General features: G+C 73.8%; 38 protein-coding genes and 1 pseudogene (1 of these 39 only partly in view). 26 read left to right on the plus strand and 13 right to left on the minus strand.

The features are described from left to right. The 3 genes and pseudogenes from AB0D45_RS12120 to AB0D45_RS12130 form a co-directional block, all read left to right on the plus strand. Positions 1–2058, plus strand: partial view of an amino acid adenylation domain-containing protein gene (locus AB0D45_RS12120; RefSeq protein ID WP_362457539.1) — the 3' portion only. 1791 nt of this gene lie to the left of the window's left edge; only the last 2058 of its 3849 coding nucleotides appear in the window; its start codon lies off the left edge, out of view; its stop codon occupies positions 2056–2058. Positions 2059–2297: 239 nt separating this feature from the next. Further along, complete coding sequence (locus AB0D45_RS12125) at positions 2298–3089, plus strand: AfsR/SARP family transcriptional regulator (RefSeq protein WP_362457541.1); 792 nt, start codon at positions 2298–2300, stop codon at positions 3087–3089. A gap of 50 nt (positions 3090–3139) precedes the next feature. Then, positions 3140–3289, plus strand: a pseudogene (locus AB0D45_RS12130) (methionine adenosyltransferase); the annotation flags it as partial. 20 nt (positions 3290–3309) lie between these two features. Here AB0D45_RS12130 and AB0D45_RS12135 read toward each other — a convergent pair. The 3 genes from AB0D45_RS12135 to fabG are packed head-to-tail and all read right to left on the minus strand — an operon-like array spanning position 3310 to position 5967. Beyond that, entirely contained in the window at positions 3310–4167 is an 858-nt protein-coding gene (locus AB0D45_RS12135) for an oxidoreductase (RefSeq protein ID WP_361599356.1), read from the minus strand. Continuing rightward, on the minus strand, positions 4164–5117 hold the full coding sequence (locus AB0D45_RS12140; RefSeq protein ID WP_362457544.1) for an aromatase/cyclase: 954 nt from the start codon (positions 5115–5117) through the stop codon (positions 4164–4166). The genes AB0D45_RS12135 and AB0D45_RS12140 overlap by 4 nt, the downstream gene beginning before the upstream one ends. A 52-nt stretch (positions 5118–5169) precedes the next feature. Beyond that, positions 5170–5967, minus strand: coding sequence for a 3-oxoacyl-ACP reductase FabG (fabG, locus tag AB0D45_RS12145; protein ID WP_362457547.1), 798 nt, complete (start codon positions 5965–5967; stop codon positions 5170–5172). Between the two features lie 223 nt (positions 5968–6190). Here fabG and AB0D45_RS12150 point away from each other — a divergent pair, with 223 nt between their 5' ends. The 10 genes from AB0D45_RS12150 (at position 6191) to AB0D45_RS12195 (ending at position 19088) form a co-directional block, all read left to right on the plus strand. Next, positions 6191–7381, plus strand: coding sequence for a DegT/DnrJ/EryC1/StrS family aminotransferase (locus AB0D45_RS12150; protein WP_362457550.1), 1191 nt, complete (start codon positions 6191–6193; stop codon positions 7379–7381). Then, on the plus strand, positions 7378–8649 hold the full coding sequence (locus AB0D45_RS12155) for a beta-ketoacyl-[acyl-carrier-protein] synthase family protein (protein WP_361599368.1): 1272 nt from the start codon (positions 7378–7380) through the stop codon (positions 8647–8649). The genes AB0D45_RS12150 and AB0D45_RS12155 overlap by 4 nt, the downstream gene beginning before the upstream one ends. A 38-nt stretch (positions 8650–8687) precedes the next feature. Further along, positions 8688–9917, plus strand: a complete 1230-nt coding sequence (locus AB0D45_RS12160) for a ketosynthase chain-length factor (protein WP_361599392.1) — start codon at positions 8688–8690, stop codon at positions 9915–9917. A 23-nt stretch (positions 9918–9940) separates the two neighbouring features. Continuing rightward, positions 9941–10843: an MBL fold metallo-hydrolase gene (locus tag AB0D45_RS12165; protein WP_362457616.1), complete on the plus strand. Its 903-nt coding sequence runs from the start codon at positions 9941–9943 to the stop codon at positions 10841–10843. 238 nt (positions 10844–11081) lie between these two features. Next, positions 11082–12692, plus strand: coding sequence for a class I adenylate-forming enzyme family protein (locus tag AB0D45_RS12170; protein ID WP_362457553.1), 1611 nt, complete (start codon positions 11082–11084; stop codon positions 12690–12692). A 214-nt stretch (positions 12693–12906) separates the two neighbouring features. After that, a complete protein-coding gene (locus AB0D45_RS12175) occupies positions 12907–13875 on the plus strand; it encodes an aromatase/cyclase (protein ID WP_362457554.1) in 969 nt (322 codons plus the stop codon). Beyond that, positions 13872–15674, plus strand: a complete 1803-nt coding sequence (locus tag AB0D45_RS12180; RefSeq protein ID WP_362457556.1) for a condensation domain-containing protein — start codon at positions 13872–13874, stop codon at positions 15672–15674. The genes AB0D45_RS12175 and AB0D45_RS12180 overlap by 4 nt, the downstream gene beginning before the upstream one ends. A gap of 175 nt (positions 15675–15849) precedes the next feature. After that, positions 15850–17472: an AMP-binding protein gene (locus AB0D45_RS12185; protein ID WP_362457558.1), complete on the plus strand. Its 1623-nt coding sequence runs from the start codon at positions 15850–15852 to the stop codon at positions 17470–17472. A gap of 93 nt (positions 17473–17565) precedes the next feature. Next, positions 17566–18180, plus strand: a complete 615-nt coding sequence (locus AB0D45_RS12190) for a TetR/AcrR family transcriptional regulator (protein ID WP_361599383.1) — start codon at positions 17566–17568, stop codon at positions 18178–18180. Then, positions 18177–19088: an SDR family oxidoreductase gene (locus AB0D45_RS12195; protein ID WP_362457560.1), complete on the plus strand. Its 912-nt coding sequence runs from the start codon at positions 18177–18179 to the stop codon at positions 19086–19088. The genes AB0D45_RS12190 and AB0D45_RS12195 overlap by 4 nt, the downstream gene beginning before the upstream one ends. Positions 19089–19115: 27 nt before the next feature. Here the strand turns inward: AB0D45_RS12195 and AB0D45_RS12200 are convergent, their stop codons facing one another. Continuing rightward, positions 19116–19898 (minus strand): alpha/beta fold hydrolase, encoded by a 783-nt coding sequence (locus AB0D45_RS12200; protein ID WP_362457563.1) that lies wholly within the window; start codon positions 19896–19898, stop codon positions 19116–19118. 221 nt (positions 19899–20119) lie between these two features. Between AB0D45_RS12200 and AB0D45_RS12205 the strand changes: the two genes are divergently transcribed. From AB0D45_RS12205 to AB0D45_RS12215, 3 genes are all read left to right on the plus strand, one after another. Continuing rightward, positions 20120–20629, plus strand: a complete 510-nt coding sequence (locus AB0D45_RS12205) for a winged helix-turn-helix domain-containing protein (RefSeq protein ID WP_361601473.1) — start codon at positions 20120–20122, stop codon at positions 20627–20629. Positions 20630–20761: 132 nt separating this feature from the next. Then, a complete protein-coding gene (locus AB0D45_RS12210) occupies positions 20762–22303 on the plus strand; it encodes an FAD-binding oxidoreductase (RefSeq protein ID WP_361601476.1) in 1542 nt (513 codons plus the stop codon). A gap of 32 nt (positions 22304–22335) precedes the next feature. After that, the gene (locus tag AB0D45_RS12215) at positions 22336–23775 is read left to right on the plus strand and encodes an MFS transporter (protein WP_361601479.1); all 1440 of its coding nucleotides are present in this window, start codon (positions 22336–22338) and stop codon (positions 23773–23775) included. A gap of 79 nt (positions 23776–23854) precedes the next feature. Here the strand turns inward: AB0D45_RS12215 and AB0D45_RS12220 are convergent, their stop codons facing one another. From AB0D45_RS12220 to AB0D45_RS12240, 5 genes are all read right to left on the minus strand, one after another. Then, on the minus strand, positions 23855–26320 hold the full coding sequence (locus tag AB0D45_RS12220; RefSeq protein ID WP_362457567.1) for an excinuclease ABC subunit UvrA: 2466 nt from the start codon (positions 26318–26320) through the stop codon (positions 23855–23857). Between the two features lie 69 nt (positions 26321–26389). Then, positions 26390–27955, minus strand: coding sequence for an FAD-dependent monooxygenase (locus AB0D45_RS12225; RefSeq protein WP_362457570.1), 1566 nt, complete (start codon positions 27953–27955; stop codon positions 26390–26392). Positions 27956–28013: 58 nt separating this feature from the next. Then, a complete protein-coding gene (locus AB0D45_RS12230; RefSeq protein ID WP_362457573.1) occupies positions 28014–28613 on the minus strand; it encodes a class I SAM-dependent methyltransferase in 600 nt (199 codons plus the stop codon). A 151-nt stretch (positions 28614–28764) separates the two neighbouring features. Further along, the gene (locus tag AB0D45_RS12235; RefSeq protein ID WP_362457579.1) at positions 28765–29247 is read right to left on the minus strand and encodes a hypothetical protein; all 483 of its coding nucleotides are present in this window, start codon (positions 29245–29247) and stop codon (positions 28765–28767) included. Beyond that, a complete protein-coding gene (locus tag AB0D45_RS12240; RefSeq protein WP_361601494.1) occupies positions 29244–29741 on the minus strand; it encodes a pyridoxamine 5'-phosphate oxidase family protein in 498 nt (165 codons plus the stop codon). The genes AB0D45_RS12235 and AB0D45_RS12240 overlap by 4 nt, the downstream gene beginning before the upstream one ends. Positions 29742–29942: 201 nt before the next feature. Between AB0D45_RS12240 and AB0D45_RS12245 the strand changes: the two genes are divergently transcribed. Then, positions 29943–31130, plus strand: a complete 1188-nt coding sequence (locus AB0D45_RS12245) for a cytochrome P450 (protein ID WP_361601497.1) — start codon at positions 29943–29945, stop codon at positions 31128–31130. 26 nt (positions 31131–31156) lie between these two features. Beyond that, the gene (locus tag AB0D45_RS12250) at positions 31157–31366 is read left to right on the plus strand and encodes a ferredoxin (protein WP_362457582.1); all 210 of its coding nucleotides are present in this window, start codon (positions 31157–31159) and stop codon (positions 31364–31366) included. Positions 31367–31448: 82 nt separating this feature from the next. On the opposite strand, the gene AB0D45_RS12255 is transcribed toward AB0D45_RS12250, so the two are convergent. Next, entirely contained in the window at positions 31449–32963 is a 1515-nt protein-coding gene (locus tag AB0D45_RS12255; RefSeq protein ID WP_362457585.1) for an FAD-binding oxidoreductase, read from the minus strand. 135 nt (positions 32964–33098) lie between these two features. After that, a complete protein-coding gene (locus AB0D45_RS12260; protein WP_362457588.1) occupies positions 33099–34526 on the minus strand; it encodes a cytochrome P450 in 1428 nt (475 codons plus the stop codon). 256 nt (positions 34527–34782) lie between these two features. Between AB0D45_RS12260 and AB0D45_RS12265 the strand changes: the two genes are divergently transcribed. The 8 genes from AB0D45_RS12265 (at position 34783) to AB0D45_RS12300 (ending at position 53387) form a co-directional block, all read left to right on the plus strand. Next, positions 34783–40062 (plus strand): amino acid adenylation domain-containing protein, encoded by a 5280-nt coding sequence (locus tag AB0D45_RS12265; RefSeq protein ID WP_362457591.1) that lies wholly within the window; start codon positions 34783–34785, stop codon positions 40060–40062. Positions 40063–40120: 58 nt separating this feature from the next. Then, entirely contained in the window at positions 40121–43447 is a 3327-nt protein-coding gene (locus AB0D45_RS12270; protein ID WP_362457594.1) for an amino acid adenylation domain-containing protein, read from the plus strand. Next, complete coding sequence (locus AB0D45_RS12275) at positions 43444–47898, plus strand: amino acid adenylation domain-containing protein (protein WP_362457597.1); 4455 nt, start codon at positions 43444–43446, stop codon at positions 47896–47898. Before AB0D45_RS12270 ends, AB0D45_RS12275 begins: the two co-directional genes overlap by 4 nt. Next, positions 47895–48995 carry a hypothetical protein gene (locus AB0D45_RS12280; RefSeq protein WP_362457600.1) on the plus strand — a complete coding sequence of 367 codons (1101 nt, stop codon included), beginning with the start codon at positions 47895–47897 and terminating at the stop codon, positions 48993–48995. The genes AB0D45_RS12275 and AB0D45_RS12280 overlap by 4 nt, the downstream gene beginning before the upstream one ends. Then, on the plus strand, positions 48992–51385 hold the full coding sequence (locus AB0D45_RS12285) for a M20/M25/M40 family metallo-hydrolase (RefSeq protein WP_362457602.1): 2394 nt from the start codon (positions 48992–48994) through the stop codon (positions 51383–51385). The genes AB0D45_RS12280 and AB0D45_RS12285 overlap by 4 nt, the downstream gene beginning before the upstream one ends. Positions 51386–51405: 20 nt before the next feature. Continuing rightward, positions 51406–51603 (plus strand): MbtH family protein, encoded by a 198-nt coding sequence (locus tag AB0D45_RS12290; RefSeq protein ID WP_361601524.1) that lies wholly within the window; start codon positions 51406–51408, stop codon positions 51601–51603. 32 nt (positions 51604–51635) lie between these two features. Continuing rightward, entirely contained in the window at positions 51636–52736 is a 1101-nt protein-coding gene (locus AB0D45_RS12295) for a methyltransferase (RefSeq protein WP_361601527.1), read from the plus strand. Positions 52737–52826: 90 nt separating this feature from the next. Continuing rightward, positions 52827–53387 carry a winged helix-turn-helix domain-containing protein gene (locus AB0D45_RS12300; protein ID WP_361601530.1) on the plus strand — a complete coding sequence of 187 codons (561 nt, stop codon included), beginning with the start codon at positions 52827–52829 and terminating at the stop codon, positions 53385–53387. Between the two features lie 51 nt (positions 53388–53438). Here the strand turns inward: AB0D45_RS12300 and AB0D45_RS12305 are convergent, their stop codons facing one another. Beyond that, positions 53439–54605, minus strand: coding sequence for a prephenate dehydrogenase (locus AB0D45_RS12305; protein WP_362457606.1), 1167 nt, complete (start codon positions 54603–54605; stop codon positions 53439–53441). Between the two features lie 26 nt (positions 54606–54631). Further along, positions 54632–54726, minus strand: a 95-nt coding sequence (locus AB0D45_RS12310; RefSeq protein ID WP_361608646.1) for an adenosylhomocysteinase, incomplete at its 5' end; no start/stop codon positions are given.

Below are 54726 nucleotides of genomic sequence, written 5' to 3' on the forward strand. Positions count from 1 at the left end.
AAGTACGGCTACGCCTCGCCGGGCGCCCTGTACGCGACGCAGATGTACTTCGAGCTGGAGGGCGTCGGCGGCCTGCAGCCCGGCTACTACTACTACCAGCCGGTCCGCCACCAGCTCGTGCTGATCAGCGAGAAGGCCGCCACCGGCAAGCCGACCGCGCACGTCCACTTCATCGGCAAGAAGAGCGGCATCGAGCCGGTCTACAAGAACAACATCCAGGAAGTGCTGGAGATCGAGACCGGCCACATCGTCGGCCTCTTCGAGCAGATCCTGCCCTCCTACGGCCTCGACATCCGCGACCTGGCCTTCGAGCCCGCGGTCCGCGACCTGCTGGACGTCGCCGACGAGGACTACTACCTGGGCACCTTCGAGCTGGTCCCGCACGCGGGCGAGCGCGAGGACCACGCCGAGGTCTACGTCCAGACGCACGGCGGCAAGGTCGCGAACCTCCCCGAGGGCCAGTACCGCTACGCCGACGGCAAGCTGACCCGCTTCGCGGACGAGGTCGTCCTCAAGAAGCACGTCATCGCGATCAACCAGTCGGTGTACCAGGCCTCGAGCTTCGGCATCAGCGTGATCAGCCGCGCCCCCGAGGAGTGGATGCACTACGTCACCCTCGGCAAGAAGCTCCAGCACCTGATGATGAACGGCCTGAACCTGGGCTTCATGTCCTCCGGCTACAGCTCCAAGACCGGCAACCCGCTGCCGGCCTCGCGCCGGATCGACTCCGTCCTCCAGGCGAACGGCGTGGAGACCGGCCCGTCGTACTTCTTCGTCGGCGGCCGCATCAGCGACGAGCAGCTCGGCCACGAGGGCATGCGCGAGGACAGCGTCCACATGCGCGGTCCCGCGGAGCTGATCCGCGACGACCTCGTCAGCTTCCTGCCGGACTACATGATCCCCAACCGGGTCGTGGTCTTCGAGCGGCTGCCGCTGTCCGCCAACGGCAAGATCGACGTGAAGGCGCTGGCCGTCTCCGACCAGGTCAACGCCGAGCTGGTGGAGCGTCCCTTCGTCGCCCCGCGCACCGAGACCGAGAAGGAGATCGCGGAGGTCTGGGGCAAGGCCCTGCGCCGCGAGAACGTCTCGGTCCAGGACGACTTCTTCGAGTCGGGCGGCAACTCGCTGATCGCCGTCGGCCTCATCCGCGAGCTCAACTCGCGCCTGGGCGTCTCCCTGCCGCTCCAGACGGTCCTGGAGTCCCCGACCGTCGAGAAGCTCGCCCGCCGCCTGGAGCGCGAGGTCGCCCAGGAGTCCTCGCGCCTGGTGCGCCTGCACGCGGAGACCGGCAAGCAGAAGCCGGTGCTGTGCTGGCCGGGCCTGGGCGGCTACCCGATGAACCTGCGCACGCTGGCCGGCGAGATCGGTCTCGGCCGCTCGTTCTACGGCGTCCAGTCGTACGGCATCAACGAGGGCGAGACCCCGTACGAGACCATCGTCGAGATGGCCAAGGCGGACATCGAGGCCATCAAGGAACTCCAGCCCGTCGGCCCCTACACCCTGTGGGGCTACTCCTTCGGCGCCCGCGTGGCCTTCGAGACCGCCTTCCAGCTGGAGCAGGCGGGCGAGAAGGTGGAGAACCTCTTCCTGATCGCCCCGGGTTCGCCGAAGGTGCGCGCCGAGAACGGCAAGGTGTGGGGCCGTGAGGCCTCCTTCGCCAACCGCGCCTACACGACGATCCTCTTCTCGGTGTTCACCGGCACCATCTCCGGCCCCGACCTGGAGAAGTGCCTGGAGACCGTGACGGACGAGGCGTCCTTCGCCGAGTTCATCAGCGAGCTCAAGGGCATCGACGTGGACCTCGCCAAGCGGATCATCTCGGTCGTGGGCCAGACCTACGAATTCGAGTACTCGTTCCGCGAGCTGGCCGAGCGCACCCTCCAGGCGCCGATCAGCATCTTCAAGGCCGAGGGCGACGACTACTCGTTCCTCGAGAACAGCAGCGGCTACTCGGCCGAGCCGCCGACGGTCATCGACCTCGACGCCGACCACTACAGCCTGCTGCGCGAGGACATCGGCGAGCTGGTCAAGCACATCCGCTACCTGCTCGGTGAGTAACGGAAAGCCGGTCGAATGACGACGGCCGTCCCGCCGGAGAAATCCGGCGGGACGGCCGTCTTTTCGCTTTCCCCGGACGGCGGGGGAAGAACCGGCCAGGAGGCGGCTCAATTCTGACGGAGATTGACCGCGTTCTGACGTACCGCCGGTTGACGTGCCCATTCGGCGCGCAAGAGACTTTCGGTCGTGGCGGGCGCCCGCCGTTGTCGCCGAATTCCGCTGATGAGGAGTCATCTTCCATGCGATTCAATCTCATCGGCCCCTTTGAAATCGTCACCGACGACGGCAGGACCTACCAGCCCGGAACGCCGAAGGTGTGCCAGACGCTCGCACTGCTGCTCACCCGGCCCGGGGAGATCGTCACGGCCGAGGCCCTCATCCGGGAGCTGTGGGGCGAGACCCCGCCGCGCAGCGCCGTCACCACGCTCCAGACGTACGTCTACCACGCCCGCCGGATGTTCACGCAGGAGCGGCTGGCGCCGGCCGACCGCTGCCTGATCGTCACCAGCCCGCCCGGCTACGCGATGCAGGTCGACGAATCCCAGGTCGACATCCGGGTCTTCGAGCGGCTCGTCACCCGCGCCCGCCACGAACTCGCCGAGGACGAGCCGGCCCGGGCCCTGCGCACCGTCCGCCAGGCACTCGACCTGTGGCGCGGGCCGGCCCTGTCGAACTTCCCGGCCGGCGACGTCCTCGCCGGGCACGTCGTGCACCTCGAGGAGCTGCGCATCAGGGCCTTCGAGACCCGCATCGAGGCGCAGGGGCGCCTCGGCCGGTACCGCGAGTCCATCCCCGAGCTGCGCAAGCTCATCAACGACTACCCGCTCAACGAGTGGTTCCACAGCCGGCTCATCGCGGCGCTCGGTGCCGCCGGCCGCCGTGCGGAGGCCCTGCAGGCCTACCAGAAGGTCCGGCGCCTCCTCGCGGACGAACTGGGCCTGGAGCCGTCCCCGGAGCTCAGACAGCTCCACGTGGGCCTGCTCAGCCCGGCCTCCCGCCGGGAGCCGGCCGCGGAGCGCGCCGCGGTCTGAGGACCTGCCGGCCGGGCTCCCGCCGGGCCGGTGCACACGCCGGTCGAGCGGGCATCGACGGCGCCTCCTGCGGTGTGTCGGTGTCCATCGGGGCGCAGTCCCCGGACATCGCGCAGGGCGTGGACACCGCCTACGAGCAGCGCGTCGAGGGGGAGGGTGACGAGCTCGACCGGCAGGGCGCGGGCGACCAGGGGCTGATGGGGCTGGCGGCCTGTAGGGGTCACGGCCCGGGCCGCGGCGGGAAGTCCGTCGTCCGGGCCAGCGGGTCCCACTCCTCCCAGGCGGCGAGGCGCTCGCGCAGGACGGCCGGGGCCCGGTCGGCCGCGCCGGCGCCCAGCAGCACGCGCAGCGGCGGCTCCTCCGCCTCGAGCAGGCGCAGCAGCGCCACGCCGGCCCGGCGCGGGTCCCCGGGCTGGAGGTGCGCGAAGGCCCCCGACAGGCCGTGCCGGCGCTGCGCGAGGACGGAGTCGTACGCGGGCATCGGCGCGGCCCGCACCATCGAACCCCCGCTCCAGTCGGTGCGGAACTCGCCGGCCTCCACCAGGGTGACCTTGATGCCGAAGCCCGCGACCTCCTGGGCCAGGGTCTCCCCGACCGCCTCCAGGGCCCATTTGCTGGCGCAGTACACGCCCAGGTTCGGGTAGGTGGTCACGCCCGCGATGCTGGACATCTGGAGCAGGTGGCCGCTGCCCTGGCGGCGCATCAGCGGCAGCACGGCCTGCGACATCCACAGCGCGCCGAAGAAGTTCACCTCGAACTGGTCGCGCACCTGCCGCTCGTCGACCTCCTCGACGGCCCCGGCCAGCCCGTAGCCCGCGTTGTTCAGCAGGACGTCGATGCGCCCGGCCCGCTCGCCGGCCTCGGCCACGGTGGCGAACACCGCCGAGCGGTCGGTGACGTCCAGGGCCATCGGCAGGACCCGGTCGCCGAAGCGCCGGACGAGGCCGTCGAGCGTTTCGGCGCGGCGGGCCGTGGCGACGACCGTGTCACCCGACTCGAGGACGACCTCGGCGACGGCCCGCCCCAGGCCCCGCGAGGCGCCCGTGACCAGCCAGACCCGAGGCGTCCCCTCGGTCATGCGCGGGCCCGCTGCTCGGCGAAGGCCTTGGCGTGGTGGAGGGTGGCGGTGCTGTTGGTGCTGAGGGCGGTCCGCACGTACTCCTTGGCGTCCTCGACCGTGGCCCCGGGGCCCAGCACCCGGGCGATGTTGTCGGTGTTGAGGGTGACGGTGTGCTGGGAGGAGGCGAGGACGCCGCCCTCCCCGTCCTCGGCGAAGGTCCAGTAACCGGTGTGCAGGCTCATCAGCGCCGGCAGGGTCGTCTGCTTGTAGGCGATCTTCTCGTGCGGGAAGGTCACCCGGTAGGACCTGGTGGTGTGGACCGAGCCGTCCTTGGCGCGGGTGTCCATCTCCAGCTCCTGGAGGCCCGGGGTGTCCTCGGTGAGGCGTACGACCGCCACGTGCGGCAGCCGCTCGGGCCACCGGTCCGCCTCGTTGACGAAGTCGAAGACGTCCTTGGCGGAGCCGTCGACGCGCACCGTGTCCTCGAAGGAGAAGGTGAGGTCCTCGGTGGCGTGGGCGTGCTCGACGTTCGCCTTGAGCGCGGCGAGCTCCGAGCGCGAGTTGCGGTCGACGGCCTGGTCTATCCACAGCAGGCTCGCCGGGTCGTCGCCCACCGCCCGGTAGTCGTGCAGCAGCCGCACCCGGGACTCGGACCGCGACACCGGCTCGATGATCCAGGTGCCGCCCATGGCGGCGACCGGCGGCGCGGGGATCTCCTGGCGGAAGGTGATGGTGAGCCGCTCCGGGTCCAGGGTGCGCCGCGAGGTCCAGTTCTTGGGCTCGCCGTTGGCGATCGCCCAGATCTGGATGCGCTCCTCGTTGCCGCCCTGCGGGACGTGGTCCACGTAGAGGGTCGGGGGGAAGATCCGCGGCCAGTTCCGGACCTCGGCGATCAACCGGTACACGGCGGCGGCCGGGGCCGAGACGGTGATCTCGTGCTCCACTTCGCGCAGGCCCTGCTGCGGCATGGTCTTGCTCCTCGGGTTCGGGGGTCGTGAGGGGACGCGCGGGACGGGGGACTCAGAAGTTCCCGAGGCCGCCGCAGACGTTGAGGGCCTGGGAGGTGATCGAGGCGGCCGTGTCGGAGGCCAGGTAGCCCACGAGCCCGGCGACCTCCTGCGGCGTGGAGTAGCGGCCGAGGGGGATCTTGGCCTGGAACTTCTCCAGCACGGCCTCCTCGGTGGTGTCGTACGCGGCCGCATAGCCCTGGCGGACGCGCTCGGCCATCGGGGTCTCGACGTAGCCGGGGCAGACGGCGTTGACGGTGATGCCGGTCGGGGCGAGCTCGTTGCCCAGCGCCTTGGTGAAGCCGACCACGCCGTGCTTGGACGCGGAGTAGGGGGCGCCCAGGACCACGCCCTGCTTGCCCGCGGTGGAGGCGATGTTGATGATGCGGCCGCGGTTCTTGGCGCGCAGGCCGCCGGTGTTCAGGGCCTCGCGGGTGACCCGGAAGACACTGGTGAGGTTGGTCTCGATGACGTCGTTCCACAGCTCGTCGGCGATGTCGGCGGTGACGCCGCCGCCCGACCGGCCGGCGTTGTTGACCACCACGTCGAGGGTGCCGAACCGCTGCACGGCGGCCTCGATCCAGGCCCGTACGCCCTCCCCGCTGCGGACGTCCACGCTCGCGCCGTCGACCTCGAGGCCCTCGGCGGTGAGCTCCTTCACCGTCCGGGCGACGTTGTCCGCGTCGCGGGCGCCGATGAAGACGCGGTGCCCCGAGGAGGCCAGGGTGCGGGCCACTTCCAGGCCGATACCGCTGGTCGCGCCCGTGACAACGGCAACACGCTTGGTCTGGTCCTGGTCCTGGTCCGGCATGTGAACTCCTCGGCGGTTTTCGACGGGTGACGCACGCGGAGACTCCGCCACCTCGGTGGAGGGGTGCTCGAAGGGCTCTCGGACCGGGCCGGGCCAGCCCGTCGGCGCAGCGCCGCCACCTGCCCCGGACGGCGGTCCGCCGGTACGGGGACCACCGGGCCTCCATCGGGCGTCGAGCGGCCGTCCACAAGCTCGGACGGACACCCGCACGTGAGAGGCGACCATGATCAACCTGTTTCAGCCCCAGGTCGGAGCGGAGGAACTCGATGCGGTCGCCGGGGTGTTCCACGACCGGCGGCTCGGCAGCGGACGGCGGACCAGGGCCTTCGAGGCGGCCTTCGCCGAACACCTGGGCATCCCCGCCGACCACGTCGTCTTCACCAGCTCCGGCACCTCCGCCCTGCACCTGGCCTTCGAGACCCTCGGCCTCCAGGACGGCGACGAGGTCGTGCTGCCGTCCATCGGCCTGCCCCCCACCGCCGAGGCCATCGCCGCCCGCGGCGGCCGCCCCGTCTTCTGCGACGTCGACCGCCGCACGCTCAACCCGGCCCTGGAGGACATCGAGGCCGCCCTCACCGAGCGCACCCGGGCCGTCCTGCTGCTGCACTACGGCGGCCGCACCGGCGACGTCGTCCGCATCGCCGCGCGCTGCCGCGAACTGGGCGTCCTGCTCATCGAAGACGGCGCCTGCTCGGTGGCCTCCCGCGTCGACGGCGTGCCCGCCGGCACCTTCGGCGACCTCGCCGTCTGGAGCTTCGACCCCGGCCGGGTCATCGTCACCGGCGACGGCGGCATGGTGTACGCCAAGGACCCCGAGCGCGCCGCCCGGACCAGGCTCCTCGCGCACCGCGGCCTCGTACGGGCCACCAGCTTCGGCCACACCACCCCCGCCGGCGGGGGCGAGCCCGACCTGCCCGAGTACGGGCGCGGCATCGTCGGCAACGACCTGACCGCCGCCATCGGCCACGTACAGCTGCGCCGCCTCCCCGAGATGGTGGAGCGGCGCACCCGGATCGCCGAGCGCTACGACCGGGAGCTGGCCGGGACCGAGGGGCTGCTGACGCCCCCGCCGCTGCCCGAGGGCCAGGACACCACCCACTGCCTGTACTGGGTGCAGCTGGACCCCGCCATCAAGGACAAGGTCGTCGCCGACCTGCTTGCCGAGGAGATCTACACCACCTCCCACTACGCCCCCCTGCACCGGGTCCGGGTCCAGGACCCCGCCGAGGACGCCCCGGCGGCCCGGCTCCCCGCCTGCGACTGGGCCGTCGACCGCACCGTGCGCCTGCCCCTGCACCCCGGCCTCAGCGACGAGGACGTGGCCGCCGTCATCGGCTCCCTGCGCCGCGCGGTCCGGTCGCGGCTCGCCGAAGCCAGCACAGAAGAAGGACTCACCGTGAAGGACACCCCATGAACCGACGCGTCGTCATCACCGGGATCGGCGTGGTCGCACCCGGGGGAGTGGGCACCGGGGAGTACTGGGCCCGGCTCACCTCCGGCCGGACCGCGACCCGTGCCATCAGCCTCTTCGACGCCACGGGCTTCCGCTCCCGCATCGCGGCCGAGGTGGACTTCGACCCGCTCGCCCACGGCTTCACCCCCGAGGACGCGGCCCGCCTGGACCGGGCCGCGCAGTTCGCGCTGGTCAGCGCCGACGAGGCGGTGCGCGACAGCGGCCTCGACACGGCGGCCCTGGACCCGGCGCGCACCGGTGTCACCCTGGGCAGCGCGGTGGGCTGCACCACCGGCCTGGACACCGAGTACAACGCGGTGAGCAAGGGCGGCTCCACCTGGGAGGTCGACCACACCCTCGCCGTGCCGCACCTGTTCGACTACTTCGTGCCCAGCTCGATGGCGGCCGAGGTGGCCTGGCGGGTCGGCGCCCAGGGGCCCGTCTCCATGGTCTCCACCGGCTGCACCTCCGGACTGGACTCCATCGGCCACGCCGTGGAGCTGATCCGCGAGGGCAGCGCCGACGTGATGGTCACCGGCGCCACCGAGGCCCCCATCTCCCCGATCACCGTCGCCTGCTTCGACGCCATCAAGGCCACCTCGCCGAGCAACGACGACCCAGCGACCGCCTCCCGGCCCTTCGACGCCACCCGCAACGGGTTCGTCCTCGGCGAGGGCTCGGCCGTCCTCGTCCTGGAGGAGCTGGAGAGCGCCCGGCGCCGCGGCGCCCACGTGTACGCGGAGATCGCCGGCTTCGCCAGCCGCGGCAACGCCTACCACATGACCGGACTGCGCGCCGAGGGCCGCGAGATGGCCGAGGCCATCACCGTCGCCCTCGACGAGGCCCGCCTCGACCCCGGCGCCGTCGACTACGTCAACGCCCACGGCTCCGGCACCAAGCAGAACGACCGGCACGAGACCGCCGCCTTCAAGCGCGCCCTCGGACAGCGCGCCTACGAGGTCCCGGTCAGCTCCATCAAGTCGATGATCGGCCACTCCCTGGGCGCCATCGGCTCCCTGGAGGTGGCCGCGAGCGCCCTGGCCATCGAGCACAACACGGTCCCCCCGACCGCGAACCTGCGCACCCCCGACCCGAGCTGCGACCTGGACTACATCCCGCTGACCGCCCGCGAGCACCGCACCGACGCCGTGCTCAGCGTCGGCAGCGGCTTCGGCGGCTTCCAGAGCGCCATGATCCTGACCCGCCCGCGTCTGGGAGATGCCGCATGACCACCGACACCGTCACCGCGCCCGCCCCCGCTCCCGCCATGTCGGCCGGGGCGGCCTCCGCCGACCCGGTCGTCACCGGAATCGGCGTCGCCGCCCCCAACGGCCTGGGCACCGGGGCCTGGTGGGCCGCCGTCCTGCGCGGCGAGAACGGCATCCGCCCCCTCACCCGCTTCGACGCCTCCCCGTACCCCGTCGGGCTCGCCGGCGAGGTCCCCGGCTTCGACGCCGCCGAGCACCTGCCCGGCCGGCTGCTGCCGCAGACCGACCAGGTGACCCGGCTCGCCCTCACCGCGGCCGACGAGGCGCTCGCCGACGCCGGCGTGGACCCGGCCCAGCTGCCCGACTACGCGGCGGGCGTGATCACCGCCAGCTCCGCGGGCGGCTACGAGTTCGGCCAGCGCGAGCTCCAGGCCCTGTGGAGCAAGGGCGGCCAGTACGTCAGCGCGTACCAGTCCTTCGCCTGGTTCTACGCCGTCAACAGCGGCCAGATCTCCATCCGGAACGGCATGCGCGGCCCCAACAGCGTGCTCGTCAGCGAGCAGGCCGGCGGGCTCGACGCGGTCGCCCAGGCCCGCCGCCAGATCCGCAAGGGCATCCGGCTGGTCGTCACCGGCGGCATGGACTCCTCGCTCTGCCCCTGGGGCTGGGCCGCCCACCTGGCCACCGGCGAGCTGAGCACCGTCGAGGACCCGGCCCGCGCCTACCTGCCCTTCTCCGCCGACGCCGGCGGGCACGTGGTCGGCGAGGGCGGTGCGCTGCTCGTCCTGGAGGACGCGGCCGCCGCCCGGGAGCGGGGCGCCGACGTGTACGGCTCGGTCGCCGGGTACGCCGCCACCTTCGACCCGCCGCCCGGCTCCGGCGGCGCCCCGCGCCTCGGCGACGCCGCCGCGCTGGCCCTGCGCGAGGCCGGGCTCGCCCCCGCCGACGTCGACGTCGTCTTCGCCGACGCGGCCGGCCGCCGTGCCGCCGACCGGGACGAGGCCCGGGCCATCGCGGACCTCTTCGGGGAGTACGCGGTCCCGGTGACCGCCCCCAAGACCATGACGGGCCGGCTCGCCGCGGGCGGCTCCTCCCTCGACCTGGCCGCCGCCCTGCTCTCCCTGCGGGACGGGGTGATCCCGCCGACCGTCCACACCGGGCCGCCCGCCGGGGACTGCCCGATCGACCTGGTGACCGAGGTCCGTACGCCCGGGCGGATGCGCACGGCCCTGGTCCTCGCGCGCGGCCGGGGCGGCTTCAACGCGGCCCTGGTGGTCCGGGGCCGGTGACCGGCCCCGCCGCGGCCCCCCGGATGCGGGAGGTGGCCGAGCACGTGTACGCGTACGTCCAGCCGGACGGCGGCTGGTGCCTCAACAACGCGGGCCTGGTCACCGGCGGCCGCGGCGCGGGCGGCGGGCCCGCGCTGATCGACACGGCCGCCACCGAGGCGCGGGCGAGGGCGCTGAAGGAGGCCGTCGCACGGGTCACCCCCGAGGCCCCGCGCTTCGTGGTCAACACCCACGCGCACGGCGACCACACCTTCGGCAACCGGTTCTTCGCCGACCGGGCGCTGGTCGTCGCGCACGAGGGGACCCGGGAGGAGATGGCCCTCGCCGGACTGCACCTGACCGGACTGTGGCCGGACGTCCCCTGGGGTGAGGTCCGCGTGGAGCTGCCCGGGCTGACCTTCCGCGACGCGCTCACCCTGGCCGTGGGGGACACCCGGGCCGAGCTGCTGCACCCGGGCACCGCCGCGCACACCGCCGGCGACACCGTGGTGTGGCTGCCCGAACAGCGGGTCCTGTTCACCGGGGACGTCGTGATGTCCGGAGCCACACCGTTCTGCCTGTCCGGCTCGGTCGCCGGCTCGCTCGCCGCCATCGAGGCGCTGCGCGCCCTCGGCCCGCGCACCGTCGTCGCCGGGCACGGCCCGGTCGGCGGCCCCGAGCTCCTCGACACCACCGCCGGGTACCTGCGCCACGTGCAGCGGCTGGCCGCCGAGGGCATCGCGGCCGGACTGACCCCGCTGGAGACCGCGCACGAGGCGGACCTCGGGCCCTACGCGGAGCTCCTCGACAGCGAGCGCCTGGTCCCCAACCTGCACCGCGCCTACGCGGAAGCGGCGGGAGCGCCGCCGGGCCGGCCGCTCGACGTCGAGGGGATGTTCCGCGAGATGGTCGCCTTCCACGGCGGCCTGCCCGCCTGCTCCGCCTGAACGGGCAGGCCGTTGACGGCGTTAACGGCGTTAACGGTCCCTGCCGTTCTGCGGGTTGGCGGCGTTAACGGCGTTAACGGTCTCTGCCGTCCTGAGGGGTGGCGGCGTTAACGGCGTTAACGGTCGGGCGGCGCGGGCGGGCGGTCGGTGCGGACGGATCCAGTGCCCTTCCAAGGGGCCTCAACCGGGGATGAGGACCCTGATGGGCCGGGATCAGCCCGATCAGGAGGACAGCACCGTGCCGATCTTCAGATACCCGGAACTGCCCGTCGACGGGCTGCTGCGGCTGGCCGCGCGGCGCGACCCCGCCGCCTGCGCGGTCCGTACCGCCCACGGCCTGCGGACCTTCGCGGAACTCGACGCCCGCGCCGACCGCTTCGCCGCCTACCTGGAACACGCCCTGGGACGGCGCGGGGCCCGCGTCGGCGTCGCGAACACCCTCGACGAGGACTTCGCCGCCGCCTACTACGGCACCCTGCGCAGCGGGAACACCGTCGTCCTCCTCAACCCGCTGGTCAGGGCGGCCGGGCTGCGCCACGTCTGCGAGGACGCCGCGGTCGAGACCGCCTTCGTGCCCACCGCCACCGCCGAACAACTGGTCAAGATGGCGGACCGGCTGCCCCTGCTGCGCGCGGTCGTCGTCACCGACGCACCCGACGGGATCGTCCCCTGCGACGCCCTGCCGCTGTCCGTCGCCCTGGACAGCGCGCCGCCCGCGCCGCCCCGCCCCCGCGCGGCCTTCGACCCGGACACGGAAGCCTGCGTGCAGTTCACGACGGGCACCACGGGCCGGCCCAAAGGGGTGCGGCTCACCCACCGCAACCTCGTCGCGAACGCGGCGCAGACGGCCGCCGCCCACCGGCTGGACGCCGACGCGGTGACCCTGAACCACCTGCCGCTCTACCAGCCGATGCACCTCAACTCGGCCGTGTACGCGGGCGCCTGCCAGGTGCTGTGCCCCTGCCCCCGCCCGGCCGCCGCCCTCGACCTGGCCGACCGCACCGGGGCGACGCACCTCTACACCCTGCCCGCCCGCCTGCACCAGCTCGCCGCCGACCTGCGCTTCGCCGAGGGCCCGGCGGGCGCCGGCCTGCCGGACCCCCTCCCCGGCCGGCCCGGGCGGCTGACCGTGGTCCTCTCCGGCGGCAGCGCGCTCGCCCCGGCAGACGCCCGGCTGCTGGGCGAGCGGCTCGGGGTACCGGTCCTCCAGGGCTACGGCATGGCCGAGCTCTCCCCCCTCACCCACTCCCAGCGGCCCGACGGCGTGACCGGCACCGGTTCGGTGGGGGCGCCGGTGCCCGGTACGGAGTGCCGTGTCGTGGACCCGGGGACGGGGGTGCCGCTGGGTCCGGGGGAGACCGGTGAGGTGCAGGTGCGCGGGCCGCAGCTGATGGCCGGCTACCTGGGGGAGGGGGGACCGCCCGTGGCGGAGGGCGGCTGGTTCTCCACCGGGGACGTCGGCCGGACCGGCCCGGACGGGCAGCTGTTCCTCGTCGACCGCCTCGACGACGTCTTCTCGTACGACAGCGAACTCGTCTCGCCCACCGCCGTCGAAGCCGTCGTCGCCGCCGACCCCCGGGTCGAGGACTGCGTGGTCGTGGGCTGGCCCGACCCCGTCCACGGAGCCGTCGTCTGGCTCGGCATCGTCCTCGCCGACCCGACCGCCCCCGGACTGCTCGACGTACTCGACTCGATCGTGGAGGGCGCCAACGCCCGGCTGGCGCCGCACGAGCAGATCAGGCGGGTCGAGGTCCTCGACGCCGTCCCGCGCTCGCCCACGGGCAAGCCGGAGCGGCGCTCGCTGCGCCGCGGCCTGCGCCGGCGGGCGGCGGCCGAGGCGGGCGCCTGAGCGGCGCTCGAGCCGGGGACCGCGCGGGGTCTGAGCCCGGCGTCCCGGGGCAGGCGACCGGGCGGGCCGTCCTCGCGCGGGCGCGCGGACGACCGGGCGGGCCTCCTCGCGAGGGCCCGTGGACGACCGGTGCAGCCGGGGTCCAGGCCCCTTCGAGTGCTCCTCCGCCGCCGCCCGCGATGGTCGGGAGCGAGGTTGAGAGAGGTGTGATCCGATGTCGGATGAGCGTGTGCAGCACACGTCGTACTCGGTGGACGTCGCCGCCCCCGCGGGCGTGGTCTACGCGCTGATCGCGGACACCACCCAGTGGCCGCTGTTCGTCCCGCCCAGCGTCCACGTCGAGCGGCTGGACTTCGACGGGACCAGGGACCGCTTCGGCATGTGGGCCACCGCCAACGGAACGGTCACCTCCTGGGTCTCCCAGCGCTCCCTGGACCCCCGCCGGCGGACCATCGACTTCCACCAGGAGGTGCCGGCGCCCCCGGCCACCTCCATGGGCGGCCGGTGGACCGTCGAGGAACTGGGCGCCGCCCGCTCCCGGCTGACCCTGCTGCACCGGTTCGCGGTCCGCGGCGACGACCCGGCCGGCGCCGAATGGCTCACCCGGGCCACCGACACCAACAGCCGCGCCGAACTCGACCAGCTGAAGGAGACCGCGGAGCTGTGGGCGAAGCTCGACGGCCTGCTGCTGACCTTCGAGGACTCGGTCCGCGTCCACGGCCCCTCCGAGCTCGTCTACGACTTCCTCTACCGCGCCGGTGACTGGCCCGTCCACCTCCCCGAGATCACCCGGGCCGACGTGGTCGAGGACCGCCAGGGCGTCCAGCTGCTCAGCGCCGACACCCTCGGCGCCGACGGCCGCGCCGAGACCACCGAGTCGGTCCGGGTCTGCTTCCCGCACGCCGGCCGGATCGTCTTCAAGCAGACCCGCACCCCCCGGCTGCTGGCCGCCCACACCGGGGAGTGGGCGGTCAACCCCGACGAGAGCGGGGTCACCGCCGTCGCCAGCCACCAGGTCCTGCTCCGCGAGGAGGACATCGAGCCCGTCCTCGGCCCCGGCGCCGACCTCGCCCAGGCCCGTGACCACGTACGCCGCGCCCTCGGCGGCGCGAGCACCCGCGTCCTGCACCTCGCCCGGCGGCACGCGGAAACGGCCGTCCGCACCCTGATCCCGGGGCGATGAGCCCGGCCCCCGGCGACCGCCCGCCGCTGTCCGCCGCCCGGGCCGCCGCCCCCCGGCCGCGGACCCTCCCCGCGGCGCCCCTCCAGCTCGACGTCCTGCTCGACGGCCTCACCCACCCCGGCCGGGGCCTGCACGCCGAGCAGCTGCACTGGCGCCGGCCGGGGCCGCTCGACCTCGAGCGGTTCGCCCGCGCCTGGCAGACCGTCACCGACCAGGAGGCCGTCCTGCGCACCGGGCTCGCGGAGCCCGCTCCGGGAGCCCGGCCGGGCTTCGCCGTGCACCCGTACGCCGCCCCGCGGATCACCCGCCACCGGCCGGACGGCGCCGGGCCCGAGGCCTGGGACGCGCTCCTCGCCGCCGAGCGGAAGCGCGAGTTCGACCTGACGCGGCCCGGGCCGCTGCGGATCGCCCTGCTCGACGAGGCGGACGGCGGCACGCGGGTGCTGCTCACCTACCACCGCGCGCTGCTCGACCGGGTCGGCGCCGGCCACCTGGTGCGCTCCTTCCACCGCGCCTACGCCGCCGACGGCCGGCCCCGGGGCGGGGAGCGGCGGCCCGACCTGCGCGACCACCTCCAGTGGGTCGGCAGCCGGGACCTCGCCCCCGCCCGGGCCTACTGGTCGCGGGCCGCGCCGCCCGCCGGGAGCGTGACCCTGCCCGCCCTGGACCGGGGGCCCACCCACCAGCGCGGGCACGGCCGCACCCGCCAGCGGCTCACCCCGGCGGAGGCCGGCCGGCTGCGCGCGTGGGCCGCGCTGCTCGGCGCCGCCGAGAGCACCGCGCTGCACGCGGTGTGGGCGCTGCTGCTGTACCGGGCGGGGGGCGGCGGGCCGGGCGGGGCGGCCGTGCCGGTGGCCTTCTCGGCGGCCGTCTCCGGGCGGGGGATCCCGCTGGAGGGGGCCGGGGAGCTGCCGGGACCGCTCGGGAACGCCCTGCCGGTGGCGGTGGAGGTCCGCGCGGACGTCACGGTGGCGGAGCTGCTGGGGGAACTCGGCGGCCGGGCGGTGGACCTCGCGGCGTACGAGTGGGTATCCGCCGGGCAGATCCGGGGGTGGGCCCCCGGGAGCCCGGTCACGGAGTCGGTGCTGGCCTTCCTCCAGCCGGAGGGGGGAGGCCGGGCCGGTGCGGCGCCGTGGCCGGGGTCCGGCCCCCGGACCCGGCCCCACCCGCAGCCACCGCCGGAGCCGGGTCTGCCGGACGGGGAAGGAGAGCTGGTCGGGGCCTGCAGCGGGGTGCCCGTCGCCGTCTCGGCGCGGCACGACCGGGACGGCGGGCTCACGCTGACCGCCGTGCACGACCGGACGCGGTTCACGGACGGGGACGCTGCCGAACTGCTGTGGCAGACCGCCCTGTTGCTGCGCCGCCTGCCGTCCGAGGCCGGGCCGAGCACGACCGTCGGCGAAGCGCTGACACCGCTGCACGGGGCACCGCTGCCCCGGGTGGCCCCGGACCCGGTGCCGGCCGCGCGGACCCTGCGCCCGGCCGCCGCGGCCGGGGCCGGCCGGGTCTGCCTGCTCCCGCCGCCGGGCGCCGCCGAGGACTGCTACGACCGGTTCGCGCTCCGGTACCCCGGAGCACCGGAGCTGGTCACCACCGCCCCGACCGCGGCGGCCGCCCTGGCCGCGCTGGCCCCCGCCCTGGCCGCCGGGGAACCGGTCGCGCTCGGCGGACACCCGGGCGCGGCGGAGCTCGCGCACGAGGTCGCCCGGCGGATCGGCGCGTACGGCTGGAGCACCCCGCCGGTGCTGGCCGCCGGATCGGACCGGGCCCTCGCCCGGGCCCTCGCGAACCTCGGCTGACCGCGCCCCCGGGGAGGGTCACGGGGGTGTCCGCACAGTCCCGCCTGCCCTGCGACGTCTCCTGTGCGGACCCCCCAACCCGGTTCGAGCGGTCTTCGACGGCCTTTCAAGCCCCGGCGCGGACCGTGGGAGGGCCCTGTCACCGGGAGCGCCCAGCGCAGAGGGGAGCAGAGCCGTGCCGGCCCTCGCCCAACCGGAACCGCCGCACCTGCCGCACCTGCCGCACCTTCCGCTCGACGGACTGCTCCGCCGGGCCGCCGAGCGCGCCCCCGGCGCCCCCGCGCTCCGCGTGGGCGACCGGACGCTGAGCTTCGGCGAACTCGACGCCCGGGCCGACCGGATCGCCGCCTACCTGGAGTGCTCGGTCGGCCGCCGCGGGGCCCGCGTCGGGATCGCGAACACCCTCGACGCCGACTTCGCCGCCGCCTACTACGGCACCGTCCGCAGCGGCAACACCGTCGTCCTGCTGAACCCGCTCGTCTCGCCCACCCGGCTCGGGAAGGTGCTGGCGTCGGCGGGCGCGGAGCTGGCCGTCGTGCCCCGCGCCACCGCCGCGCTGCTCGCCGACCCCGGCGACCGGCCGCCGTGCCTGTCCCTCGTCCTGGTCACCGGCGCGGGGGACGGTCCCGTCCCCGGGGACACCGTCCCGCTGGACCTCGTCCTGGACGCCGTCGCCGCGGCCGCCCGCTGCGCGCCCTCCGGCGAGCCCGCCGCCTTCGATCCGGACGCGGAGGTGTGCGTACAGTTCACGACGGGCACCACGGGCCGGCCCAAGGGGGTGCGCCTGACCCACCGCAACCTCGTCGCCAACGCCGTGCAGACCGCCACCGCGCACCGCCTCGGGGCGGACTCCGTCACCCTCAACCACCTGCCGCTCCACCTGCCGATGCACCTCAACTCGGCCGTGTACGCGGGCGCCTGCCAGGTCCTGTGCCCCGACCCGGAGCCGCTGGCCTCGCTCGCGCTCGCCGAGAGCACCGGAGCCACCCACTACTACGGGCTGCCCGCCCGCCTGCACCGGCTCGCCGCCGACGAGCGCCTCCACGGCGCCCCGCTCCCCGGCGTCCCCGCCGGGCCCCGGCTGACCGCCGTCCTGTCGGGCGGCAGCGCCCTCGCCCCGGACGCCGCCCGGGTCCTGGCCGAGCGGCTCGGCGTACCCGTCCTCCAGGGCTACGGCCTGGCCGAACTGTCCCCGCTCACCCACTCCCAGACCCCGGACCGCCCGGCGCCCGGTTCGGTGGGGGCGCCGGTGCCGGGTACGGAGTGCCGTGTCGTGGACCCGGGGACGGGGGTGCCGCTGGGTCCGGGGGAGACCGGTGAGGTGCAGGTGCGCGGGCCGCAGCTGATGGCCGGCTACCTGGGGGAGGGGGGACCGCCCGTGGCGGAGGGCGGCTGGTTCTCCACCGGGGACGTCGGCCGGACCGGCCCGGACGGGCAGCTGTTCCTCGTCGACCGCCTCGGCGACGTGTTCCTGCACGACGGCGAACTCGTCTCGCCCAGCGCCGTCGAGCGGGTCCTCGGCTCCGATCCCCGGGTCGCCGAGTGCGCGGTCGTCGGCTGGCCCGACGCCGTGCACGGATCGGTCACGTGGGCGGGCATCGTGCTGCGCGACGCCGGCGCCGGTCCCGCCGTACTGGAGGAGATCGCCGCCCGCGCCAACACCCGCCTGGCGCCCTTCGAGCGCATCCGCCGGGTGGAGGCGATCGACGCCGTGCCGCGCACCCCCGTCGGCAAGCCCGTACGCGGTGAGCTGCGCGCCACCGTCCGTTCCCGCGCGGCCGCGGAAGCGAGTGCCTGAACTCCCGGCTGCACCGCCGAAGTTTGGCGGAGAGGCGCCTGGCTGCTTTAATAAATGAACAGTCATTTACTCAGAGGCGTGGAGGGAACCGTGATGGGACGTCCCCGGGGAGTCGACGACCTGACCATCCTGCGTGCGGCGGCGGACGTGATCGGTCAGGTCGGGCCCGCAGGGCTCACGCTCGCCGCCGTGGCCCGCGAGGTGGGAGTGGTCCCGGGCACCCTCGTACAGCGGTTCGGCTCCAAACGGGGGCTCATGCTGGCCCTCGCGCAGGAGTCCGCCAAGCACGCCGAATCCATGTACGAGGGCGCGCGCGACGAGCACGCCACCGCCCTCATGGCCGTGACGGACCTGGCCGTGACCACCATGGCCGTGATGACCACGCCGGAGGTCTACGCGAACCATCTGGCCTTCCTGTGCCTCGACCTGGCGGATCCGGAGCTGCACGAGCACGCCCTCACCATCCACCGGGCCCAGCGACGGGTGTACGAGTCCCTGCTCGCCGAGGCGGTGGACAACGGAGAGCTGTCGGCCGGCACGAACGTCGCGGCACTGGCCGCCACGATCCAGACGGTCGTGGCGGGCGCGGGGTTGACCTGGGCCCTGGACCGCGAGGGCACGCTGCCGCACCGGCTCGAGCGCGAGATCATCACCGCCCTCGCCCCCCACGTCCCCCCGCACGGCGGCTCCGACACGGAGGGGTCATGACCGGCAACGGCCGGAAGCTGGCCGGCAAGGTGGCGCTCGTCGCCGGAGGCACCCGCGGCGGCGGCCGGGGCATCGCCGTCGAACTCGGGGCCGCCGGGGCGACGGTGTACGTCACCGGCCGCAGCAGCTCGGTCGGCCGCTCCGAGATGGGCCGCCCCGAGACCATCGAGGAGACGGCGCGCGCGGTCACCGCCGCGGGAGGTGTGGGCATCCCCGTGCGCACCGACCACAGCAGCGCCGAGGAGGTCCGCGCGCTGGTCGAGCGGATCGACTCCGAACAGGACGGACGCCTGGACGTCCTGGTCAACTGCGTCTGGGGCGGGGACCGGCTGACCGACTGGAGCAGTCCGCTGTGGGAACAGGACCTGGAGAAAGGCCTGCGGCTGCTGCGCCAGGCCGTCGAGACCCACGTGATCACCAGCCGGTACGCGGTGGGGCTGATGGCCGCCCGCCGCAGCGGCCTGGTCGTGGAGGTCACCGACGGCAACACCGCCCGGTACCGGGGGTCCTTCTTCTACGACGTCGCCAAGTCCACGGTCATCCGGCTGGCCTTCGCCCAGGCCGCCGACCTGAAGGACCACGGCGTCGCCGCCGTCGCGATCACCCCCGGCTTCCTGCGCTCGGAGGCGATGCTGGAGCATTTCGGCGTCACCGAGGCCAACTGGCGGGACGCCGTGGCCAAGGACCCGGACTTCGCCCATTCCGAGACCCCCGCCTACCTGGGCCGGGCCGTGGCGGCGCTGGCGGCGGACCCTGACGTCATGGCGAAGACGGGCCGGGCCCTGTCCACCTGGGGCCTGTACGAGGAGTACGGGTTCACCGACGCCGACGGTACCCAGCCGGACTTCGGCGCCCACTGGGCACGGGTCCTGGAACCGCGGCTCGGGCCGCTCGGCGCCCCCCTGTAGGTCCCGGGGGCAGGACGCGGCAGGACCTCAGAAGGGCCGGGCCGGGCCGGACAGGTGCCTGGCGATCCGGATGTCCCCGGTGATCCGGCTGATCAGGTCCCGGGGGTCGGGAAGGAAGTAGAAGTGGCCACCCTCGAACAGGTGCATGCCGATGAAGTGTTCGGTCCGGCCCGCCCAGGCGGCCAGGTGCTCGTGCGGGACGCTCGGGTCCGAGATCCCGCCGAAGACCGACACGGCCGTCCGCGGCGCCGCCGACAGGTCGGGCCGCCAGGTCTCCACCAGCCTCAGGTCCGCCCGGATCACCGGCTCGAACATCTGCCACATCCCGGGATGGTCGAGTACCTCGGCGGGAGTGCCGCCCAGGGCGGCCAGTTCCCGACGCAGGTCCTCGTCCGCCAGCAGGTGGCGCGGGACGCGGCGGCGACTGCCGTGCCCCGGTGCGCCGCGACCCGACATGCCCAGCCACACCGGCGGGGTGCGCCCCGCCCCGCTCAGCCGCAGTGCCAGCTCGTACGCGATCAGGCCGCCCATGCTGTGGCCGAACAGGGCGTAAGGGACGTCGAGTTCGGAGTCGATGGCCGCCAGGAAGTGGTCCGCGAGGGCTGCGGCGTCGACGTACGGGGGCTGCCCCATCAGCCGCCCGTGGCCCGGCGCGTCCAGAAGCCGCACGTCCCAGCCCGCCGGGAAGAGGCCGGGCCATTCCCGGTACAGGAAATGGGAGCCGCCCGCGTGGTGGAACACGAACAGGCGCACACCGACGTCGGTGTCGGACGGCGACCGGACGGACGCAGGACTGGCGTTGACGGGCACGGATCTCCCTCCCTCGGCCGGAACTTCCCGTAAGGGACGACGCTATGCCCGCGCGCGCCCCTTGTTCGATTCTCCCGAGCGGTTCTCCACCCCCGCGCGGAAAAACGCTTGAGGTCAACTGGAGACGTCTGCTGGGCGGGGATCGTCCTGGCTACCGTGCTGAGGCGACCGTGTCTATTCGGAATAGCACCGTGCCAATGACACAGGGAGGGTTTGCTTCTGTGCTCGACACACTTGAGACCAAAGTGGAATTGATCCGGTGGCCGGTGGACGCAGCCCGGCGCGAGGCGTGCCGGGACCAGGGGGTCATGCGGCTGCTGGTGCTTGAGGCGGGGGTCGAGGCTCCGGTGTGCACCGACATCCTGGAGGACTGGGTGCGTACGCCGGTCAGCAGGAGCGACCTGCGCGCACGGATCGACTCGTTGCGCGTCAAGGGGAGCGCCGACCACGTGCCGACCGTGGACCCGAACGGCGTGCTGCGCTTCCGGAGGATGTCCGCGGTGCTGTCCCCGACCGAGACGGACCTCGTGAACCGCCTCGCAGAATCGTTTTCCAAGGTCGTCCCGCGGGAAATCCTGCTGGAAGCGCTCTCCCGCACTTCGCAGCCCAGCCGCAATGCCCTGGACCTTCACATCATGCGCATACGGCGACGGGTGAACCCGCTCGGCCTCGGCCTGCGCACGGTGTGGGGGCGCGGCTACGTCCTGGAGCCGGCCGACGCGGCCTCGTAGCGGTCGTCTGTCAGCACCCCGAAAGATTCGAGTGCGGATGGATCACGCCGCATTCACAATCGCTGCCGACGTGAATGCGGATCTGACGCCTTCACTTCCCGTGCCCGCGCCGAATCCACCAGGGGGAGAACCATGTTTGAGCGCCGTGCCGTACTGCGGATGAGTGCAGGAGCGGCGGCCGCCGCCGTCGGCGGCTCCATGGTCGCGGGTGTGGCGTCCGCGGCGGCGGCGGACGTCAGCCCAGGGCGCCGCGCGGGCATCGACTGGAGCAAGCTGAGCAGCCGGCTGTCCGGCGACCTCGTCCTGCCCGCCGACGCGCGCTACGAGCAGGCCAGCCGACTGGCCATCGGACAGTTCGACGCCATCCGCCCGCAGGCCGTTGCCTACTGCCAGAGCGAGGAGGACGTGCGCACGGCGCTCGCCTTCGCCCAGGACAACAGCCTGCGTCTGGTGCCGCGCAGTGGCGGCCACAGCTTCGGCGGCTACTCCACCACGACCGGACTGGTCCTCGACGTCTCCCGCCTCAACTCCGTCCGCCTGACCGCGGACACGGTGGTCATGGGCCCCGGCATCCAGCAGGTCGACGCCCTGACCCAGCTGGCGCCGCGCGGCGTCTCGGTCGTCAGCGGACTGTGCCCGGGCGTCTGCCCGGGCGGGTTCATCCAGGGCGGTGGACTGGGCTGGCAGACCCGCAAGTTCGGCATGGCGCTCGACCGGCTCGTCTCGGCCAGGGTCGTGCTCGCCGACGGCCGCCGCGTCACCGCCTCCGCCACCGAGAACTGCGACCTGTTCTGGGCGGTGCGCGGTGGCGGTGGCGGCAACTTCGGCGTGGTCACCAGCTTCGAGGTCAAGCCCACGCACGTGCCGTCCATCGTGAACTTCAACCTCACCTGGCCCTGGGAAGCCGCCCAGAAGGTCATCGCGGCATGGCAGCGCTGGGTCATCGGCGGCTCCCGCGACCTCGGCGCCGGACTCGGCGTGCAGTGGCTGGACGCCGGTACCGGCCGTCCCGAACTGCTGGTCTACGGCGGATGGCTGGGCCGCCCCGACGCGTTCACCGCCGTGCTCGACGCCTTCGTGCGCGACGCCGGCAGCGCTCCCACCACCCGTTCGGTCGAGGAGCAGCCGTACCAGAAGGCGATGATGTCCTACTACGGCTGCGCGGAGCTGACGCCGGAGCAGTGCCACACGGTCGGCTACTCGCCCGAGGCGGCGGTGCCCCGCACGAACTTCGCGATCGACCGCAGCCGGCTCTTCTCCGCGGCCATCCCGGACTCCGGCATCGACAAGGCGCTGGAGGCCTTCGTCGCCAACCCGCGGGCGGGCCAGTTCCGCTTCCTCAGCTTCTTCGCCCTCGGCGGCGCCGCCAAGGAGCCCGGCCGGACCGACACCGCCTTCGTGCACCGCGACACCGAGTTCTACGCCGGCTACTCGCTGGGCCTCAACGACGCGAAGTACACGCCGGAGGACGAGGCGGCCGGGCGGGCCTGGGCGGAGGCCGGGTTCAAGGCCATCGACCCGTACTCGAACCGCGAGAGCTACCAGAACTTCATCGACCCCTCCCTGACCGACTGGAAGACGGCCTACTACGGCGAGAACTACGCGCGGCTGCTCACGGTCAAGCGCAAGTACGACCGGCACCAGGTCTTCTCCTTCGCGCAGGGAATCGCCTGATTCCCAGCAATTCCAACCGAGAGGTGAAACACATGGTCGCCGAGCAGGGCGCGACGAGCGCCAAGGCGGGGAAGACCCTCCTCACACTGCTGTGTCTGGCCCAGTTCATGCTGATCCTGGACGTCGCGGTGGTGGCGGTCGCCGTCCCCTCGATGCAGTCGCAGCTGAACATCTCCGCGGCCAACATCCAATGGGTCAGTACCGCGTACGGCCTCGCCTTCGGCGGGTTCCTGGTCGCGTCCGGCCGCGCGGCCGACCTGTTCGGCCCCAAGCGGATCCTGCTCATCGGTCTTTCCCTGTTCACCCTCGCCTCGGGGCTGTGCGGCATCGCACCCAACGAGCTGACGCTGTTCGTGGCCCGCGCGGTGCAGGGCTTCGGCGCCGCGCTGGTCTCGCCGGCGGCCCTGTCGCTGGTGACCACCAGCTTCGGGGAGGGGGAGGAGCGCAACAAGGCGCTCGGGCTGTGGGGAGCGGTCTCCTCGGGCGGTGCCATCGCCGGCCAGCTGCTCGGCGGCGTGCTCGCCGACCTCGCGGGCTGGCGGTCCATCTTCCTCATCAACGTGCCGCTCGGCCTGATCGTGATCGTGGCCGTGGCCCGGCTGGTCCGCAAGGACCAGTCGCGCACGACGGGGCGCATCGACATGGCGGGTGCCGGCCTCCTCACGGCCGCAGTGGTGCTGATCGTCACGGCCGTGTCGCAGGCCGCCGAGCGCGGTGTGGGGCTGCCCGTACTGATCAGCGGTGTGCTCGGCGCGGTCCTGCTGGTGTTCTTCGTGGTGCACGAGGGACGCGTCGAAAACCCCGTCCTGCGCCTGTCGATGTTCCGCAACCCCAACGTGCGCTACGGCAACATGATCTGCATGCTGACGGCGGGCGGCGCCACCGTATCGGTGTTCCTCGGCACGCTCTACATGCAGCAGGTCATCGGCATGAGCCCCATGATGGCGGGCCTGGGCTTCGCTCCCGTCACCGTGCTGATCCTGGGCGTCTCGATGCGCATGGGCCCGCTGGTGCAGAAGTTCGGCGTGCGGACCCTGCTGCTGGCCTCGGCCGTGCTGTTCGCCGTGGGCTCGCTGCTGCTGAGCTTCGTCACGGTCGACGGCTCGTACTGGGCACAGGTCTTCCCCGGCCTCGCGATCGGCGGTATCGGCGCGGCCCTGAGCTTCGCCCCGTCGATGATCCTGTGCACCACGGGCGTCCCCGACGAGGAGCAGGGGCTGGCCTCGGGTCTGCTCGGCACCTCGCAGCAGATCGGTGCGGCGCTCTTCCTGGCCATCCTGAGCGGGGTGACGGCGGCGGTGTCCGCGTCCTTCGGCGGCGAGACCCCCGAGGCGCTGACCGAGGGCTTCCAGGCCGGGTTCCTGTGGTCGCTGGGCATCCCGGTGCTGATCGTGCTGTGCCTCCTCGCACTGCCCAGGAAGCAGGACGAACCGCAGCAGGAGTCCGCGGCGGAGCAGCGCGAAACGGTCTGACCCTCACGGGGCGCCCCTCGCGGCCCCGCACGGGAACGCCCGGCCGGTGGACACCACCGGCCGGGCGTTCTCGCGTCGCTCAGCCGCGCCGGTCGTCCACCAGACGGCGCAGGTGGCCGGCCGTCGCGCTGTCGGTCGCCCGGACCTGCGCCGGAGTGCCTTCGGCGACGACGCGCCCGCCGTGCTCACCGGCTCCCGGACCCATGTCGACCAGCCAGTCGGCGCTGTCCGCCAGGTGCAGGTCGTGCTCGGCGACCAGCAGGGTGTGGCCCGCCGCCAGCAGGGCGTCGAAGGCACCCACCATCCGCTGGACGTCGGCCGGGTGCAGCCCGGTCAGCGGCTCGTCCAGCAGCACCACGCCGCCGCGGCCGCCCACGGCGCCCCGGCGTATCGCCTCGGCCAGCTTCAGGCGCTGGGCCTCGCCACCCGACAGGTCGGTGGCGCTCTGGCCCAGCTGGAGGTAGCCGAGACCGACCTGCTGGAGGGCCCGCAGCATGGCGTTCAGCGCGCGCGGTTCGCCGAAGAACTCCGCCGCCTCGTCGACGGTCAGGTCGAGCACCTGGTCGACGGCCAGTCCCCGGTAGGTGACCGACAGGACCTCGGGCGTGAACCTGCGTCCGTCGCACACGTCGCAGGTCGCCCACACGTCGGGCAGGAAGTGCATGTTCACCAGCTTCTTGCCGTAGCCGGTGCACGCCTCGCAGCGTCCCGCAGCCGCGTTGAAGGAGAAGGCCGAGGCGCCCAGGCCCAGCGCGCGGGCCCGGTCAGTGGCGGCGTACAGCTTGCGGATGGCGTCGAAGGCCTTGGTGTAGGTGGCCGGGTTGGAGCGCGGGGTGCGGCCGATCGGACTCTGGTCGACGCAGTCCACCCAGGCCACGGCCTCGATCCCGGTGACCGCGCCGACACCGGGATGGGCGGAGCCGGCGAGGGCGGCGGTGAGGGCGGGGGCCACCGCATGGCCCAGCAGGCTGCTCTTGCCGCTTCCGCTGACGCCCGTGAAGCAGGTCAGGGTGTTCAGCGGGATGCGCAGCTCGTCCACCCGTACGGTGTGCGCCCGAATGTCCTTGAACTCCAGCCACTTCCCGGCGGCGGCGCCGGCCCGGGCGCGGGTGATCCGCGGGCGGCTGCGGTCCAGGTAGCGGCCGGTCACCGAGTCGGGGTGGGCAGCGAGCTCGTGCGGGGGACCGGAGAACATCACCCGGCCGCCGCCGCGGCCGGCGCCGGGGCCGAGGTCGATGACCCAGTCCGCCTGGGCCACGATGTCCGGGTCGTGCTCCACGAGCAGCACGGTGTTGCCGGAGTCCCGCAGGTGCTCCAGGATGTCGCGCAGCTTCTGCTTGTCGGCGGGGTGCAGCCCGGAACCCAGCTCGTCCAGCACGAAGACGATGCCGGTCAGCGAGGTGCTCAACTGGGCGGCCGTACGGGCCCGCTGGAGCTCCCCGCCGGAGAGCGTCGGGGCGGTGCGGCCGAGTTCGAGGTGGGCCAGGCCCAGCCGGTCGAGCAGTCGCAGCCGGTTCGTCACCTCGGGCAGCAGCGCCTCCCCGATCTCGCGCTGGACGCCGCCGAGGACTCCGGAGAGCTCGGCGGCCCACTCCTGCGCCTCGTGGACCCGCAGGGCCGACAGCTCCTGGTACGTGACGCCCGCCAGGGACACCGTACGGGCGGCCTCCCCGTAGCCGCTGCCCCCGCACTGCGGGCAGGGGACCTGGCGCATGTACGGCAGGTAGCGCTGCTTGGCGTTCTCGGTGCCGGCGGCGGCGAACAGCCGCTCGACCTCGGCCAGCGCCCCCCGCAGCGGCTGGTTGAGCTGGTAGACGACCTCGGCGTCGGTGTTCTTGTTGGGGACCTGGACGCTGACGCTCACGGGCTCCTCACCCGTTCCGTGGAGCAGGGCGTGGCGGAAGGACTCGGGCAGCTCCCGCCACGGCCGGGAGAGGTCGGCGCCGTGGCGTTCGGCCAGGAAGGGCACCGCGACCTGCTCCGGCGAGCGCAGTTTGTCGAACCACGGCGATCCGCCCTCCAGCAGCGGCAGACCGGGGTGGGTGATGATCAGGTCGGGGTCGGCGTGGGGCGTGGCGCCGGCGCCGTGGCAGGCCGGGCAGCCGCCTTCCGGGCTGTAGCGGCTGAAGTGGCCGCTGGACAGCTCCGGTCCGCCGCCGGCGACCGCGGGCAGCCTGGAGTAGAGCAGTCCGAGGTAGGAGTCGATGCCGGTCATCGTGGCGACGGTGGACCGCGAGTGGCGGTTGAGACGGCGCTGGTCCACGGCGAGGGTGGCGCCGAGGCCGTCGATGCGGTCCACCTGGGGACGGTCCTTGGGGGTGATGTACTGGCGGACGAAGGGGGAGAGGCCCTCCAGGTAGCGCAATTGGGCTTCCGCGTGGACCGTGTCGATCGCCAGCGAGGTCTTTCCGCTGCCGCTGACCCCCGTGAAGGCGACGATGCCGCCCCGTGGAATGTCCACGGTGACGTCCTTCAGGTTGTGGGTCCGGGCGCGGACCACCCTGATCCATTCCGTGCTGCTGTGGGGGAAGGGGCTGTCCGGCATCCTGTTTCCGCTCGTTCGGGGCGTACGGGAACAGGCCCCCGGGTGACCGGGGGCCTGCTGAAAATCAGATCACACCGCTGCGGGGGCCACGGCCGGCACAGCCGGCCGCTCCCGCCCCGCGCCCGGGGCCTGCGGCTCGCCGCACCAGTGGCGCAGCGCGGCCCGCAGGGCCGGGGTGTCTCCGGCGTGGCCCGCCCATGCGACGTAGCCGTCCGGGCGGACCAGCACCGCCTCCGGCAGGGCCTTCGGGTTCCTGCGGCCGACGCTCACCGAGCGGACGGCCGTGACGCGGTCCGCCCAGCCCTCCTCGGCCACATCGGCGCAGAAGCCGCCGTGGGACTGGTCGAGCAGGACGAAGGAACCCGCGCGGAAGTGGGTGTACAGACGGCCCTCCACCCCGTCGCGCGAGCGCAGCGCGGTGTCGGGCATGCGCCGGCCGACCAGCCGGTGCACGGCCCCGTCCGGGGCGCCGGGCAGCGGCCGGTAGCGCAGCGTGAGCCCGGACAGCTCCTCCAGGACGGAGTTCTGTACGGGCGCCATACCCATCAGGCGGGTGGTGAGCCCGCGCAGCAGGCGGGCCCCCGCGGAGGCGGAGACCTCGAACTTGTAGACCAGGTCGGTGCGGCGCAAGGTGGCGGCCGCGATGGGACGGCGCTCGCGCTGGTAGGTGTCGAGCAGGTGGGCAGGCGCCCGCCCCGACAGGTGGGCGGCGAGCTTCCACCCGAGGTTCATGGCGTCCTGGATCCCGGTCTGCAGGCCCTGCCCGCCGGACGGTATGTGGGTGTGCGCCGCGTCGCCCGCGAGCAGGACCCGGCCGAGCCTGTAGCGGTCGCTGAGCCGCTGGTCGCTGCGGAAGCGGGACATCCACAGCGGGTCGTGGAGCCCGAAGTCGGTGCCCAGGACGGCCTGGCAGCTCTCCCGCAGTTCGTCCACGGTCACGGGCTCGTCCACGGGTGCCCCCATCCGCGCGTGGTCGAGCGCGATGAGCCGGAAGGTGCCGTCGCCGAACGGGAAGAGGACGACCATGCCGCGCTTGCCGGTACGGGCGTACACCTGGGGGTCCGGCGGCGTGGCCAGCCGGACGTCGGCCACGATCAGGGAGCTGTCGTAGGAGGAGCCCCGGAAGGAGATGCCGGAGAGCCGGCGCACGGTGCTGTGCACCCCGTCGCAGCCCACGACGAAGTCGGCGTGCTCGGTGCGCGCGCCCTGCGGCCCCTCCACCTCGACCTCGACGCCCTGCTCGTGCTGCCGCAGCCCGGTCACCTCCACTCCGCGCTCGATGACGGCGCCCGAGTCCAGGGCCCAGGAGGTCAGCTGCTCCTCGGTGCGGCTCTGCGGGATGACGAGCATGTACGGGAAGGGGCTGTCGACGTCGCGGTAGTCCAGCCAGCGCTTCCCGTCTCCGAGCGCGGCGTGCGCCCAGGGCAGGCCCTGTGCCACGAACGACTCGGCACGCCCGCGCATGTCGAGGAGTTCGAGGGTGCGGGGCAGCAGGCCGAAGGCCCGCGAGTGGGGCGAGGGGCTGGTCCGCTTGTCGAGCACACGGCAGGCGATCCCGGCCGCGGCGAGTTCGGCGGCGAGGGCGAGACCGGTCGGCCCCGCGCCGACGATCAGCACGGACGGGGAACTGGCCATGTGATTCTCCTTGGTCCAACTCGGTCTGGCGCGGCGGGTCCGGGCGGCGGCGCCCGGATCAGCCGTTGCGGGTCGCGTGGGTGACGACGAAGGTTCCGGGGACGGTCTCCAGACGCTCGGGAGTGAGCGCGGCGTTCTCGACCAGGGCGCGCATCCCGTCGACGTCGTACAGCCGGGGCAGGCGCCCCATCACCTTGAGCAGCAGCCCGAGCAGCACTCCGGGCGGAGCGTGCTCGGCGATCATGACGGAGCCGCCCGGGGACAGGACCCGGCGCACCTCCCGCAGCCCCGCCGCGGCGTCCGACCAGTGGCCGAAGGCGGTGGTGCTCACCACGAGGTCGACGCTCGCGTCGGGCAGCGGCAGGCGCTCGGCACGGCCGACCGCCAGCTCGGCCCCGGGCAGCCGCCTCCGGGCGATCTCCACCATGCGGTCGGCGGGGTCGATGCCGTACAAGCGCGCCGCGGGCCAGCGGGAACCCGCTTCTTCGAGGAGCTTTCCGGTGCCGCAGCCGATGTCGAGCACGGTCCGCGGCCGCAGACCCGCTTCGGCCGCCCAGCCGAGCACGGCGTCGTGGGCGGTCTCGCAGTCCTTGCCGAACTTGGCGTCGTAGCGCGGCGCGATCCGGTTGAAGGTCTCCACGTGCCCGGGATCTGCCATGAGTCCGCTCCAGCTCTCGGTGCCGATGGTGTTCCCACGCTAGGGAGCCCGCGTCCCGCCCGGGCGGACGCGGACAGGTCGTGGAAAGGAACCCCGGGCGCGGTGGCCGCGCCGGCCCGGGGTCCCGCCGGTCCGCCCGTACGCGGGGGTGTCAGGGCAGTTCGGCCCAGGCGCGGGCGCGCTCCTCGTTGTCCCTGCGGGCGTCGGCGGCGATCCGCTCGAGGGCGGCCCAGTCGATGTCCCGGGGGGCGGCCAGGCCACGGCTCTCCAGGAACCGGTCCGTGTCCCGTTCGATCTTCTCCACGACGCCCGCCCAGCCCTCGGGCCCGAGGCCGGGCCCCGGCAGCACCCGCTCGGGTCTGAAGGACCAGCGGTCGCCGCGGGAGGCGAGGTCCCCGGACACGGCGAGGGCCTGGAGGGAGCCGAAGTCCTCGTCGTGGCTGTGCCACAGCAGCCAGGCGGGCCCCTCCGCGACCGGGGTGCCCTGCGGCAGGTCGATCAACATGAGGCCCGTGTCCCGGTCCTGCCGGGGGCGGCAGCGCAGGCTGAAGGGGAAGCCGCCGGTGTCCCGGAAGGAGAGCACCGGGCTGCTGAACAGGTGCAGGTAGGTGTCGATCTCGTGCCAGACGCTCACGCCACACGCTCCAGCTCCGTGGCGCCCATCGCGTCCTTGCGGAAGGCCCAGACCTTCTCCGGGGTCACGGTGATGCGCAGGCGCCAGTAGAAACTCGGATGGAACTGCTTGCGGATCTCGGGGTCGAGCGTCTCGACCGCGCCGGCGGGACGCTTGCGGAACAGCTCGGCCCAGAAGTCCTCCAGGCCCTCCACGGTCAGGATCTCCTCGGGGGCGGTGGCCCGCCCCTGGACCAGCACGGCCGGGGCGCTGCCGGGCAGGGCGCTGCCGGTGAAGTCGGACATGAGGAGGCAGACCCGGTCGTCGCGGTTGATGTGCTCCGCCTTGCGGGCCACCGAGATGCTGGAGCTGAGGACGAACTCGTTCTCCTCCGGCTTCCACAGGAAGGCCATGGGCCAGGTCACCGGTCGGCCGGTCTTGGCCAGGGTGGAGAATTCGCAGGCACGTACACGGCGCAGCACACGGTTCACTTCGCCGGAAAGGGTGGCTGGCATACTTCCTCGTAATCGTCGGGTGATACCGGTCGTGGTGATACCTGTCGCGATGAGGTCGGGGACATGGCTACCAGTCGGTTCCCGGCCGGTCAATGGCGGGAATTGGAGCCTCAGTCGACCCTTTCGGGGCCAGTGGAAAACCGCTGAAAGATCCCTGAAAGAAAGGCGGACCGTCGGGGGGCCCGGTGCTAGAGAAAGGGCATGACATCAACGCCCGCACCGAGCTATCCCTTCCCCGCGAAATACCTTGACGAGGCCGCCGAGCTGAGCAGGCTGCGCCAGGACGAGCCCATCTCCAGGGTGACCATGCCGTACGGCGGCGAGGCCTGGCTCGTGACCCGGATGGCGGACGTCAAGGAGGTCCTCGCCGACCCGAGGTTCAGCCGTCAGCTGCAGACCGAGGCGGGCCGCCCGCGCTTCTTCCCCGAGCCCGTGGTCGAGGGCATAGGCATCATGGACCCCCCGGAGCAGACGCGGCTGCGCAAGCTGGTCGCCAAGGCCTTCACAGCCCGCCGGGTCCAGGAGTTCGAGCCGCGCGTGCAGGCGATCGTCGACGAGCTGCTCGACGCGATGGAGGCCAAGGGCGCCCCCGCCGACGTCTACGCCGACTTCTCCTGGCAGCTGCCGGGCATCTCGATCTGCGAGTTCATGGGCGTCCCGTACGAGGACCGGGACCGCTTCGTGCCGTTCTTCGACTCGGTCGTCTCGACCACGTCGAAGACCCCGGACGAGATCCGCCAGGCCATCGGCGACCTGCACTCCTACTTCGGCGAGCTCATCGAGAAGCGCCGGGCCGCGCCCACGGACGACCTCTTCACCGCCCTGATCCGGGCGCGCGACGAGGACGACCGGCTCTCGGAGAAGGAGCTCATCGAGATGAGCTTCGGCCTGCTCGTCGCCGGCATGGAGACCACCGCCTCCCAGCTCGCCAACTTCCTCTACCTGCTGCTGCGCAATCCTGATCAGCTGGAGCTGCTGCGCGCCAAGCCCGAACTGGTGCCGAACGCGGTCGAGGAGCTGCTGCGCTTCGTGCCGCTGCTCGCCGTGGACCAGCCCTCGGTCGCGCGCGAGGACGTCACGCTGGGCGGTGTGCTGATCCGGGCCGGCGAGACGGTGGTGCCGTCGATGAACTCCGCGAACCGCGACGAGGACGTCTTCGAGGACCCGCAGCGCATCGATGTCACCCGGGAGCACAACCCGCACCTGGCCTTCAGCCACGGCGCGCACCACTGCGTGGGCGCCCAGCTGGCGCGGCTCGAAATGGTCACGGCGCTGCGCTCCCTGCTGCTGCGCTTCCCCGGCCTGCGCCAGGCCGTCCCGGACGAGGAGCTCCGGTGGAAGGCCGGGGTCGTACTGCGCGGCGTCGAGGCGCTGCCGGTGGCGTGGTAGCCGTGGGCCCGGGGAGCGAGTGGAGCGTGCGGGTCGACAGCGGAGCCTGCCTGATGTCGGGGCTGTGCATGTCGCTGGCGCCGGACGTCTTCGGAGAGGACGGCCACCGCGCCGTGGCGCTGACCGACCGGTCCGCGCCCGACGGGCGGCTGCTGGAGGCCGCGGAGTTCTGCCCGGCCGAAGCGATCGAGATCAGCGACCTGGCCACGGGGGAGCGGGTCGAGGGCACGGCCTGAGGCGCGCGGGGCGGCGGCACACCCGCGCGGACGGACGGAGGGCGGCGGACGGGACGTCCGCCGCCCTCCGGCGCGTTCCGGCTCAGTTGATCGACTGGGGGAAGCGGAAGAACCCCTTGGGGTCGTAGGCGCGCTTGACCTCCACGAGCCGCTCGTAGTTGACGCCGTAGTAGGCCTGCCGCCAGTCCGTGAGGTCGGGGTCGATGTAGTTCTGGTACGCCTGGCCGGAGGACCAGGGGTGCACCCGCGCGTAGCTGCGGTCGATCCAGTCCTGGCACCCGCGCCTGCGGTCCGCGGGCAGCACCTCGCCCTCCGGCACGTCGACGCCCACCGACCACCCGGCGTAGAACAGGGCGCTGCGGTGGACGTACGCGGTGGCGGTCGCGGGGACGCGGTTGTGGGCGCCGCCCAGGCCCTGGAGGTCGAAGCTGCGGGCCTCCCCCTCGTTGCGGGCGGCCGCGAAGGACTCCAGGACGGCGTCGATGCCCGCGGCGTCGAGCGGCCTGTCGAAGAAGTTGCCGCGGGCCAGCGCGAATCCGTAGCGGGCCAGCTGGGCCTGCGGGTTGTGCCCGACGCGGTGGCACGCGGCCGGCTCCAGGTTGTCGCAGCCGAACCAGTGGCGCATGCCGAAGCGGTAGGAGTCGGTGCGCCGCTCGCTGGTCGCGGGGTCGGTTCCCACGGCCGCGGTCAGGCGGTCCAGCAGCGGGCCGAGGGCGGCCGGCGCGCCGAGCCACACGCCGGAGACCGTCACGCCGGGCTCGGCGCCCGCGTCGGCGCCGTACGTCGAGATGTTCAGCAGCGGCGTCAGCGGGTCCGGGGCGTCGGCGGTCCAGCGCTGCCAGGCGGCCAGCACCGCACGGACCGAGGCCCACTTCCAGGTGAGGGTGAAGCTCGTCATGTCGGGCGCGGGCACCGGTTCGAAGTCGTACTCGGTGACGATGCCGAAGTTGCCGCCGCCGCCGCCGCGCAGGGCCCAGAACAGGTCCTCGTGGCGGTGGGCGTTGCTCTCCACCACCCGCCCGTCGGCGAGGACCACCTGGGCCCGGCGCATCCGGTCGCTCGCGACCCCGTACATCCGGGTGAGGAAGCCCAGGCCGCCGCCGAGGGCGAGACCGCCGATGGCGACCGTGGGGCACCAGCCGGTGGGCACGGCGACCCCTTCCACGGCGAGCGCCTCCTCCAGGTCGACCAGCTGGCAGCCGGGACCGATCCGGGCGACCGAACCGGCCAGCCGCACGCTGTTCATGGGGGAGACGTCGATGACCATCCCGGTCGTGGTGGAGTACCCGGCGAAGGAGTGGCCGCCGCTGCGCGCGACGGCCGGTATGCGGTGGCGCGCGGCGAACCGCACGGCCTCGGAGACGTCCTCGACGGTGGTGCAGCGCACCACGGCCTGCGGCCTGACCGAGTCGAACTGGCGCAGGGCCAGGGTCCGGACGCTGTCGTACCGGGGATCACCCGGCAGTACCACGGTGCCGTCGAGGCTCCGCTGGAGGGCGTCCCAGGGCGGGTTTCCCGCCGACGCGGTGGCGGCGGGCAGGAGCAGGCCGCCCGCTGCGGAGGCCGCTGCTGTCCCGAGGAAAGTGCGGCGTTTCATACAGGTCTCCCTTGTCCGGACGGGGGTCTCGCTCGGTTCTGACGGCCCAGAGTGTGGTGACTGTGTTCGCGCCGTACGGCGGAGATGGCAGAACTCCGACAGTTTTCGGCCATCCCGGTGCCCGTCAGCCGCCCGTCAGGGGTGCTCCGGCAGGTCGATGATGTCGTTGACCGAACCGGTGACGCGGTGGGCGCGCGGCGCCGGCCCACCCGGCTCGGTGACGACGGCCCGCACCTGCCCGTCGGGGACGGTGGAGATCCGCACGACCGGGTTGACCTCGGTCCCCGCGGGCAGCACGACCGGGGCGCGCTGCATGATGCGGGTGAGCACCAGCTTGCTCTCCAGCAGGGCGAGGTTGCGCCCGATGCAGTTGTGCTGGCCCAGACCGAAGGGGAAGTACTCGTGCTGCGCCGGCTGGGCGCTCTCCCAGCGCTCCGGGCGGAAGCGCAGCGGCTCGGGGAAGGTCCTGGCGTCGCGGTGCGTGACGAAGGAGCTGAAGATCGCCATGGCTCCCTCGGGGATCGGGTGGCCGTCGATCTCGGCGCCCTCCTCCGCGTAGCGCACGCCGAATCCGGCCGGCGGCATCAGGCGCACGCTCTCCTTGACGACCTGGTCCAGCACGGGCATCCGGACGAGCACGTCCGGCCCCGGAGCCGCGTCACCGGCGACCTCCGCCACCTCGGCGCGCAGCTTCTCCCACCACTCCCGGTGCTGGTCGAGCAGGAAGAGGGTCCAGAACAGGGAGGACGCGACGCTGTCGTGGCACAGCGCGGTGTACGCCTCGCCCAGCAGCTCCTCGTCCGTCAGCGCCTCCGAGGCAGGGTCCCCGTCGGGCGCGGTCAGCCTGCTGAGCAGGTCGGGGGCGGCCGCTCCGGAGCGCCGCGCGGCGATCAGCGCGCGCAGGATGTCCTCGATCTCGCCCGCGATCCGGGTCATGCGGCGGAACGGCGTACCGGGCAGCGGTGCCTGGAGCACCGCGGTGAGCGGGTGCCCGGCCGCGGCGGCGAGCTCGACCATCTTGTCGTTGAGGTGGCGTGCGGCCCCCTCGTCCTCCAGGCCGGCCATGGTGGCCAAGGAGATGCGCGTGACCAGGCGGGCGAGCTCTTCGTGCAGGTCCACGGCGCGGCCCGGCGTCCACCGCTCCAGCATGTCGTCGGCGAAGCGCACGATCGTGTCGGTGTAGACGGCGACGTGGCGCGGTGAGAAGGCCTGCTGCATGGCCTGGCGGTGCTTGCGGTGGATCGTGCCGTTGAGCCGCAGCAGCCCGCTGGTCAGCAGCATCATCGGCGAGCCGGGCGGCAGGCGCAGGTGCCGGAAGGAGTCCGAGACGAAGGCCTTGCCGGTCAGCACCTGGCGGGCCTGGTCGGGCCCGAACGCGAAGACCGTACGGGGGCTGCGGCCGGGCATCGCGCACACGGCGCCGTACCTGCTCTCCAGTTCCCGCAGGAAGGGCAGCGGACGGCGGAGCAGATTCAGTCCCGCCGAGAGCCTGCGCAGACCGAGAGGGTCGGCCGGGCCGGTCAGTCGGTCCGCCGGATTCTGCGCAACAGGGCTTCCAGGCACGGTGATTCTCCTCCGGAACGGAATGGTGACGAGTCTTCCTTGTACCGGAGGGAAGTCCGCCCTCGGCTCGGACGGAAAGAACTCCGCAAGATGTTCCTCGCTGCCTTCTTTCCGGAATCCCTCATGGTTTCGAAAGACATTGCCCAGGGCGTCCGAGCCGCCTCTAGCTTCGGTGACGCGGGCTTCGGGAGCGGATCGCCCCTCCCCGCTGCACGCACCAAAGGGTGCATGTCATCGGCAGACAGGTGGGGACACAATGCAGGCGAGGACGGGCCAGGAGACTGCTCTCGGTGTCATGCGGGCGGTCTGCGAGGCCGACCCGGGCGCGACCGCGGCCGTCTTCCCCGCCCAGCCGGCGATCGGGCTCGCCCGGGAAGTCCGCTTCACCCGCGAGGAGCTGGACCGTGAGGCCCGGGCGCTCGCCGTCAAGCTGCGCGAGGTGGCCACGGGCCCCGTCCTGCTGCTGATGCAGCCGGGGCCGGACTACCTCAAGGCGTTCCTGGCCACCGTCTACGCCGGACTGCCCGCCGCACCGGTCTACCCGCCCAACCCCGCCGACGTGCGCCGCGACTTCGTCCGGCTCGGCGCGATCCTCGCCAAGCTGCCGGACGCCACCTTGCTGACCGAGCCGGGGCTGCTGGAGCCGCTGCGGGAGCTGTTCGCGGATCGCCTGCCCGACGTGCGCCCCGAACGGCTGGTGGACACCGGCGTCTCGGCAGGCGCCGAGGACGACTGGCGGGCACCCGCCGTCCGGCCCGAGGAGCCGCTGTTCATCCAGTTCACCTCCGGCTCGACCGGCACCCCGCGGGGCGTGCTCGTCTCCCACCGCAACCTGTTGGCCAACGTCGCCGCCATCACGGGGCGGTTCGGCCTCGACACCTCGAGCACCGGCGCGCTGTGGCTGCCGCCGTACCACGACATGGGGCTCGTCGGCGGAGTGCTCACCCCGCTCGTCACCGGCTTCCCCATCCACCTGCTCTCGCCGCTGTCCTTCGTCTCCGACCCGATGGGCTGGCTCCGGCTGGTCTCCGAGACCGGCGCCACCCACACCGGCGCGCCCAACTTCGGGTACGCCCTGGCCACCCGCCGCGCCCGCGACGAGGACGTGGCCGCCCTCGACCTCAGCGGACTGCGGGTGGCCTTCTCCGGCGCCGAGCCGGTGGACGCGGCGACCCTGCGGGCGTTCGCCGAGCGCTTCGCACCCGCGGGCCTGTGCCCGGACGTCTTCCTGCCCTGCTACGGCCTCGCCGAGTCCACGCTGATCGTCAGCGGCGGCCGGCCCGGCGCGGGGCTGCGTACACACCGCCTGGATCCCGAAGCCCTCGCCCTGGGCAGGGCCGAACCGGCCCGACCGGACGCCCCCGCCACCGAACTCGTGTCGAGCGGGCCGGCGGTGGTCGGCACCGAGGTGCAGATCGCCGACCCCGCCACCGGCCTGCCCGTCGGACCCGGTGAGATCGGCGAGGTCCTCGTCGCCTCCGACAGCGTGGCCGAGGGGTACTTCGAGGACCCCGAGGAGACGGCACGCACCTTCGGCGTGTCCGTGCCCGGCTCGCCGCGCAGCTGGATGCGCACCGGCGACCTCGGCTTCCTCACCGCGGACGGCGAACTCGTGCCGGTGGCCCGGATCAAGGACGTCATCGTCGTCCGCGGCCGCAACCTGCACCCGCAGGACATCGAGCGGACCGTGCAGAACACCGACCCCGGCATCCGCAAGGGCTGCGTCGCGGCCGCCGGGGTACCCGGGCCGGACGGCGGCGAGGAGATCCTGGTCGTGGCGGAGCTGCGGCCCGAGGCCGCGGACGACGCCGGGCAGGCCCGCAGGATCGCCCGGGAAGTCCGCGACGCCGTCACCCGGGAGCACTCGGCTCCCGTGGCCGGCGTCCACCTGATCCGCCCCTCGACCCTGCCCAAGACCTCCAGCGGCAAGGTGCAGCGCTCCGCCGCGCGCGCCGCCCACCTGGACGGCTCCCTGACCACCGTCCTGTGCGACACGGCGGCCCCCCGGACGGCGGGGGCAGCGGACGCGGGAGCCCACTCCCGGCTCCCCGCAGCCGCCTCCGACGACCTGCTCGTGAACCTCGCGGCGACCCTCATCGCGCACTTCGGCGCAGAGAACGGCACCACCGCCACCCTGGACTCGCTCGGCGCGGCCCGGCTCGCCGGAGAGGCGGCGCAGGTCTTCAAGGTCGCCCTGCCCATCTCCGGCATCCTGGCCGGCGTCGACGCCGAAGCGCTCGCCGCGCTCATCCGCTCCGCCGAGCCCCTGCCCGGCCCCGGTGCCGGGTCCGGCGCGCCCGCCGAGTACCCCGCGACCGCCCGCCAGGAGACCCTCTGCCTGCTCCAGGAACTCGACCCGGCCGCGCCCGGCCTCGTCCTCGGCATCGCCTTCACCCTGCCCGAGGCCGCCGACCCGCAGGACGTCGCCCGCGGCCTGGCCGCGCTGGTGGCGCGCCACCCGGCGCTGCGCACCCGCCTGGTGCGCACCGGCGAGCACTGGACGCGCGTCGTCGACCCGGCGGACGCGGCCGCCGGTACACCCTGGGGCAGGTACTGCACCCTCACCCGGCTGGGCGCGGTCGACGAGCGGGAGCTCGAAGACGCCCTCGCCGAGCGCTGTCGGCGGGTGCCCGACCTCGCCGAAGGCCCGCTGTTCCAGGCCGAGGTGGTCCTCGCGGACGGCCGGGGCGCCCACCTGGTGATCACGGTCCACCATGCCGTCGCCGACCTGTGGTCCATCGGCGTCCTGGCGGCCGAGCTCGCCCACCTGCTGGCCGCCGGCGACCCGGCGGCCGGGGCGCTGACGCTGCCGCCGGCCCCTGCGGTCTCCCACGACGTCCCCGACGAGCGGCGCCTGGACCGGGCCTGGAACTTCTGGCAGGGCCTGCTCGCCGACGGGGTCGGCCCCCTCCAGCTGCCATCCGCCGACGGCCCGGCGCAGGACGTCCCGGCCGGTCGCGCCCGACCGGCCGTCCACGCCCCGCTCACCCTGGACACCCGGCTCACCGCCGCCCTGACCGCCCTCGCCAAGGAGTGCGGCGTCACCCTCTACGCGGTGCTGCTCGCCGTGCAGTCGCTCACCCTGTCCCGGCTCACGGGCACGGACCGCGTGGCGGTCGCCGTACCGCTGCACGGCCGCGGGTCCGCCACCCACCGGGCCGTCGACTACCTCGTCTCCACGGTCCCCCTGCCGATGGAGACCGCTGCCGGCACCGTCCGCGACCTGGTCGCCCGGGCGGCCGACGCCCTGCGGGGCGCGCTCGCACACCGCACCGTCGGCTACCCCGAGCTGGTCGCCCTGTCCGCCGCCCGAGGCGGCCCGGACGTGCCCGCCCCGGACGCCGCGCTGCTGCTCCAGCAGGACACCCCCGGCGCACCGCGCGGGGTCGGAGCCGGCCTGCTCGGAGGCGGAGTGCGGCTCGCGGACGTGGAACTGGGCGTGGCCGTCGTACCGCCCAGCATCGGCCCCTTCGGACTGACCACCCTGCTCACCGAGACCGACGGCACGCTCACCGGCCGTGTCGAGGTCGACCCGAGCCGCTACGCCGGCTGGCTGGCCGCGCAGTTCGCCGACGCCTTCCTCGCCGTCGCCGACTCCGTGGCCCGCGGTGCGGAGCTCCCGCTCGCCGAGGCCTCCGCCGTGAGCGCCGGGCAGGCCGAGCGGTTGCGCCGGTGGTCGCTGTCCGCCGTGCCCGAGGACGGCGAGGGCACCCTGCACGAGCTCGTACTGGACGCCGCCGCCCGCCACCCGCGCCGTACCGCCGTGGTCGCCGGGGACGGCAGCCTCAGCTACGGCGAGCTCGCCCACCGCTCGGCCGCCGTGGCGGCCGCGCTCGCCGAGGCGGGCGCCGGCCCCGGATGCACCGTCGGCGTGCTGATGCCCCGCGGCCGCGACCTGCCGGCAGTCCTGCTCGGGGTGCTGCGCTCCGGCGCCGCCTACCTGCCGCTGGACGCGGCCACCCCACCGGCCCGGCTCGCCGCGGCGGTCCAGGACGCGGGCTGCGGCCACGTCCTGGTCGGGGACGGCCCGGTCGACCGCGGCCAGTTCTTCCCCGTCCGCACCATGGACGTGGGCGCGATCCTCGCCGACGGCGCCCCGGACCCGGTCGTACCGCAGCCGTCGATCACCTCCGACGACCCGGCCTACCTGCTCTTCACCTCCGGATCCACCGGCCGCCCCAAGGGCGTCGTGATCCCGCACCGCGGCCCGGTCAATCTGGTGCGCTGGGCGGGCCTGGAGTTCGGCACCGACGCCCTCGCCCGCACCCTCGCCGTCACCCCCACCACGTTCGACCTCTCCGTCTTCGAACTCTTCACCCCCCTGGCGCACGGCTGCGAGGTGCGGCTCCTCGACAGCGTCCTGGACCTGCTGGAGGGACCCGCCCACGCCGAGGGCGCCACGCTGCTCAACACCGTCCCCTCGGCGGTGGCGAGCCTGCTGGAACAGGACGCGCTGCCCGCCGGCCTCAGCGTGGTCAACGTGGCGGGCGAACCGCTCACCGCCGAGCTGGTCCGGGCCGTGCACCGGAGCGTCCCCGGCGTCCGCATGGTCAACCTCTACGGCCCCAGCGAGACCACCACCTACTCCACGTACGCCGAACTGGGCCCGGACACCACCGGATCCGTCCCCATCGGCCGGCCGGTCGGCGGCACCTCCCTCAGCGTCGTCGACGCCGGGATGCGACCGCTGCCGCAGGGCGGTACGGGCGAACTCCTCATCGGCGGCGCGGGCGTCGCCCTCGGGTACGCCGGGCGCCCGGACATGACCGCGGCCCGGTTCCTGCCCGACCCGGAGCACCCCGGACGCAGGCTCTACCGCACCGGTGACCTCGTGCGCTGGCGGTCCGACGGGCAGCTGGAGTTCATCGGCCGAGCCGATCACCAGGTCAAGGTCCGCGGGTTCCGCATCGAACTGGGTGACGTGGAGCGCGCGCTCACCAGCGCCGCAGCGGTCCGGGAAGCCGTCGTACTCGCCCTGGGCCAGGGCACCGAACGCCGCCTGGCCGCCTACCTCGTGCCCGAACAGAAGCTGGAGGGCGATCCGGCCGGCTGGCTGCGCGGAGTGCGCCGGCGCCTCGGCCACGAACTGCCCGGCTACATGGTGCCCGGCGAGTTCGCGGTGCTCGACGAGCTGCCGCGCAACCGCCACGGCAAGCTCGACCGCGGCCGGCTCGCCTCCCTCCCCACCGTCCCGCTCGTCACGGGCGGCCGGATCGCTCCCCGCGACGACACCGAACGCCGTGTCGCGGCGTGCTGGGCGCAGGTCCTGCCGGTCTCCGAGATCGGGGTGACCGACGAGTTCCTCGACGTCGGCGGGCACTCCCTGATGCTCACCACGATCGCCCACCTGATCGGCCGGGAGTTCTCGGTCCAGGTCCCGCTGACCGCCCTGCGCACCTACACGACGGTGGCCGAGCAGGCCAGGTACCTGGACGAGCTGACCACCGCCACGCCCCCGGGCGCCACCGGACCGCGGTCGGTGCGCCGGCTCGACCGCACCAGGTACAGCGCGGCAGGCAACGGCCGGACCGCCTGATGAGCCGTCCCCGTCAGGACTGCCCGACCCCCGCCCCACGCAACGTTTTGGAGCACTCGTGAGCGACCGGATCCCACCCGACGCCCATCTCTTCCCCGCATCCCCGGGACAGGAACGGCTCTGGTTCCTGGACCGGATGAACGAGACGGCCGGCAAGGCGTACGGCCTCGCCGTCCGCATGGACCTGCGCGGCGCCCTGGAGCGCACCGCCCTCCAGTCCGCCCTCAGCGCCGTCGTGGAACGCCACGAGGCCCTGCGCACCGGCCTGCGCCGGATCGACGGCACGCTCACGCAGGTCGTCGTCCCCGGCGTCACCGTCTCGCTGCCCCTCGTCGACCTGGGCGGCCGCGGTCTGGAGGCCGGGCAACTCGACCGGGAGGTGCAGCGACTGGCGCGCCAGGAGGCCCAGCGCGGCTGGAACCTGGCACAGCCGCCCCTGCTGCGCGGGCTGCTGGCCAGGCTCGCCGACGACCACCACGTCCTGCTGCTGAGCGTGCACCACGCCGTCTGCGACGGACTGTCCCTCCAGATCGTGCTGCGCGAACTGCTCGAGGAGTACATCGGCAGCCGCCCCGCCGGCGCCGACGAGCCCCTGCAGTTCGCCGACTACGTGGTGTGGAACAACGGCGGCGAGGAGTCCCCCGACCCCGAGTGGTCCGCGCGGCGCCAGGCCGCCCGGGACCACTGGAGCCGAACCCTCGCGGGAGCCCCCCAGCTCCTCGACCTGCCCACCGACCGGCGCCGGCCGCCGCTCCAGTCGTACGCCGGGGCCCGGGTCCCCGTGCGCCTCGACGCCGCCTTGGCCGACCGGGTGCGCGACTGGTCCGCCGAGCGCGGGGTGACCCCCTTCACCACGCTCCTGGCCGCGTACACCGTCGTACTCTCCCGCAACGCCGGCGCCGACGACCTGCTGGTCGGCCTGCCCGTCGCCAACCGCTCTCACGCGGACCTCGCCGGGACCGTCGGCTACCTCGCCAACACCTGCCCGCTCCGCGCCGACCTGCGCGCCGACCCGACCCTCGAGGAACTGGTACGGCAGCTGTACGACCGGCTCACGGGCGTCCTGGAGCACGCGGACCTGCCCTTCGGGGAGCTGGTGGAGCTGCTGGCACCGCCGCGGATGCCCGAGCGCAACCCCGTCTTCCAGGTGATGTTCGGCCTCCAGCAGGACGTCCGGCGCGGCTGGGACCTGCCGGGCCTGCGCGTGGACGTCGAGGACGTGGACTGCGGCAACGCCCGCGTCGACCTCTCCCTGTTCCTCTTCGAGGAGGGCACCGGGGCGATCGACGGGTTCCTCGAATACGCCTCGGCGCTCTTCGACCGCACCACCGCCGAGCGCTTCGCCGACCAGCTGCACACCGCGCTCCGGCAGATCCTGCGGGATGCCGGTGTCGCGGTCTCGGCCGTGGACCTGGCCGGGAACGGTCCCGGCACCGCCCTCGACGCCTTCCTCGACGGCGGCCCGCTGGAACAGCCCTGGCCGCTGGTGTGGCCGCGGATCCGCGAACTCGCCGGGAGCCGGCCGCACGCCGAGGCCGTGCGCGACGACGAGGGCTCCCTCGACTACGCGTCGCTCGCCGGGCGCGTCGACGCCGCCGCCGCGCGGCTGCGCGCCGGCGGGGTGGGCGCCGGCGACCGCGTGGTCGTCCTCGCCGAACGCGGCCTCCGCGCCGTGGTCGCGATGCTGGCCTGCTGGCGGGCCGGCGCCGTGTACGTGCCGGTCGACCCCGCGGCACCGCTGCCGCGCCGCGAGCTGATCCTGGAGCAGGCCGCTCCCGCGGCCCTCGTCTGCGAAGACCCCGACCGGCTGGCACCGGTCCACCGGGACCGCGCGGTGGCGATCGGCGCCCTCACCGGCCCGGCCGGCGACGGCGACGCCGTGCCGGCCGAGCCGGCCGTACGACCGCACGATCCCGCGTACCTGATGTTCACGTCGGGCTCCACCGGCCGCCCCAAGGGCGTCGCCGTCAGCCACGCCTCCCTCACCTCGTTCCTGCACGCCCTGACCGGGCGTCTGGGACTGGGACCGGACGACCGGCTGCTGGCGCTGACGACGACGGCGTTCGACATCTCGCTGCTCGAACTCCTCGGCCCGCTCGTCACCGGCGGCACCGTCGTCGTCGCACCCTCCACCGCCCAGCGCGGCGCCGCCGATCTCGCCGCCCGGCTCAGCACCCCCGGCCTCACCGTCGCCCAGGCCACCCCGGCCGTGTGGCGCCTGGCGATGTCCGCCGGCTGGCGGCCCCGCGCCGGCTTCAAGCTGCTGTGCGGCGGCGAGGCGCTGCCGCCGGACCTTGCCGACCTGCTGGCCGCCACCCCCGCCCAGGTGCACAACCTGTACGGCCCGACCGAGACCACCATCTGGTCCTGCGCCGCCATGGTCCGCCCGGGGGAACCCGTCACCATCGGCCGCCCCATCCCGGGCACCCGCGTCCTGGTGGCCGACGCGCACCTGCGCCCCGTACCGCCCGGCGTCTGCGGTGAACTCCTCATCGGCGGGCCCGGAGTCGCGCTCGGCTACCTCGACGACCCGGAACGCACCGCCGCCCGGTTCGTGCCCGACCCGAGCCATCCCGGCGAGCGGCTCTACCGCACCGGTGACGTCGTACGCCTGCGCTCCGACGGGCTGATCGAGTTCGTCGGCCGTGTCGACGAACAGGTCAAGGTCCGCGGCCACCGCATCGAACTGGGTGAGGTCGAGAGCGCGTTGCGCGGCCTGCCCGGAGTGCGGGACGCCGCGGCGACCGTGCTCGACCCGCGCGGCAACGCCCGCATCGCCGGCTACCTCGTCGCCGACCACGGCGCCCTCGACACGGCCGGACAAGCGGCCCGGCTGCGGCAGGCGCTCTCCGAGGTGCTGCCCGCGTCCATGCTGCCGTCCGAGCTGTACGCCGTGCCGGCCATCCCGCTCAACCCCAACGGCAAGATCGACCGCCGTGCCCTGGCGGGCACCGGCCGGCGCCTGGAGGGCGGCAGCGAGCGCGTCGCCCCCTCGACCGAAGCGGAACGGGCCGTCGCCGCACTGTGGTGCGAACTCCTCGACGTTCCCGAAGTCGGCGTCCACGAGGACTTCTTCGGCCTCGGCGGCCACTCGCTGCTCGCCGCCGACCTGCTCCAGCGCATCGAACGCGACCTCGGCGCCCGCGTTCCCGTGGCCGAGTTCTTCATGGAACCGACGGTCGCGCGCCTCGCCGGAACCGTCGGCCAGCTGAGCGGCGCCGCGAACCAGACACCACCCCAAGACCCAAACGGGCGTGCGGAGCAGACCGCAGAGCCCTTGCCCGAGGGCCGTACGGCCGACGACGACGGATGGGACTTCCCCACGGTCCGCCGCTCCGCCCCCGTCCTCGGCTCCGACCCCGTTCCCCTGGAGGTTTCGCCGTGACCCGGCACGATTCCACTGAGACGTTCACCGACACCCTGCACCGCGTACTCGAAGAGCGCGGAGCGGAATCGGCCACCCCGTTGTCCGTGGAGCAACGCCGCCTGTGGCTGCTCGGCGGGATCGCCGGCGGCTCCTGGGCCGTCGTCACCGGCCGGTACCGCCTCAAGGGGGTTCCGGACGCCGCACGGCTCCAACTGCGCCTGGCCTCCCTGGTCTCCCGCCACGAGGCGCTGCGCAGCGTGTTCGTCGAAGTCGCCGGGCGGCCCGTGCGCCTGGTCCAGCCCTTCGCCGAGGTCGCACTGCGCACGGTGAACGCGCCCGAGTCCACGGATCCCGCGCGGACCGAGGAGCACATCCGCCACCTGGTCGAGGAGGAGTTCTCCCTCGGCCACGGACCGCTGCTGCGCGCCCTGCTGCTGAGCTCGGCCGACGGGGGCGCCGCCGAACTGGTCCTCGCCGGGCACCGGCTCGTCCTCGACGCGACCTCGCTGGACCTGCTCGTCGCCGAACTGCTGGGCGACGCGGACGACGACGCGGAAAGCACTGCGGGCGCTCCGGACGCCCTGGAGGCCGCCCTCACGGCGGAGCGCGAGCGTCTTGCCGAGCCCGGTCTCGCGGACGCGGTGACCGGCTGGGCCGAGGAACTGGCCCGCCCCGCCGCCACCGAGATCCCCGGCTACGGCCCGCGCCCCGAGATCAAGGGGAACTCCTACGCCTCCCTGGCACTGCCGCTGCCGCTCGCCCTCGCGTCGCGCGCCGCCGAGGCCGCCGAGGCCGCCGACTGGGACGCCGCGGTCGCCGCCGCCTGGCTCGTGGTCCTCATGCGCTCCCAGGCCACCGGCGCCGCCGTGTGCGGTGTCCGCACCGCCCGCGGCGCGGAGTCGGCCAAGGTCGTCGGCCCGCTCGACACCCTGCGCCTGATCCGTGTCGACGACGCGGCCGAGGCACCGCTGTCGGACCTGTTCGCCGCCGTCAGGGGACAGCTGCGCGCCCCCGCCGTGGACGTGCCGCTCGCCCATCTCCTCGAAGTGGCCCCGCCCCGCCGGGACCTCAGCCGCACCCCGTACGCGCAGAGCGTCGTGCGGGCCGTCGACGCCCGTGAACCGCTCGGCGGCGCCCTGGGCACCGGCCGACAGGTCGGCGGCTGCGCCTCCGGCACCGAGTACGACCTGGAGGTGACCGTCCGCCTCCTGCCGGGCCTGGTCCTCGCACAGATCGACTACGACGTCCAGCTGTACTCGGAGGAGCGGGTGCGCGCGCTGGGCAACCAGCTCACCGCGGTCCTCGAGGCGATCCTGCCCGGCGGCTCCCCGGAGGTCACCGGCGCCGTCGTACCGCTGCTCGACGCCGAGGGCGCCCGACTCGCCCTGGAGGCCGGCCGCGGTGAGCGGACCGCGGCCGACCCCCGCTCGCTCGTCGACCTCGTGGAGGCCCAGGCCGCCGCCACGCCGGAGGCCGTCGCGCTGCGGCAGGGCGACAGCCAGGTCACGTACGCCCAGCTGTGGGCGGACGCCACACGCCTGGCCGACGAACTGGCCTCGCGCGGGGTGCGCCCGGGCGACCGCGTCGCGGTGTGGCTGCGCCGCGGCCCCTCCACGGTCACGGCACTGCTCGCGGTGCTCGCCGCCGGCGCGGCCTTCGTGCCCGTCGACGCCGCCTACCCCGAGGAGCGGGTGCGCTACCTGCTCTCCGACTCACGGCCCTCGATGGTGATCACCGAGAGCTCCGTGCAGCTGCTCGGCGACCTCGGCGTCCCCGCGCTGCTGCTGGACGAGCTGTCCGGCGCCGCCGCGAACGGCGGCGCGCGCCGCCCCGACCGGGTCCCCGCCGACGCCGCCGCCTACCTCATCTACACCTCCGGCACGACCGGCCGCCCCAAGGGCGTCGTCGTGCGCCACTCCAGCGTCGTCAACAACATCGCCTGGCGGCAGGCGAACTGGCGGCTCACCGAAGACGACCGGGTGCTGCACAACCACAGCTTCTGCTTCGACCCCTCCGTCTGGGCGACGTTCTGGCCGCTCGCCACCGGCGCCTCGATCGTCCTCGCCACCGAGGAGCAGATGAAGGACCCCGGCGAGATGATCTCGACGCTGCGCGAGCGCCAGGTCACCGTTCTCGGCGGTGTTCCCTCCCTGCTGTCCCTGCTGGTCGACCACCGCGAGGCGGGCACCTGCACCCGCATCCGCCTGGTACTCAGCGGCGGCGAACCCCTCACCGACACCCTGCTGGAGGCCGTCGAATCGACCTGGTCCGCCGAGGTCGCCAACCTCTACGGCCCGACCGAGGCCACCATCGATGCCACCGGCCACCGCGTGCCGCGCGGCGACCGTACGGTTCCGGTGCCGATCGGGCGCGCGGTGTCCAACACGGCGGTGCACGTCGTGGACGCCGAGCTGCGGCCCGTACCGGAGGGCGTCCCCGGCGAGATCGTCGTCACCGGCGCGGGAGTCGCCCTCGGCTACCACGACCGGCCGGCGCTGACGGCCGTCCGCTTCCTGCCCGACCCGTTCGCGCAGGCGTCCGACGCCGCGGGCGGCATCCTCTACCGCACCGGTGACCTGGGCCGCAGGCTCCCCGACGGATCCATCCAGTTCCTGGGGCGCGTCGACGACCAGGTCAAGATCCGCGGCCACCGCGTCGAGCTCTCCGAGGTCGAGTCGGTGCTGAAGGCCGTGGCCGGCATCCGCGACGCTGCCGTGGTGGCCCTGGACGCGGGCACCGAGAACGCCCGTCTGGCGGCCGCCCTGGTCGCCGACGGCGACGGCCCGTCCGTCGAGCAGGTCCGCTCGGCTCTCGCCGACGAGCTGCCCGGCTACCTGGTGCCCGACCGGTTCGCGGTGCTGGACGAGCTGCCGCTCACCCCTAACGGCAAGACCGACCGCCGGGGCGTCGCCGAACTGCTGGCCCGGCAGACCGCCGCGCCCGCCGCCGGCCAGGACGGGCCCGCCGAGCCGCGCAACGCGCTGGAGCGCTCCGTCGCCGAGGCCTTCGCCTCGGTGCTGCGCCTCCCGGACATCGACATCCACGCCGACTTCTTCGACATCGGCGGCACCTCGCTCATCCTGGCGAAGCTGGCCTCCCTGCTGGGCCGCAAGCACGACGTCGAGATCCCGCTGCACGAGTTCTTCCGTACGCCCACCGTGGCCGGCGTCTCCGAGACGATCGAGGTCTACCGCCGGGAGGGCCTGGCCGGCGTCCTGGGCCGCAAGCACGCCGCCACCCTGGAGGGCGACGGCACCCTCGACCCCTCCATCAGCCCCGAGGGACTGCCCGAGGCCGACTGGGAGAACCCGCGGCGCGTCTTCCTCACCGGCGCCACCGGCTACCTGGGCCTGCACCTGGTCGAGCAGCTGCTGCGCCGCACCGACGCGGAAGTCGTGGCCCTGTGCCGGGCCCGCGACGAGGAGCACGCGCTCGAACGTCTGAAGGAGGGCTTCGCCCTCTACGAGATCGACGTCGAGGACCAGCTCCACCGGGTCTCGGCCGTCACCGGCGACCTGGCCGAGCCGCGCCTGGGCCTGACGCAGGAGCAGTGGGACGACCTGGCCGCCACCGTGGACGTGATCTACCACAACGGTGCGCTCGTCAACTTCGTGTACCCCTACTCCGCGCTCAAGGCCGCCAACGTGGGCGGCACCCAGCGGGTGCTGGAGCTGGCGTGCACCACCCGGCTCAAGGCCGTCCACCACGTGTCCACCATCGACACCCTGCTCGCCACGCACATGCCCCGCCCGTTCCTGGAGAACGACGCGCCGCTGCACTCGGCGGTCGGCGTTCCGGCCGGCTACACCGGCAGCAAGTGGGTGGCGGAGAAGGTCGTGGACGAGGCCCGCCGCCGCGGCATCCCGGTCACCGTTTTCCGCCCCGGCCTCATCCTCGGCCACACGAAGAACGGCGCCACCCAGACCATCGACTACCTGCTGGTCGCGCTCCGCGGCTTCCTGCCCATGCGCATCCTGCCCGACTACCCCCGCATCTTCGACGTCATCCCGGTCGACTACGTGGCCTCCGCCATCGTGCACATCTCCGGCAAGAGGGAAGCGCTCGCCGGCTTCTACCACCTCTTCAACCCGGCGCCCGTGCCCCTGCGCACCTTCTGCGACTGGATCAAGGGCTACGGGTACGAGTTCGACATCGTGCCCTTCGAGGAGGGCAGGCGACGGGCCCTCGGAGTCGGCCCCAGCCACCTGCTGTACCCGCTCGTGCCCCTCATCAAGGACGCGGAGGCCGAACCGCACCGGGCCCTCGACCCCAAGTACATGGACGAGGTCCAGCCCGCCCTCGAATGCGCCGAGACCCTGCGCATGCTGGCCGGCAGCGACATCGCCTGCCCGCCGACCACCGAGGCCGACGCCCACGCCGTCATGGACTACCTGGTGCGCACCGGCTTCATGCCGGCGCCCGCGGACGTCGTCCACGACGACCCGGCCGCCACGCTGGAGGCACGATGACGGCGCCGGCCGACACCGCCGTCCACCCCGAGGGCCAGCCCGACTACGTGGCCCAGGTGGCCACCGTGCCCTTCCGCATGGGACGGCCCGAGGAGCTGCCCGGCACGCTCGACGAGGTCCGGGCCGCCGCGGCGGCCCGGGCGGGTGAGGCCGTGCGCGGCCTCGCCCGCCCGGGCGCCCGGACCGACCTCGACGCGCTGCTCGCGCAGGTCAGGCAGACCCGAGCGGCCCTGGCCCCGGCCGGCACCGTCCCGGTCGGCGACGATCCGGCGGAGTCCGAGGCCAACCGGGACAACGACCTGGCCTTCGGGATCGTGCGCACCCGCGGACCGGTGACCGAGCTCCTCGTGGACGCGGCCCTCGCCGCGCTCGTCGGGATCCTCGAAGTCGCCGCGGACCGCGGCTCCCATCTGGACGAGCCGGCCTGGGAGCGCCTCCTCGGCGGGTTCGACGCGCTGCTCGACTGGCTCGCCGACCCGCACAGCGCGCCCCGGCCCCGGCCCGTCCCGGCCGTCGCCCCGCCGGGCCCGCCCGTCCACCAGGACGCCCTGCGCCGGTGGGTGCGCGGACACCACGTCTTCATGGTCCTCGCACAGGGCTGCGCGCTCGCCACGGCCTGCATGCGCGACAGCGCGGCCCGCGGCGACCTGCCCGGGGCGGAGGCCTCGGCCGCCGCCGCGGAGGCGCTGATGCGCGGCTGCCAGGGAGCACTGCTCTACGCCGGCGACGCCAACCGGGAACAGTACAACCAGCAGATCCGCCCCACCCTCATGCCTCCCGTCGCACCCCCGAAGATGAGCGGCCTGCACTGGCGCGACCACGAGGTCCTGATCAAGGAACTCGCCCGCTCCCGTGAGGCCTGGGAGTGGCTGGCGGCCCGGGGATCCGTGCGGCCCGCCGCGTTCCGGGCGGCACTCGGGGAGGCCTACGACTCCCACATCGGTGTGTGCGACCACTTCGTCGGGGACCAGTCGCCCAGCCTGCTGGCGGCGCAGGGTTCGTCACGGTCCGCCGTCGGCGTCATCGGGCAGTTCCGCAAGATCCGGCTCAGCTCGCTTCCCGAGCAGCCCGCCACACCTGAGGGAGACCCTTCGTGAACCGCGGTGCCGACGCCCTGCGCAGGAGCCTGGCCCGCTACGGACCGGCCGCCGCGGCCTGCGCCGCGGCGGCGTACGCCGCCACCTCGCTCACCTCGCCGCGACCCCGCCCGGACAGCGCTCCCCAGGAGCAGTTCTCCGCCGAGCGCGCCATGCGCCACGTCCGGGCGGTGGCGGGGGAGCCCCACCCGGTCGGCTCGCCGGCCGCTGCCCTGGTCCGCGACTACCTGCTCGCCGAACTGAAGGACCTGGGCTTCGAGACACAGGTCCAAGAGGCCGTCGCCGGCCACGACCTGGGGCCCACGCCCTACGGGCCGCGGTACCTGACCGGCGGAGTGGTGCGCAACGTCATCGGCCGGCTGCCGGGCTCGGTGCCCGGGCACGCCATGCTGCTGATGACGCACTACGACTCGGTGTCCCAGGGCCCGGGGGCCAGCGACGCGGGCGTTCCGGTGGCCGCGCTGCTGGAGGCGCTCCGCGCGCTCCGCGCCGAGGGCGAACAGCCCGTCAACGACGTCCTGGTGGTGTTCACCGACGGCGAGGAGGCGGGGCTGCTCGGCGCCCGTGCCTTCTTCGACCGGCACCCGCTGGCGAAGACGGTGGGCGTGGCCTTCAACTTCGAGGCACGCGGCACCGAAGGCCCCGTGCTGATGTTCGAGGCCGGTCCGGGCAACGGGCCCATGCTGGAGGAACTGGCCCGCACGGGCGTGCCCGTGTTCGCCAGCTCCCTCTTCGACGCCATCTACCGGCGCATGCCCAACGCCACCGACTTCGCCCTCGTCAAGGAACAGGGCATCCCGGGACTCAACTTCGCCCACATCGGCGGGTTCGCCGCCTACCACGGGCCCCTCGACGACATCGACCACGTGGACCCCTCGGCCCTCCAGCACCAGGGCGAGCTCGCCCTGGCGCTCACCCGCCGCCTCGGCTCCGCCGACCTGGCCGAACTCGGCGGCGAGGACGCGGTCTTCTTCCCCCTGGGACGCGGGCACCTGGTCCGCGTCCCCGGCAAGGCCGTCGTCCCGCTCACCGTCGCGGCCGGCCTGCTGTGCGCGGGCGGCCTCGGGCACGCCCTGCGCAAGGGCGGCCTGACCGGCCGTCGGCTGGGTGGCACCGGGGCCCTGCTGGCCGGCCGGATCGCCGCCGGCGCGGCCGCCGGCACGGTGTTCACCGCAGCCATGGGCAAGCTGGCCCCCGAGTTCCGCCGGCACGGCGACTTCCACGGCTCCGGCGACATCTACGCCGCGGTCGCCGGGCTCGCCTGCGCCGCGGTCCTCGCGGGGCCGGGCGACCGTACGGCGGCCACGGCCCGCACCGCCGCGGCCGCCCTGCCGCTGGCGGCCGCCTCGGCCGCGCTCGCCGCGGGACTGCCGGGCGGAAGCTACCTGACGACCTGGCCGCTGGCCGGCGCGGGCGCCGGGCTGTGGCTGCTCGGCTCCGAACGGCCGGCAGCCCCCGCGACCGGTGCGGGCCCGGCCCCCTCCGTACGCCACGCGATGGGCGCCGCGGCAGCGGCCGCCCCGGCCGCCGCCCTGCTCGTCCCGCTGTCCCGGCTCCTCTTCAAGGGGCTCACCCCGCGCCTGGCCGGTACCGCTGTCGTCGCCCTGCAGCTCTGCGGCGAACTGGCCGCCCCGGCCCTGGCCGAGCTGCCCCGCCGCGCCCGCAGGGCCACCGCGGCCGCGGGCTTGCTGCTGGCCGGCGGGGTGGCGGCGCGGCGCTTCCTGCGGCGCGGGAAGGGCGCTCCCCCGCCGGAGACCCTGAGCCACCTCCTCGACCCGGAGCGCTCCCAGGCGCTGTGGATCAGCAGTGACGAGTCCGCCTCGGAGCGGACCCGCGCCTTCCTCGGCGAACAGCCCGCCAAGGGCCGCCTGCCGGAGCACTTCCCCGGCTGGGAGCGGGACTTCCTGTACGCCCCGGCCCCGCGGCTCGACCTGCCGGCACCCGAGGTGACCGTGCTGGAGGACGGGGCCGGCGAGGCCGGCCGGCGCCGCCTGCTGCTCCGGCTGCGCTCGCCGCGCGGCGCCCGCCAACTGTCCCTCGCCGTCGTCGGAGGCGCAGTGCGCCGCTGGCGCGTCGAGGACGGCGCGTGGTCCGAGCCCGCCTCCGCCGCACCGGCCGAGGACGACAGCTGGGAGCTGTGGCTGCACGCCGTACCCGACTCGGGCATCCGGGTCGAACTCGAACTTCCGTCGTCCGAAGCGACCCGGCTGCGGGTTCTCGACCGGATCGACGGACTGCCGCAGAAGCTCGCGGCGGCTCCGGGCACCGATCCCACCGCCGGGATCCCGGAGCACATCAGCCCGGCGGCCGCCCTCGACGTGGACACCTGGGGCAACGCCTCGCTCGTCGTACGGACGGTGCACCTTCCGGTCCGGGAAGGGCCGGCATGAAAACGAAAGGAGTGACCCGGTTGGCCACTTTCCTGGGCGAAGACGACCTCGTCCCCTGCGCGGTCGTAGTCAACGACGCCGGCCAGTACTCGATCTGGCCGCAGGACCGCCCCGTTCCCGCCGGCTGGCGGTCGGCGGGCTTCGACGGTCCGCGCAGCGCATGCCTCGCACACATAGAGACGGTATGGGCCGGTCCCACCCCCGCCCCCGCCGCCTGACCCCGCACCACCACACAAGGAGAAACAGCACCATGACCGTCACCCTCGACAACACCTCCGCGGCCCAGAACCTCGTCGGCGGCCCCCCGACCGGCAAGGCCCCCCTGGACATGGACGGGCTGGCCTGGATCCTCTTCGGCGCCTCCGCCTTCCAGTACCTGAACGCGGCCTGCGAGCTCAACCTCTTCGAGCTGCTGGAGAACAAGCCCGGCCTGACCAAGGCGCAGATCGGCGCCGAGCTCGGCCTGGCCGACCGCGCCAACGACATCCTCCTGCTGGGTGCCACGTCGCTCGGTATGCTCACCGTCGAGGACGGCCGCTACCAGCTCGCCACCGTCCTGGCCGAGCTCCTCAAGACGGACGACTGGCAGCGCTTCAAGGACACCGTCGGCTTCGAGCAGTACGTCTGCTACGAGGGCCAGATCGACTTCACCGAGTCGCTGCGCGCCAACAGCAACGTCGGTCTGCGCCGGGTGCGCGGCTCCGGCCGCGACCTGTACCACCGCCTCAACGAGAACCCGCACATGGAGCAGGTCTTCTACAAGTACATGCGGTCCTGGTCGGAGCTGGCCAACCAGCACCTGGTGGAGGTCCTGGACCTGTCCGGCACCTCCAAGCTGCTCGACTGCGGCGGCGGCGACGCCGTCAACTCGATCGCGCTGGCCCAGGCCAACCCGCACATCGAGGCGGGCATCCTGGAGATCCCGCCGACCGCCCCGCTGACCGAGAAGAAGATCGCCGAGGCCGGCCTCAGCGACCGGATCACGGTCAAGCCGGGCGACATGCACGCGGACGAGTTCCCCACCGGCTACGACACGGTGATGTTCGCCCACCAGCTCGTCATCTGGACCCCCGAGGAGAACACCGCGCTGCTGCGCAAGGCCTACCACGCCCTGCCGGAGGGCGGCCGGGTGATCATCTTCAACTCGATGTCCAACGACGAGGGTGACGGCCCGGTCGTGGCGGCGCTCGACAGCGTCTACTTCGCCGCGCTGCCGGCCGAGGGCGGGATGATCTACTCCTGGGCCACCTACGAGGAGTCCCTGACGAAGGCCGGCTTCAACCCCGAGTCCTTCGAGCGGATCGAGTTCCCGGGCTGGACCCCCCACGGCGTCATCATCGCCACCAAGTAGTCAACGGCCCGTGCAGCGGCCCGGTCCCGCCCTCAGGCGGAGGTCGGGCCGCTGCACGGGCCTCCGTCATGCCGCACCGCAGAGGACCTCATGTCGACCACCCCGGACAAGGACAAGGTGAGGATCGTCCGCTGGCCGCTGGAAACGGCGAAGCGGGAGAAGTGCAGGGAACTCGGAGCCCTGCGGATCCTTCTCGTGGAGAACGGCGCGACGCCGCCGCTGACAGCGGACCTCCGAGAGGACTGGGTCAGGGCCCCGGTCAGCAGAGAAGACCTCGAGGCGCGGGTCATGGCGCTGCGCGCCAAGGCCGGCACCTACCGCGTCCCGACCCTCGGCGTGGACGGGGAGCTGCAGTTCGACGGCGGCTCGGTGGTGCTCTCTCCCACGGAGGTCGCCATCGTCGCCGAGCTCGTGCGCAACTACGGGTCACTGGTCGCCAGGGAGTCGCTCGCGCATCTGACGGACGCTTCCCGGGCCAGCCGCAACGCGCTCGACCTGCACATGATGCGGATACGCCGGCGCATCGCCCCCCTGGGACTGGGCATCAGCACGGCGTGGGGCCGCGGCTACCTGCTCCAGGAGCTGACGCAGGGCATGCCGGGACAGGCGGGCCGGGCGCAAACGGCGAACGGGGCGCTCACCGCCGGCTGACGGCTCACGCCCCGCTCTCCCCTGCCCGGCCGCCCCCCTCGGGGGCCCGGCTCAGACCGGCTCGGACACCGGACCCGCCGAGAGGGATTCCCTCAACACGGCCCAGTCGCGCTCCTCCAGCCAGTCCGACAGCGCGGGGGTCACGCTCGCGTCGACCGAGAGAACGGCCAGGCCGACGGGGGAGTCCGCGGAGTCCTCGATCCAGAGGTCCTCGACGTTCACGTTCAGCTCGCTCACATCGGCCAGCAGCCGGGCGAGTTCGCCCTCGCGGTCCGTGAGGAGGACCTGCAGCTTGTCGTACGCGCGGCCCGCCGCCCCGTACTTCTGCGGAATCAGCAGCTGCCCCGCCCTGCCCTCCTCCAGCAGCCGGCGCAGCAGCTCGCGGTAGGCCGGGACGTCCGAGACGCCGGCCTCCGAGGCTCCGGCCAGCGCGCGCAGGACGCGCCTGGTCATTTCCAGGTCGTGCTGCAGGCTCTCCAGGGCGCCGAGCACCGCGGTGGCGTTGGAACCGAGGATGTCGGTCCACAGCTCGGGGTCGCCGGCCGCGATCCTGGTGAAGTCGCGCAGCCCGGAGCCGGACAGTCCCAGCGCCCGCTGGTCGTAGGACCGCAGCATCCGCGCCATCAGACTGCTGACCAGGTGGGGCAGGTGGGAGGTCACCGCGATGGCGCGGTCGTGCGCCTCCGCCTGCATCGTCACCGCGTCCGCCCCGCACAGGCCGATCAGCCGGCGGGCGGTGGCGGTCGTCGCCCGCGAGGTGTCCGCGCTGGGGGTCAGGATCCACGGCTTGGCCTGGAACAGGTCGCTGCGGGCCGCTCCCGGGCCGGGGTGCTCCCGCCCGGCGATGGGATGCCCCCCGACGAAGCGGGAGGCATCCCAGCCGGAGCCCGCCCCGGCGGCCGGGAGCGACGCCTTGACACTGGCCACGTCCGTGTAGTGGCGGGCGATCCGGCGTCGTTGCGCGTCGGCCAGAGTGGCGTTCACGCTGTGCGGGGGCACGGCGATGACCGCCAGGTCCGTCCGGCGCTCGGGGGCGAGCGCGGTGCCCGCCCCCCTGGCCTCGGCGATCCGTACCGACTCCGCGTGGACGTCCTGGAGATGGACGCGGACACCGTGCTGGGTGAGCGCGAGGCCGATGGAGGTCCCGATCAGCCCGGTGCCGATCACGGTGACGGTGGTCAGCGCGTCCGTCTCGTCCGTGGGTTCGATGGTGATCACCTTGTTGCCACTCCGTTCCGGCGTGCTCAGTAGCGGTAGTGGTCGGGCTTGTACGGGCCTTCGACCTGGACGCCGATGTACGCGGCCTGCTCGGGGCGCAGGGTGGTGAGCTTGACGCCGA

It is taken from the genome of Streptomyces sp. NPDC048352 (assembly GCF_040651895.1).
Taxonomy (GTDB): Bacteria; Actinomycetota; Actinomycetes; order Streptomycetales; family Streptomycetaceae; genus Streptomyces.

Coding starts and splice junctions, on each gene's coding strand:
- AB0D45_RS12225 (WP_362457570.1), bottom strand. CDS start 27,955: ATGGCCAGTTCCCCGTCCGTGCTGATCGTCGGCGCGGGGCCGACCGGT.
- AB0D45_RS12150 (WP_362457550.1), top strand. CDS start 6,191: ATGATCAACCTGTTTCAGCCCCAGGTCGGAGCGGAGGAACTCGATGCG.
- AB0D45_RS12300 (WP_361601530.1), top strand. CDS start 52,827: ATGTCGACCACCCCGGACAAGGACAAGGTGAGGATCGTCCGCTGGCCG.
- AB0D45_RS12240 (WP_361601494.1), bottom strand. CDS start 29,741: ATGCCAGCCACCCTTTCCGGCGAAGTGAACCGTGTGCTGCGCCGTGTA.
- AB0D45_RS12220 (WP_362457567.1), bottom strand. CDS start 26,320: ATGCCGGACAGCCCCTTCCCCCACAGCAGCACGGAATGGATCAGGGTG.
- AB0D45_RS12135 (WP_361599356.1), bottom strand. CDS start 4,167: ATGACCGAGGGGACGCCTCGGGTCTGGCTGGTCACGGGCGCCTCGCGG.
- AB0D45_RS12255 (WP_362457585.1), bottom strand. CDS start 32,963: ATGAAACGCCGCACTTTCCTCGGGACAGCAGCGGCCTCCGCAGCGGGC.
- AB0D45_RS12180 (WP_362457556.1), top strand. CDS start 13,872: ATGAGCCCGGCCCCCGGCGACCGCCCGCCGCTGTCCGCCGCCCGGGCC.
- AB0D45_RS12190 (WP_361599383.1), top strand. CDS start 17,566: ATGGGACGTCCCCGGGGAGTCGACGACCTGACCATCCTGCGTGCGGCG.
- AB0D45_RS12295 (WP_361601527.1), top strand. CDS start 51,636: ATGACCGTCACCCTCGACAACACCTCCGCGGCCCAGAACCTCGTCGGC.
- AB0D45_RS12175 (WP_362457554.1), top strand. CDS start 12,907: ATGTCGGATGAGCGTGTGCAGCACACGTCGTACTCGGTGGACGTCGCC.
- AB0D45_RS12215 (WP_361601479.1), top strand. CDS start 22,336: ATGGTCGCCGAGCAGGGCGCGACGAGCGCCAAGGCGGGGAAGACCCTC.
- AB0D45_RS12280 (WP_362457600.1), top strand. CDS start 47,895: ATGACGGCGCCGGCCGACACCGCCGTCCACCCCGAGGGCCAGCCCGAC.
- fabG (WP_362457547.1), bottom strand. CDS start 5,967: ATGCCGGACCAGGACCAGGACCAGACCAAGCGTGTTGCCGTTGTCACG.
- AB0D45_RS12165 (WP_362457616.1), top strand. CDS start 9,941: ATGCGGGAGGTGGCCGAGCACGTGTACGCGTACGTCCAGCCGGACGGC.
- AB0D45_RS12125 (WP_362457541.1), top strand. CDS start 2,298: ATGCGATTCAATCTCATCGGCCCCTTTGAAATCGTCACCGACGACGGC.
- AB0D45_RS12210 (WP_361601476.1), top strand. CDS start 20,762: ATGTTTGAGCGCCGTGCCGTACTGCGGATGAGTGCAGGAGCGGCGGCC.
- AB0D45_RS12245 (WP_361601497.1), top strand. CDS start 29,943: ATGACATCAACGCCCGCACCGAGCTATCCCTTCCCCGCGAAATACCTT.
- AB0D45_RS12155 (WP_361599368.1), top strand. CDS start 7,378: ATGAACCGACGCGTCGTCATCACCGGGATCGGCGTGGTCGCACCCGGG.
- AB0D45_RS12140 (WP_362457544.1), bottom strand. CDS start 5,117: ATGCCGCAGCAGGGCCTGCGCGAAGTGGAGCACGAGATCACCGTCTCG.
- AB0D45_RS12230 (WP_362457573.1), bottom strand. CDS start 28,613: ATGGCAGATCCCGGGCACGTGGAGACCTTCAACCGGATCGCGCCGCGC.
- AB0D45_RS12195 (WP_362457560.1), top strand. CDS start 18,177: ATGACCGGCAACGGCCGGAAGCTGGCCGGCAAGGTGGCGCTCGTCGCC.
- AB0D45_RS12160 (WP_361599392.1), top strand. CDS start 8,688: ATGTCGGCCGGGGCGGCCTCCGCCGACCCGGTCGTCACCGGAATCGGC.
- AB0D45_RS12265 (WP_362457591.1), top strand. CDS start 34,783: ATGCAGGCGAGGACGGGCCAGGAGACTGCTCTCGGTGTCATGCGGGCG.